The 55,683-nt window shown below is 61.9% G+C and carries 54 protein-coding genes and 2 pseudogenes (2 of these 56 only partly in view); 29 read left to right on the top strand and 27 right to left on the bottom strand.

Features of this window, described 5'->3' with window-relative positions; all coding sequences use genetic code 11:
* On the bottom strand, positions 1-130 hold the 5' portion of the coding sequence (lgt, locus tag CO671_RS03950) for a prolipoprotein diacylglyceryl transferase (protein ID WP_097604621.1). 719 nt of this gene lie to the left of the window's left edge; 130 of the gene's 849 nt are visible here — the first part of the coding sequence; it begins with the start codon at positions 128-130; its stop codon lies beyond the left edge, outside the window.
* Between the two features lie 203 nt (positions 131-333).
* Between lgt and CO671_RS03955 the strand changes: the two genes are divergently transcribed.
* From CO671_RS03955 to CO671_RS03970, 4 genes are all read left to right on the top strand, one after another.
* Entirely contained in the window at positions 334-594 is a 261-nt protein-coding gene (locus CO671_RS03955) for an accessory factor UbiK family protein (RefSeq protein ID WP_064684479.1), read from the top strand.
* Positions 595-983: 389 nt separating this feature from the next.
* Complete coding sequence (locus CO671_RS03960) at positions 984-1,484, top strand: YbjN domain-containing protein (RefSeq protein WP_004680153.1); 501 nt, start codon at positions 984-986, stop codon at positions 1,482-1,484.
* Between the two features lies 1 nt (position 1,485).
* The gene (gene proC / locus CO671_RS03965; protein WP_097604624.1) at positions 1,486-2,313 is read left to right on the top strand and encodes a pyrroline-5-carboxylate reductase; all 828 of its coding nucleotides are present in this window, start codon (positions 1,486-1,488) and stop codon (positions 2,311-2,313) included.
* A gap of 11 nt (positions 2,314-2,324) precedes the next feature.
* Entirely contained in the window at positions 2,325-2,666 is a 342-nt protein-coding gene (locus tag CO671_RS03970) for a tRNA-binding protein (protein ID WP_097604626.1), read from the top strand.
* A 3-nt stretch (positions 2,667-2,669) separates the two neighbouring features.
* Here the strand turns inward: CO671_RS03970 and CO671_RS03975 are convergent, their stop codons facing one another.
* Positions 2,670-3,365 (bottom strand): MBL fold metallo-hydrolase, encoded by a 696-nt coding sequence (locus CO671_RS03975; RefSeq protein WP_097604628.1) that lies wholly within the window; start codon positions 3,363-3,365, stop codon positions 2,670-2,672.
* A 223-nt stretch (positions 3,366-3,588) separates the two neighbouring features.
* Between CO671_RS03975 and CO671_RS03980 the strand changes: the two genes are divergently transcribed.
* From CO671_RS03980 to CO671_RS04000, 5 genes are all read left to right on the top strand, one after another.
* A complete protein-coding gene (locus tag CO671_RS03980) occupies positions 3,589-4,206 on the top strand; it encodes a DUF1236 domain-containing protein (protein ID WP_097604631.1) in 618 nt (205 codons plus the stop codon).
* Between the two features lie 293 nt (positions 4,207-4,499).
* On the top strand, positions 4,500-4,769 hold the full coding sequence (locus tag CO671_RS03985; RefSeq protein WP_097605065.1) for a hypothetical protein: 270 nt from the start codon (positions 4,500-4,502) through the stop codon (positions 4,767-4,769).
* Positions 4,770-5,132: 363 nt separating this feature from the next.
* Positions 5,133-5,624 carry a MarR family transcriptional regulator gene (locus CO671_RS03990; protein ID WP_097604633.1) on the top strand — a complete coding sequence of 164 codons (492 nt, stop codon included), beginning with the start codon at positions 5,133-5,135 and terminating at the stop codon, positions 5,622-5,624.
* On the top strand, positions 5,625-6,326 hold the full coding sequence (locus tag CO671_RS03995; RefSeq protein WP_004680166.1) for a response regulator transcription factor: 702 nt from the start codon (positions 5,625-5,627) through the stop codon (positions 6,324-6,326). It abuts the gene before it with no gap.
* A 79-nt stretch (positions 6,327-6,405) separates the two neighbouring features.
* Positions 6,406-7,782 (top strand): ATP-binding protein, encoded by a 1,377-nt coding sequence (locus tag CO671_RS04000; protein ID WP_097604635.1) that lies wholly within the window; start codon positions 6,406-6,408, stop codon positions 7,780-7,782.
* Here the strand turns inward: CO671_RS04000 and CO671_RS04005 are convergent.
* Positions 7,779-8,237: a helix-turn-helix domain-containing protein gene (locus CO671_RS04005; protein ID WP_097604638.1), complete on the bottom strand. Its 459-nt coding sequence runs from the start codon at positions 8,235-8,237 to the stop codon at positions 7,779-7,781. The genes CO671_RS04000 and CO671_RS04005 overlap by 4 nt on opposite strands.
* A 35-nt stretch (positions 8,238-8,272) precedes the next feature.
* Between CO671_RS04005 and CO671_RS04010 the strand changes: the two genes are divergently transcribed.
* The gene (locus tag CO671_RS04010; protein WP_097605066.1) at positions 8,273-9,145 is read left to right on the top strand and encodes an oxidoreductase; all 873 of its coding nucleotides are present in this window, start codon (positions 8,273-8,275) and stop codon (positions 9,143-9,145) included.
* A gap of 63 nt (positions 9,146-9,208) precedes the next feature.
* Here the strand turns inward: CO671_RS04010 and CO671_RS04015 are convergent, their stop codons facing one another.
* The 3 genes from CO671_RS04015 to CO671_RS04025 all read right to left on the bottom strand — a co-directional run bounded on the left by CO671_RS04015 (position 9,209) and on the right by CO671_RS04025 (position 11,412).
* Complete coding sequence (locus CO671_RS04015) at positions 9,209-9,670, bottom strand: BA14K family protein (protein WP_010028683.1); 462 nt, start codon at positions 9,668-9,670, stop codon at positions 9,209-9,211.
* Between the two features lie 149 nt (positions 9,671-9,819).
* The gene (locus tag CO671_RS04020; RefSeq protein ID WP_003561293.1) at positions 9,820-10,035 is read right to left on the bottom strand and encodes a cold-shock protein; all 216 of its coding nucleotides are present in this window, start codon (positions 10,033-10,035) and stop codon (positions 9,820-9,822) included.
* Positions 10,036-10,521: 486 nt separating this feature from the next.
* Entirely contained in the window at positions 10,522-11,412 is an 891-nt protein-coding gene (locus tag CO671_RS04025) for a DMT family transporter (protein WP_097605067.1), read from the bottom strand.
* Positions 11,413-11,685: 273 nt separating this feature from the next.
* Between CO671_RS04025 and CO671_RS04030 the strand changes: the two genes are divergently transcribed.
* Positions 11,686-12,072 (top strand): hypothetical protein, encoded by a 387-nt coding sequence (locus tag CO671_RS04030; protein WP_097605068.1) that lies wholly within the window; start codon positions 11,686-11,688, stop codon positions 12,070-12,072.
* A gap of 23 nt (positions 12,073-12,095) precedes the next feature.
* On the opposite strand, the gene CO671_RS04035 is transcribed toward CO671_RS04030, so the two are convergent.
* From CO671_RS04035 to CO671_RS04050, 4 genes are all read right to left on the bottom strand, one after another.
* A complete protein-coding gene (locus tag CO671_RS04035; protein WP_097604641.1) occupies positions 12,096-13,238 on the bottom strand; it encodes a PQQ-dependent sugar dehydrogenase in 1,143 nt (380 codons plus the stop codon).
* Positions 13,239-13,296: 58 nt separating this feature from the next.
* A complete protein-coding gene (locus tag CO671_RS04040) occupies positions 13,297-14,070 on the bottom strand; it encodes a class GN sortase (protein ID WP_097604643.1) in 774 nt (257 codons plus the stop codon).
* Positions 14,060-16,441 (bottom strand): marine proteobacterial sortase target protein, encoded by a 2,382-nt coding sequence (locus CO671_RS04045; protein ID WP_097604646.1) that lies wholly within the window; start codon positions 16,439-16,441, stop codon positions 14,060-14,062. Before CO671_RS04045 ends, CO671_RS04040 begins: the two co-directional genes overlap by 11 nt.
* A 246-nt stretch (positions 16,442-16,687) precedes the next feature.
* A complete protein-coding gene (locus tag CO671_RS04050) occupies positions 16,688-18,361 on the bottom strand; it encodes a glycosyltransferase family 39 protein (RefSeq protein WP_097604650.1) in 1,674 nt (557 codons plus the stop codon).
* A gap of 237 nt (positions 18,362-18,598) precedes the next feature.
* Between CO671_RS04050 and CO671_RS04055 the strand changes: the two genes are divergently transcribed.
* From CO671_RS04055 to CO671_RS04075, 5 genes are all read left to right on the top strand, one after another.
* The gene (locus CO671_RS04055; protein ID WP_097604652.1) at positions 18,599-19,801 is read left to right on the top strand and encodes a pyridoxal phosphate-dependent aminotransferase; all 1,203 of its coding nucleotides are present in this window, start codon (positions 18,599-18,601) and stop codon (positions 19,799-19,801) included.
* 97 nt (positions 19,802-19,898) lie between these two features.
* Positions 19,899-20,159 (top strand): type II toxin-antitoxin system prevent-host-death family antitoxin, encoded by a 261-nt coding sequence (locus CO671_RS04060; RefSeq protein WP_097604655.1) that lies wholly within the window; start codon positions 19,899-19,901, stop codon positions 20,157-20,159.
* Positions 20,160-20,161: 2 nt separating this feature from the next.
* The gene (locus tag CO671_RS04065; RefSeq protein WP_097604657.1) at positions 20,162-20,548 is read left to right on the top strand and encodes a type II toxin-antitoxin system VapC family toxin; all 387 of its coding nucleotides are present in this window, start codon (positions 20,162-20,164) and stop codon (positions 20,546-20,548) included.
* Between the two features lie 285 nt (positions 20,549-20,833).
* Positions 20,834-21,739: a glycosyltransferase family 8 protein gene (locus CO671_RS04070; RefSeq protein ID WP_097604660.1), complete on the top strand. Its 906-nt coding sequence runs from the start codon at positions 20,834-20,836 to the stop codon at positions 21,737-21,739.
* Between the two features lie 28 nt (positions 21,740-21,767).
* A complete protein-coding gene (locus CO671_RS04075) occupies positions 21,768-22,637 on the top strand; it encodes a 3-deoxy-manno-octulosonate cytidylyltransferase (RefSeq protein WP_097604662.1) in 870 nt (289 codons plus the stop codon).
* Positions 22,638-22,662: 25 nt separating this feature from the next.
* Here the strand turns inward: CO671_RS04075 and CO671_RS04080 are convergent, their stop codons facing one another.
* Positions 22,663-23,760 carry a calcium:proton antiporter gene (locus CO671_RS04080; protein WP_097604664.1) on the bottom strand — a complete coding sequence of 366 codons (1,098 nt, stop codon included), beginning with the start codon at positions 23,758-23,760 and terminating at the stop codon, positions 22,663-22,665.
* Between the two features lie 231 nt (positions 23,761-23,991).
* On the opposite strand from CO671_RS04080, the gene CO671_RS04085 reads away from it, so the two are divergent.
* On the top strand, positions 23,992-24,273 hold the full coding sequence (locus tag CO671_RS04085) for a DUF2188 domain-containing protein (RefSeq protein ID WP_010029531.1): 282 nt from the start codon (positions 23,992-23,994) through the stop codon (positions 24,271-24,273).
* Between the two features lie 2 nt (positions 24,274-24,275).
* Here the strand turns inward: CO671_RS04085 and CO671_RS04090 are convergent, their stop codons facing one another.
* A complete protein-coding gene (locus CO671_RS04090; RefSeq protein WP_097604666.1) occupies positions 24,276-24,791 on the bottom strand; it encodes a GrpB family protein in 516 nt (171 codons plus the stop codon).
* 266 nt (positions 24,792-25,057) lie between these two features.
* Positions 25,058-25,963, bottom strand: coding sequence for a LysR family transcriptional regulator (locus CO671_RS04095; RefSeq protein ID WP_097604669.1), 906 nt, complete (start codon positions 25,961-25,963; stop codon positions 25,058-25,060).
* A 93-nt stretch (positions 25,964-26,056) separates the two neighbouring features.
* Between CO671_RS04095 and CO671_RS04100 the strand changes: the two genes are divergently transcribed.
* Positions 26,057-27,082 carry an NAD-dependent epimerase/dehydratase family protein gene (locus tag CO671_RS04100; protein ID WP_097604672.1) on the top strand — a complete coding sequence of 342 codons (1,026 nt, stop codon included), beginning with the start codon at positions 26,057-26,059 and terminating at the stop codon, positions 27,080-27,082.
* Here the strand turns inward: CO671_RS04100 and CO671_RS04105 are convergent.
* The 5 genes from CO671_RS04105 to trxB all read right to left on the bottom strand — a co-directional run bounded on the left by CO671_RS04105 (position 27,079) and on the right by trxB (position 32,057).
* On the bottom strand, positions 27,079-27,879 hold the full coding sequence (locus CO671_RS04105; protein WP_097605069.1) for an aminoglycoside phosphotransferase family protein: 801 nt from the start codon (positions 27,877-27,879) through the stop codon (positions 27,079-27,081). The genes CO671_RS04100 and CO671_RS04105 overlap by 4 nt on opposite strands.
* A gap of 77 nt (positions 27,880-27,956) precedes the next feature.
* Complete coding sequence (locus tag CO671_RS04110) at positions 27,957-29,081, bottom strand: alkene reductase (RefSeq protein WP_097604674.1); 1,125 nt, start codon at positions 29,079-29,081, stop codon at positions 27,957-27,959.
* Positions 29,082-29,206: 125 nt separating this feature from the next.
* Positions 29,207-29,500 carry a metalloregulator ArsR/SmtB family transcription factor gene (locus tag CO671_RS04115; protein ID WP_004671028.1) on the bottom strand — a complete coding sequence of 98 codons (294 nt, stop codon included), beginning with the start codon at positions 29,498-29,500 and terminating at the stop codon, positions 29,207-29,209.
* Between the two features lie 663 nt (positions 29,501-30,163).
* Positions 30,164-31,060 (bottom strand): LysR family transcriptional regulator VtlR, encoded by an 897-nt coding sequence (locus CO671_RS04125; protein ID WP_004671024.1) that lies wholly within the window; start codon positions 31,058-31,060, stop codon positions 30,164-30,166.
* A 22-nt stretch (positions 31,061-31,082) separates the two neighbouring features.
* On the bottom strand, positions 31,083-32,057 hold the full coding sequence (gene trxB, locus CO671_RS04130) for a thioredoxin-disulfide reductase (protein WP_097604676.1): 975 nt from the start codon (positions 32,055-32,057) through the stop codon (positions 31,083-31,085).
* Between the two features lie 231 nt (positions 32,058-32,288).
* Here trxB and CO671_RS04135 point away from each other — a divergent pair, with 231 nt between their 5' ends.
* Positions 32,289-32,756, top strand: a complete 468-nt coding sequence (locus CO671_RS04135; protein ID WP_009992419.1) for an Lrp/AsnC family transcriptional regulator — start codon at positions 32,289-32,291, stop codon at positions 32,754-32,756.
* Between the two features lies 1 nt (position 32,757).
* On the opposite strand, the gene CO671_RS04140 is transcribed toward CO671_RS04135, so the two are convergent.
* Positions 32,758-34,104, bottom strand: a complete 1,347-nt coding sequence (locus CO671_RS04140) for a sigma-54 dependent transcriptional regulator (protein ID WP_097604678.1) — start codon at positions 34,102-34,104, stop codon at positions 32,758-32,760.
* A 4-nt stretch (positions 34,105-34,108) separates the two neighbouring features.
* A complete protein-coding gene (locus CO671_RS04145; protein ID WP_097604681.1) occupies positions 34,109-35,983 on the bottom strand; it encodes an ATP-binding protein in 1,875 nt (624 codons plus the stop codon).
* A gap of 224 nt (positions 35,984-36,207) precedes the next feature.
* Between CO671_RS04145 and CO671_RS04150 the strand changes: the two genes are divergently transcribed.
* Entirely contained in the window at positions 36,208-37,542 is a 1,335-nt protein-coding gene (locus tag CO671_RS04150; protein ID WP_097604682.1) for a dicarboxylate/amino acid:cation symporter, read from the top strand.
* A gap of 232 nt (positions 37,543-37,774) precedes the next feature.
* Here CO671_RS04150 and CO671_RS04155 read toward each other — a convergent pair whose 3' ends face one another.
* Both CO671_RS04155 and greA read right to left on the bottom strand, forming a co-directional pair.
* Positions 37,775-38,833 (bottom strand): glycosyltransferase family 4 protein, encoded by a 1,059-nt coding sequence (locus CO671_RS04155; protein ID WP_097604684.1) that lies wholly within the window; start codon positions 38,831-38,833, stop codon positions 37,775-37,777.
* Between the two features lie 27 nt (positions 38,834-38,860).
* Positions 38,861-39,337 carry a transcription elongation factor GreA gene (gene greA / locus CO671_RS04160; RefSeq protein ID WP_010028762.1) on the bottom strand — a complete coding sequence of 159 codons (477 nt, stop codon included), beginning with the start codon at positions 39,335-39,337 and terminating at the stop codon, positions 38,861-38,863.
* Between the two features lie 252 nt (positions 39,338-39,589).
* Between greA and CO671_RS04165 the strand changes: the two genes are divergently transcribed.
* Complete coding sequence (locus CO671_RS04165) at positions 39,590-40,822, top strand: putative DNA modification/repair radical SAM protein (protein ID WP_097604687.1); 1,233 nt, start codon at positions 39,590-39,592, stop codon at positions 40,820-40,822.
* Positions 40,822-42,276, top strand: coding sequence for a UdgX family uracil-DNA binding protein (locus tag CO671_RS04170; RefSeq protein ID WP_097604689.1), 1,455 nt, complete (start codon positions 40,822-40,824; stop codon positions 42,274-42,276). The genes CO671_RS04165 and CO671_RS04170 overlap by 1 nt, the downstream gene beginning before the upstream one ends.
* 113 nt (positions 42,277-42,389) lie before the next feature.
* Here CO671_RS04170 and carB read toward each other — a convergent pair whose 3' ends face one another.
* Positions 42,390-45,878 carry a carbamoyl-phosphate synthase large subunit gene (carB, locus tag CO671_RS04175; protein WP_097604692.1) on the bottom strand — a complete coding sequence of 1,163 codons (3,489 nt, stop codon included), beginning with the start codon at positions 45,876-45,878 and terminating at the stop codon, positions 42,390-42,392.
* Positions 45,879-46,049: 171 nt separating this feature from the next.
* Positions 46,050-47,078 carry a zinc-dependent alcohol dehydrogenase family protein gene (locus CO671_RS04180; RefSeq protein ID WP_097604694.1) on the bottom strand — a complete coding sequence of 343 codons (1,029 nt, stop codon included), beginning with the start codon at positions 47,076-47,078 and terminating at the stop codon, positions 46,050-46,052.
* Between the two features lie 235 nt (positions 47,079-47,313).
* Here CO671_RS04180 and CO671_RS04185 point away from each other — a divergent pair, with 235 nt between their 5' ends.
* The 3 genes from CO671_RS04185 to CO671_RS04195 all read left to right on the top strand — a co-directional run bounded on the left by CO671_RS04185 (position 47,314) and on the right by CO671_RS04195 (position 51,483).
* Positions 47,314-48,234 carry a neutral zinc metallopeptidase gene (locus tag CO671_RS04185; protein ID WP_097604697.1) on the top strand — a complete coding sequence of 307 codons (921 nt, stop codon included), beginning with the start codon at positions 47,314-47,316 and terminating at the stop codon, positions 48,232-48,234.
* Positions 48,235-48,689: 455 nt separating this feature from the next.
* The gene (locus CO671_RS04190) at positions 48,690-49,934 is read left to right on the top strand and encodes a TCR/Tet family MFS transporter (protein ID WP_097604700.1); all 1,245 of its coding nucleotides are present in this window, start codon (positions 48,690-48,692) and stop codon (positions 49,932-49,934) included.
* Positions 49,935-50,079: 145 nt separating this feature from the next.
* Entirely contained in the window at positions 50,080-51,483 is a 1,404-nt protein-coding gene (locus CO671_RS04195) for an MATE family efflux transporter (RefSeq protein ID WP_097604703.1), read from the top strand.
* A 15-nt stretch (positions 51,484-51,498) separates the two neighbouring features.
* Here the strand turns inward: CO671_RS04195 and CO671_RS04200 are convergent, their stop codons facing one another.
* On the bottom strand, positions 51,499-51,819 hold the full coding sequence (locus CO671_RS04200; protein ID WP_097604706.1) for an antibiotic biosynthesis monooxygenase: 321 nt from the start codon (positions 51,817-51,819) through the stop codon (positions 51,499-51,501).
* A 64-nt stretch (positions 51,820-51,883) separates the two neighbouring features.
* Here CO671_RS04200 and CO671_RS33245 point away from each other — a divergent pair, with 64 nt between their 5' ends.
* Positions 51,884-52,063, top strand: a complete 180-nt coding sequence (locus tag CO671_RS33245) for a hypothetical protein (protein ID WP_141514447.1) — start codon at positions 51,884-51,886, stop codon at positions 52,061-52,063.
* Positions 52,064-52,108: 45 nt separating this feature from the next.
* Here the strand turns inward: CO671_RS33245 and CO671_RS04205 are convergent, their stop codons facing one another.
* On the bottom strand, positions 52,109-53,002 hold the full coding sequence (locus CO671_RS04205; RefSeq protein WP_097604708.1) for a LysR family transcriptional regulator: 894 nt from the start codon (positions 53,000-53,002) through the stop codon (positions 52,109-52,111).
* 155 nt (positions 53,003-53,157) lie between these two features.
* On the opposite strand from CO671_RS04205, the gene CO671_RS04210 reads away from it, so the two are divergent.
* Entirely contained in the window at positions 53,158-53,808 is a 651-nt protein-coding gene (locus CO671_RS04210) for a hydrolase (RefSeq protein ID WP_097604711.1), read from the top strand.
* A 170-nt stretch (positions 53,809-53,978) separates the two neighbouring features.
* A pseudogene (locus tag CO671_RS34110) lies at positions 53,979-54,283 on the top strand (alpha/beta hydrolase); the annotation flags it as partial.
* A 191-nt stretch (positions 54,284-54,474) separates the two neighbouring features.
* Here the strand turns inward: CO671_RS34110 and CO671_RS04220 are convergent.
* Positions 54,475-54,615: pseudogene (locus CO671_RS04220) on the bottom strand (antibiotic biosynthesis monooxygenase); the annotation flags it as partial.
* A gap of 334 nt (positions 54,616-54,949) precedes the next feature.
* Between CO671_RS04220 and CO671_RS04225 the strand changes: the two are divergent.
* Positions 54,950-55,683: the 5' portion of a branched-chain amino acid ABC transporter substrate-binding protein gene (locus CO671_RS04225; RefSeq protein ID WP_097604714.1), read on the top strand. It continues 364 nt past the right edge of the window; only the first 734 of its 1,098 coding nucleotides appear in the window; it begins with the start codon at positions 54,950-54,952; its stop codon lies off the right edge, out of view.

Raw genomic sequence — 55,683 nt, forward strand, 5'->3', positions numbered from 1 at the left:
CCCAGCCGAGCAGAATGCCGGCGACATAGGCGAGACCGTACCAGTGAATCGCCAGCGGACCGATCGAAAAGGCGATCGGATCGATGTCCGGGAAAGGCATGATGGCAAGGAGATTGGCGGCTATCGGCAAGGTTTTCCCATCCGTTAAGGTCGGCGGAACATGCCGCTGTGATCCCGGACGGTCAAGTCCATTGTTCGTGATCTCGCTTTCGCAGCCCGGCCCGGCGAGGACTATCCCGTGCAAAGCGCTTGCATCGCCGATGGCGAAGCCCTACCTCAATCTTCGAGGCCCTGAAGGGTCGAATTCACCGCATCCGAAGGGAGAAAAACGCCATGACGACCGGAACGAACCGCATCATGGATGAGTTCGCCAAGCTGATGACCGACGCGGCAGGTGCTGCCCAGGGAGTCCGCAAGGAGATCGAGACGGCTTTCAACGCCCAGGCCGAGCGTTGGCTGAACAGCATGGACGTCGTCAAGCGCGAGGAATTCGAGGCCGTGCGCGAGATGGCGATCAAGGCACGCGACGAAAACGAGGCGCTTGCCGCCCGCATCGCGGCGTTGGAAGCAAGGCTTGCCGGCGAAGGCCACTGAGTTCCGACAGAAAGCGAGACGCGGCATGGCCTCATTGCCCCATGCCGTGTCTGTCACAAAAAATTCAGGTGAGTTTTCCACCTGTGGACACTGCCAAAAAAGCCAATACGCAGAGTCGCTTATTCTCCCTTCTGAATTGAGTTTCGAAGTGCTTTCCACAGTGGCCGCGCCCTATTTTCCGCTCAGGGGGCTGGCAGGTGGCAAGGGTCATTATACACTGATTTTAAATGATGATTCGAAGCGACTTGGTAAGCTCCGGGCAGGTTATCTGCGTTAAGTCTGGTAGCGGTTCAACGATCATCCGGTGGTAGTTTCCGGTATTTGCGTGTGTCTTTCTTGTGTTCGTACACGAAGTTAGGTCGCATTCATTCCGGTCAAGAAGGTGCTGCATGAACCTGATGGAATTGGAAGTCGAGCGTCAGTCGAACCCGGTCGATATGATCGAGTACGTGGCCTCCAACAATGACTGGTCGTTCGAACGGTCCGGCGAGGACGAGATCGCGATGACGGTCGAGGGGCGCTGGGCGGACTATCATGTCTCCTTCTCCTGGATGGAGGAATTCGAGGCGCTGCATCTTGGCTGCGCCTTCGATATCAAGGTCCCCGACATCCGGGTCAACGAGGTGGTCAAGCTGCTCTCGGCGATCAACGGGCAGGTGTTGATGGGGCATTTCGACCTCTGGCGCCAGGAAGACGTCGTCATCTTCAGGCAGTCGCTGCTGCTTGCCGGCGGCGCCGAGCCGACCAACCGCCAGGTGGAGGTGCTGCTTTCCAGCGCGCTCGACACGTGCGAGGCCTATTTCCAGGCTTTCCAGTTCGTCGTCTGGTCCGGCATGGATGCGGCCAAGGCAATGGAAGCCGTGCTGTTCGAAACGGTCGGCGAGGCATAAGATGCCAGCCAAGGCTTTCTCCTCGAAGCATCCCGTCGTTCTGATCGGCGCCGGCAATATGGGCGGCGCGATGCTCTCCGGCTGGCTGAAGAGCGGCGTTCCGGGCTCGGCCGTCATCGTCGTCGATCCCGGCCCGTCGCCGGCGATGCTGGCGACGATCGGCGAGGCGGGAGCGACCCATGTCGCGGCGCTTCCGGCAGCGTTGAAGGCAGGAGTCTTGTTCCTTGCGGTGAAGCCGCAGGTGATGGATGCGGTGTTGCCGGCGGTGAAAAGCGCTGTCGGGCCGGAGACGGTCGTCGTCTCGGTCGCTGCCGGCAAGACGCTCGGTTTTCTCGAAAAGCATCTCGGGAAAGCCGCCATGGTACGGGCCATGCCGAACACGCCGGCCATGGTCGGCCGTGGCGTCACCGGGGCCTATGCCAATTCAGCGGTCAGCGATCAGCAGCGCGAGCGCGTCCATTCGCTTCTGCGCGTCTCCGGCCCGGTCGAATGGGTGCCTGCGGAAGCCGATATCGATGCCGTGACGGCGCTTTCCGGCAGTGGCCCGGCCTATGTCTTCTATCTCGTCGAATGTATGGCGGAGGCGGGCCGTAAGCTCGGCCTGCAGGCGGACCTCGCCATGCGTCTTGCGCGGGAAACTGTCGCGGGGGCTGGTGAACTCTTGCACCAGTCCCCCGACGATGCTTCGCGGCTGCGGCAGAATGTGACTTCTCCGGGCGGCACGACGGCGGCGGCGTTGGCGGTGCTGATGGCCGAAAACGGCATGCAGCCTTTGTTCGATAAGGCACTCGCGGCAGCGCGCAAGCGGGCCGAGGAACTGGCCGGCTGACGGAGCCCCTTATGGCCGAAGAGATCACCTACGCCGATTTCGATCGTGTCGACATCCGTGTCGGCACGGTCGTCGAGGCCAGTCCCTTTCCGGAAGCGCGCAAACCGGCGTTCAAGCTGGTCATCGATTTCGGCCCCGACATCGGCATGAAAAAATCCTCGGCGCAAATCACCGAGCATTATACGACGGAAAGGCTGATCGGCCGGCAGGTCCTTGGCGTAGTCAACTTCCCGCCACGCCAGATCGGGCCGTTCCGCTCGGAAGTGCTGACGCTGGGATTTGCGGATGAGAACGGCGCGATCGTGCTCGCCGCGGTCGAGCGGCCGGTGCCGAACGGCCAGAAGATGATGTGAGCCTTAGAGCCTTTTATCTTCCCCCGATTTGCCCGCATCCGAGCCGTCACGCGCTCTGATCTCCTGCAGAAACGGATTGCTGCGCCGTTCATCGCCGATGCGGCTGCCAGGGCCGTGGCCGCAGATGAAGCCGACCTCGTCGCCGAGCGGCAGGACTTTGTCGCGGATCGAATCCAGCAGCTGTTGATGATTGCCGCCCGGCAGGTCGGTGCGGCCGATCGAGCCGTTGAAGAGCACGTCGCCGAGATGGGCGAAGTTCTGGGCGCGATTGAAATAGATGACATGGCCGGGGGCATGGCCGGGTGCGTGATAGACCTCAAACTCGTGGGCGCCGAACGAAACCTTGTCGCCATCCTTGAGCCAACGGTCGGGCAGGACGTTGCGCAATCCTGATATGCCGTAGTTCGCCGCCTGGGTCTCGATGCGCTCTAACAGCGGCAGGTCGTCCTGGTGCGGGCCGACGATGTCGACGCCGAGGGCTTCCTTCAACTCTTTGGCGCCGCCGGCATGGTCGAGGTGGCCGTGGGTCAGCCAGATTTCCTTGATGGTCAGGCCGCTTTTCTCGATCGCCTGGAGAATGAGCGGTACGTCGCCACCCGGATCGACGACGACGCCTTCCTGGGTGTCGGGATCGAAGAAGACCGTGCAGTTCTGCTGAAAAGGTGTCACCGGAATGATGCCGGCCTGGAGCATGCCCATAAGTGCCTCGCTTGGTGTCTCGGGTGCTCAGGTATAGTTCGAAACGGCGGCAAGGACAGCCGAAATCTGCTGCTGGCGCGGGCTGTTTCACGGCAAAAAGACAAGCTGCAACACAAATTTATGGGGTTGGCTCTCTGGGGCCGCCCATTTGTCGGGCGCAGCCGAGGGGAACATCGTGGAACGCCGCGCGTTGTCCGGCCATCGAAACCAAGGAGACGCTCACATGACCTTGAAGAGAAACATCCTACTGGCTGGAGCCGTGCTCCTGGCGACCGGCGGTCTGGCGCAGGCGGAGATGGTCGCGACCACGGTCAACGACCTCAACGTCCGCGCAGGTCCGGGTCCGCAATATCCGACAGTCGGCCTTGCTACCCGCGGCTCGACCGCAGTGCTCGATGGCTGCATCGAAGGCAGCCGCTGGTGCCGCGTCGACGTCAATGGCATGCGCGGCTGGGTCTATGCCGATTATCTGCAGATGGATTATGGCGGCAACCAGGTGATCGTCGAGCAGCACCGCGCCGAAATCGGCGTTCCCGTCGTCACTTACGAGTCGACCGCCAGCGTCGTCCCGGCTGATCCGCAGCCGGCGCCAGGCGACGAACTGCTCGGCCCGGTCGGGGCTGTCGAGACCATCACTCCGCCGGAGACGGTGCGCACCTATATCGAAACCAATCCAACCGAGACGGTGCGGCTCGGCGGCGATGTCGTCGTCGGTGCGGAGGTGCCGGGTGATGTCACATTCCAGACCATCCCCGACTATGAATACCGCTATACCAGGATCAACGACCGTCCCGTGCTGGTCGATCCCGGCACGCGCCGGATCGTCTATGTCTATGAATGACGTGATCGGAATTTGAACGAAGGCGGCCTACGGGCCGCCTTTAGTTTGATGACACCTCGATTTCAAACGGAAGCAGATGCTCGGGACAAGCCCGAGTTGACGAAAGAAGCGTAGGCCGATTTTGTCAGCAGTCTGCAGGCCGTCGACTGATCGCTTTTGTTCGCTGTCGATCTCTCCGCCTTAATCCCGCATCGGTTGATTTTTCTCCTTTTTGTTTTTGAATATGCTAAAATACTAATATGCCGAAGGTTCGGCATATGACGGCGATCGGGGAGATCGCCAAGGAGGAAATCATGGAAGCGCTACTTCCGTTCATCGTCCAATTGATTGCCGGTGCCATCGGCGGCAACGCTGCCAGCGCCGCCTTGAAGCAGCATGCGATCAATGTCGTTGCCCGTACGATCGCCGGCGCGATCGGCGGTGTCGGCGGCGGCATGCTGCTCGGCATGGTCGGCGGGGACGTCGCAGCGACCGGGCTGATCGCCGACGGTATCGGCGGCCTGATCGGCGGCGGCATTCTCTCGACGCTCGCCGGACTGGTAATGGCGCGGGCGCATAGGTAGCCCGACCGCACCGATCACGTGAAGAGCTTATCCGGTGGCGATCGCCGCCGGATAGAATGCAGTCGGCCTGCGCCGAACCGCCCATCATCCCGCTGCCGCGCCAGGCGATCGGCCTGACACCTCCGGCGCTTCACGCGCCATGCCTGTTGATTGTTGTCCCCATTACGTTTTATCCAACAGACGCAGGGGGAAATTGCGCGTTGCGCCGGATGGGCCTTGGTTCCAAGAAAATGCCAGCAGAGAAAACTCCGTGCGGGGCTGCCGCAGAGTTCGGAAAGCCAGCAGCGACGCAAATTTAAGTCAATAAACTGACCTATCCCCGCGAAAATGTCCCGCAGTGCGGGGAAAAGAAAGGAAAGCCGAGTGTCACGACAGACCGGTTCGAAAGCGGGCAAGCCGGAGCCGCTGGCCACGCCGATGGAAGATACCGAGACGATCGATTTCGAGATCATCGAGCTGTTCTTCTTTGCTTATCGCGACTTCGTTTCCGATCCCGACGCCATCCTCGAAAAGAGCGGTTTCGGCCGGGCGCATCATCGTGTCGTGCATTTCGTCAACCGCAATCCCGGCATGACGGTGGCCGATCTTCTCGACACGCTGAAGATCACCAAGCAGAGTCTTGCAAGGGTGCTGAAACAGCTGATCGATTCAGGCTATATTCGCCAGGTGGCGGGGCCTGAGGACCGGCGGCAGCGCAAGCTTTATCCGACGAAATCGGGGCGCGAGCTGGCGCTTGCGCTTGCAGAGCCGCAATCGCGCCGCATTGAGCGGGCATTCGAAGGAGCCTCCGCGCAGGTGCGGGAGGGGGTGAAGGCCTTCCTCGGGGGCATGCGGGACAGAAAGAAGGCGGATTGAATGGCGGTCAAGACAGGTATTTCCGATGATGCGGCGCATCTGCTGGTGGTCGACGACGACTCCCGCATCCGCGCGCTGCTCAATCGTTATCTTGCGGAGAACGGTTTTCGCGTCACCGTCGCGGCCGACGGCGCCGAGGCGCAGCGCAAGCTTGCGGGTCTCGATTTCGATCTCATCATCATGGATGTGATGATGCCCGGTGAATCCGGCATCGACGTCACCCGCGGGCTTCGCGCCATCAAAAACGTGCCGATCATCATGCTGACGGCGCTGGCGGAATCGGGCAACCGCATCGAAGGCCTCGAGGCCGGCGCCGACGACTATCTCTCCAAGCCCTTCGATCCGCGCGAGCTGGTGCTGCGCATCAACAACATCCTGCGCCGCAACGCCGGCGGTGAGGGGCTGAAGATCGAACAGGTCATGTTCGGCCCCTATACTTTCTCCTTGACCCGCAAGGAGCTGAAGAAGGCCAGCGAGGTGATCCGGCTCACCGACCGCGAGCAGGAAATCATGCTGCTCTTTGCGCGGCGCGCCGGCGACACGATCCCCCGGCACGAACTGATCGGCAACGACACCGAGGTCGGCGAGCGGACGATCGACGTGCAGATCAACCGGCTCAGGCGCAAGATCGAGGAGGATCCGGCCAACCCCGTCTGGCTGCAGACAGTGCGCGGCATCGGATACCGGCTGAGCATCGATTAGATTTGAGGAAGCGGAACATGATGCCGATGACGGTTCACACTTTCCGGCACCATGCTCCGAAAGGCCAGGACCGAGGCTGATGGCGACAATGGACAGCTTGCGGCGGGAAGACCGCGCTCCTGCTGCGGGCTGGCGCTGGATCGTCCGCTGGCTGCGGCGCCGATTGCCCACCGGGCTTTACGCACGCTCGCTGCTGATCATCATCATCCCGATGGTGCTCCTGCAATCCGTCGTCGCCGCCGTCTTCATGGAGCGCCACTGGCAGATGGTGACGGAGCGGCTGTCGCTCGCCGTCACCCGTGACATCGCCGCGATCATCGAGATCGTAGAGACCTATCCGCAGAATTCGGACTATAGCGAGATCATCCGCATCGCGCGTGATCAGCTCAACCTGCAAATCTCGATCGAGCCCGACGGCGACCTGCCGCCGCCGCGGGTCAAGCCGTTCTTCTCCATCCTTGACGGCATCCTCAGCGACGAGATCAACGACGAGATCCACCGGCCCTTCTGGATCGACACGGTCGGCAACTCGAATCTGGTCGAGATCCGCATCAAGCTGGAAAACAAGATCCTCAGGGTGCTGGCCAAACGCAGTCAGACCTATGCCTCGAATACCCATATCTTCATCGTCTGGATGGTCGGCACCTCGCTGGTGCTGATCGGTATCTCGATCCTCTTCCTGCGGGGACAGATACGCCCGATCCTGATGCTGGCGCGGGCGGCCGAAAGCTTCGGCAAGGGGCAGAAGCCTGACAATTTCTATCCGCGCGGCGCCGACGAGGTCCGGCGCGCCGGCCTTGCCTTCATTCTGATGCGCGAGCGCATCGAGCGGCAGATCGAGCAGCGCACGGCGATGCTCTCCGGCGTCAGCCACGATCTGCGCACCATCCTCACCCGCTTCAAACTGCAATTGGCGCTCGCCGGCGACAATCCCGACCTGCATGGTCTGAATGATGACGTCAATGATATGCAGACGATGCTGGAGGCTTATATGGCCTTCGCGCGCGGCGAGGTCGAAGAGGATGTCGGCGAGCTGAAGCTCAGCGAGATCTTCGCCAAACTGGAAGCCGATTTCGCCCTGCACGGCAAGACATTCGCCTATTCGATCGAAGGCGACGACGAGATATCGGTCAGGCCGAACGCCTTCATGCGTCTCGTCACCAACCTGGCCTCCAACGCGCGCCGCTATGCCAATAGGCTCGACATCGAAGCCAAGCACAACGCCAAATGGCTGACTGTTATTTTCGACGATGACGGGCCGGGCATTCCGGAGAAGAATCGCGAGGACGTGTTCAAACCGTTCTTCCGGCTGGATGCGGCGCGCAACCTCGATGCGTCGGGCACCGGGCTCGGTCTTGCGATCGCCCGCGACATTGCCCGCAGCCATGGCGGCAACGTCACGCTCGGCGACAGCCCGCTCGGAGGCTTGAGGGCGACGATCCGCATTCCGGCTTAAACACTCGTTGCAGTGAGCTTTACGGCGTTGCGCGCATCGAAATCGCCGAGGCGCTCGACGATCCATCGCCAGAGCGTTGCGACCTGCATGAGGAGGTCACGGCCGAGCGGCGTCAATTCATATTCGACCCGCGGCGGCACCTCGGGATAGAGGGTGCGGATGATGAGGCCGTCGCTTTCGAGGGTGCGCAGCGTCTGCGTCAGCACTTTCTGACTGATGCCCTCGAGCCGCTCCATCAGACGCGAGAAACGTAAAGGCGCGCCGGCATCGGAGAGCACGTGCAGTATGCGCAGCGGCCATTTCGCCGCCGCCCGCTCAATCAAGGCGCGCGCCCGCGCATCCTGTTCATCCGTCATGTTGCTGCAGAAATCGAATGTGCCGCCGGCCACCTTTGTTACCTCGAGGTGCGTATGGATCGTGTTGGTGCCTTCTTTCGATTGGAACCGATAGAACATACATGGGCCGGGAACCAATGAAGAAGAGGTTTCCGATGTCGAAAGTTTGGTTGATTACGGGGAGTTCGCGCGGCCTCGGCCGGGCGCTGGCGGAGGCAGTCCTGGCCTCCGGCGACAATCTGGTGGCGACGGCACGCAATCCCGCCCAGCTCGCCGATCTTTCCGATCGCTATGGCGTGCAGGTGCTGACGCCGGCGCTTGACGTGACGAGCGAGGCGGCAGCGGCCGCAACCGTCGAGGCAGCCGTCAAGAGGTTCGGCCGTATCGACGTGCTCGTCAACAATGCCGGCTATGGCAATGTCGGCTCGATCGAGGATACCAGCCTTGCCGATTTCCGCGCCCAGATCGAAACCAACCTGTTCGGCACGATTATCATGAGCAAGGCGGTGATCGCCTTGATGCGGGGGCAGGGGGCGGGCCATATCATTCAGTTCTCCTCCGTCGGCGGCCGTATCGGGCCTGCCGGCCGCGGCGCTTATTCGGCGGCAAAATTCGGCATCGAGGGTTTCTCCGAAGTGCTGGCGAAGGAGGTTTCGCCATTCGGCGTCAAGGTGACGGTGGTCGAGCCCGGCGGCTTCAGGACGGATTTCGCCGGCGCTTCGACGGTGCTTGCCGAGGGGCGGGCGGAATATGCGGAAACGGTCGGCGCCACCGTGCGCTTTCAGCGCGAGTATGACGGCCGTCAGCCCGGCGATCCTGCCAAAGCGGCTGCGGTCATTATCCACATTGCCGGTCTCGACGAGCCGCCGTTCCGGCTGTTGCTCGGCAGCGATGCGGTGCGCAACGTCGAGAAGGCGGATGCAGCACGTATCGCAGCCGACCGGGAATGGCGCACCGTCAGCGTCTCGACCGATTTCGAGCCTGATGCCGAGGTGGGACCGATGCCTTCGGAAAAGAAAGCCGGGTGAAGGGATCCAAAAAGCAAAAGCGCCGCTGAGAAGCGGCGCTTTGTATCAGTGATAGTCGAGCATTCAGCCGGCGGTGCAGAAGTGGCTGCGGCCGTCATAACCGATATAGGTGCCCGTGCGCGGATCGAACGAGCGGTAACGATAGGAGCAGTAACGCTCCCATTGCGGCGACCAAGGCTCCACCGCCGTGCGGGCCGGCGCATAGTATCGCGGCTGCTCGACATATCGCGGCTCTTCGACATAGACGCGGCGTGGGGCGCGATAGACTGGTGCCGGCTCATAATAATCCGGCTCGTAGGCCGGGTCGATATAACGGCGCTCTTCGTAGACGGGGCCGTTATTGGCATTGGCGATGGCGGAGCCGACGATCAGGCCGGTCGCAAGGCCGACCGCGCCGCCGACAAGCGCATCGTTGCCGCCGTGGCGGCGCCAATGGCGATCGCGAGCCGATGCCTCGCCGATGGCGGAGAGGGTAAGTGCGGCGGCCGTAGCCGTCAGCAGAAGAGTTTTTGCGAGCCTGTTCATAAGCAGAGAGTCCTAATCCCGGGAACCGAACCCCGGTTCCTTTCTCGATGATGCTAGTCCTACCGTTCGCTAGCTGAACGAAGGCTGAATGATAAAACCCGGCATTGCTGCCGGGCTTCAACTCGAAATTCGACAGCCTTGTTAAGGGTTCAGCCCGCAATCTGCAGATTGACGGCCTTGGGGCCCTTGCCGCGGCGATCCGGCTCCGTGTCGAAGCTTACCTTCTGGTTTTCCGTCAGACCGGCCAGCCCGGAGGCCTGGACGGCAGAAATGTGAACGAAGATATCGGCGCCGCCCCGGTCCGGCTTGATGAAGCCGAAGCCTTTGTCGGTATTGAAGAATTTTACAGTGCCAGTCTCGGCCATGCGTCAGGTCCTTTTCTCTCTGCCCGCCATCCACACGGGCAGCATCATAGCATTGCCTCCTTGCGGGAGGTGTTGGCAGGCAATTCTTGAAATGTGAGAAAAAGGTCCCCTCTACCTCGGCCTGCCCCAGACAGGACTTTCGCCTGCCTTTTTTGGAACCGGCTGACCGGAATATTAGCGTTTCCGGCGCGCAAATACTTAAGGACTTCCCATGCTCGCAAAATGCCCGAACGAGGCGAGAGTGCGGCGTTTCCGGGATTTTGGCAAGCAAAAGTTTTTTAACGTGTCGTTCAGGGCACACTCCCGCCAGCAGCCAATTTGCGCCAAAACGCAAAATTTCCTTCGCCGAAGGAGCATGATTAACGTTTTGTATCGTCTGCAATATAAATTTCGAGCAGATTTTGCCAAAAATGCAACGTGAACGCGTCTTTCCGGTTCAGTGAATTTTTTTTCGGATTGGCCATCCACCCATATTTGGACGCGTGTTCAGGCGGCCCGCAGGCCCCGGCGGGTGAAGCTCGGCACGAGTTCGACCACAAGCATAGCGATAAACATTAGCGCGCAACCTGTATAGCCCGTCGCCGACATCGACTCACCGAGCAGCAGCGCTGCGAGCGATGCGCCGAAAAGAGCTTCGGAAGAGAGGAAGATCGCCGCCTGCGAGGGCGTCGTGTAGCGCTGGGCGATCACCTGCAGCACGAAGGCCAAGCCAGAGGAGAAGATGCCGACATAGAGGATCTGCGGGGCTGCGGCCCATACGGAGGAAAGACTGATCGGTTCGGCGGCTGCCGCAATTGCCAGCGCGCAGACCGCGGTGACGGCGAATTGCGTGGCGGAAAGCGCCAGCGGCCTTGCGGTCTCGGAAACCGTCGTGCCGGCAAGGGTGATCTGGATCGACCAGAAGACGGCGCAGACGACGGTCAGCAGATCACCTGACGTCAGCGCCGAGAGATGACCGCCGGACAGCAGGTAAATGCCCGCGACGGCCATCAGTGCGCCCGGCCAGATGATCCAATGCGGGGCACGGCGCAGGAAGAACACGGCGATCAGCGGTACGAAGACGACATAGAGACCGGTGATGAAGCTGGAATTCGTCACCGTCGTCGTCTGCAGTCCCACCTGTTGCGTGGCGGCGCCGCCGAAAAGGGCAAGGCCGGTCAGCATGTAGAGTCTCGCGTGCCGCTTGCTTGTCTTCGCCTTGGCCTTGCGTGCTTCGAAAAGGACGAAAGGCAGCACGGCAAATGTGGCGACGGCAAAACGCAGGCCGATGAACCAGAACGGGCCGATCGCCTTCATCGCCGTCGACTGAGCGACGAAGCCGCCGCCCCAGATGGCAGCCGCAAGCAATAGAAGGAGATTCGCCTGAACGCGCGTCATGTCGTCCTCGAAGGTGAAGGGGAAGGTGCTTGAAGCGGTTAGCAGTTGCGTTTCCATTCGGCAAGGGTGAGGTTTTGACGGGTCGCCGAAGATGATCGATTGCGTCTTGGGCGGTCTACTTTGCTCTGAAACGTCTACCCGTTGGTGATCGCTCTGTTCTCCAACCGCCTTGAGATCATGTTCCTGTGGAACAAGAGATGGCTGCGGTGGCAATGCCGCCCGATTGTGTAGATGGTTAGAGCGTATCAAATGAATGTAATGGGGGCTCTTTTCATGGGCGGGAAATATTTAAGCTTTATTGCGCTGTTGGGTCCTCTGGTCGTTGCTATGGGACCGGCTCATGCCGGCGACGCTGTGAAAAGTGGAACAATAGAGCGGAACGGATCGAAATTCAGTTATCAAGTTACCGCCCTAACTTCGAAAAATCGCAGAATTGAAGTCACTCACAGCGGGAAAAAATATACGGGCCCGCTGGCCGAAATGTCGTTTCGTGACCGCCATTTGCAGGTTTTCGAGATGGTGGCCAGACTGATCAAAACCACCTGCCAGGACGGTGTTTCCTCACTCGGAAATATCTGGCTGAGCAAAGATCCGGAACAGGATGAGGATCCTGACGCTAGGCATCCTCAATACTTCATCTGGGAATACAGCTGCCAATAGACGCCTCGGGACTGATCGGGATCTCAGCCGTTGTTGGCCTCGGCGCGCGAGACCCTGAGCAGCGCGCCGTCGTCCTCGTCGGTCACCATCAGCAGCGCGCCGTCGGGCGCGACGACGACATCGCGGATGCGGCCGTAGTCGCCTTCGAACAGGCGTTCCTCGGCAACGAAGGCGCCGCTCTCATCCCGCTGCATTCTCGAAAGCAGCTGGAATTTCAGCGCTGCGACGAGGAAGTCGCCATCCCATTCCGGGAACATGGCGCCGCGATAGACTGCGAGCGCGCCGGGCGCAATTGACGGATCCCAGTACTGCAGCGGCTGCTCCAGCCCTTCCTTGGCGGTACCTTCGCCGATCTCGGCGCCGGAATAGTCGCGGCCGTAGGTGATGATCGGCCAACCGTAATTCTTGCCGGCTTCGGGCTGGTTGATTTCGTCGCCGCCGCGCGCGCCGTGTTCGACCGTATAGAGCTTGCCGTCCTTGGCGTCGAAAGTGATGCCCTGCGGGTTGCGGTGGCCCTTCGACCAGATCTCCGGCAGCGCCTTGCCGCCGTCCTTGAACGGATTGTCGGCGGGGATGCTGCCGTCGGCATTGATATGGATGATCGCGCCGGCATTGTCCTGCCAATCCTGGGAACGGTCGCGGTCGCCGCGATCCCCGACGCTGATGAACAGTGTGCCATCACGGGCAATCGCAATCCGCGAGCCATAGTGAATGTTGGTGGATGTGAAGCGCCGCATACCGAACAGAGGCGTTACAGCCTCGAGCTTCTTCTCGTCAGCAGAAAGCTTCGCGCTGAAGGCTTCGGTGCCGGAGCCCTGGTCGTTCCTCATGGCGGCGGTGAAATAGAGCTTTCTGCTCGTGGCAAAATCCGGGGCGAGCGCCAGATCCAGTAGCCCACCCTGGCCACGGGCACTGACCTTGGGCACGTTAGCGATTGGATCGGACAGTTTGCCGTCTCGGATAATGCGCATGCGGCCGGGCCGCTCGGTAACGATATAGCCGCCGCCGGGCAGTGCCTCGACCGCCCAAGGATGGTCGAGACCATCGGCGAGTTTTTCGACACGAACAGCGGGACCCTGTGTATTGACGGTATCGGCCGCGTTGGCCGATATGGCGCCTGCGAACGCTAGCGCTGCAGCGAAATGGAAGGCGGATACTCTCTTCATCTTGCTCCCCGTCGTCTCTTCATGCTGAACGTGGAGCGGGCAGGGGAAGGCTTCAACCTCATTCGCCCTGCAATAACGGCTTTGTGTTTGCCGGTTGAACGGAGCCGGTCGCCTCGCCGTCGACCAATTCCGCTTCGACGATGTAGCGCAGCGACCCCGGTTCGGTCGCATCGAAGGGCCAGCAGGTGGTCAGCGCCAGGCGGCGACCGTCGGAGGCGGGATCGATGCCGCTCGCATCCCATGGGGCGATGCGGCCTTCGCCAGCCTTGAAGGTCAACAGCTTGCCGTCGCGGCGGGTGATTTCGATGGTATCGCCGGGCCTTACATATTGGAGCCAGCGGAAATGCGTGTCGCGATGGGCGGCGATGACGGAGGTGCCTTGCTCGCCCGGCTGCGGCGTGTTGGCGAGCCAGGCGGGACCGAAGGCGAGGGCCTCGCCGGAGGCGCCGGAGAGCACGATGGCCTCCTTGTCGAGGCGCGGCGCGCGCACCTTGGCTTCCGTCGTAAAATCGGCCCAGGGCCAGGGCTTCATCTCTTCGCCGTGCAGTTCGGCGGCGAAAGCGCGCTTCAGCAGGACCTGCGAGAGCTCCGCCTTCGCCTTCAACAGGACACCGTCGCCGATCAGCGCCAGGCCATAAAGAGCAAGACCTGAAATGGCGAAGGCGATCGTCTTTTCGATCGGCGAAAGGCGCCAGAGGAAGAAGCCCTTCTTCTGGCGCGCCTTCGGTCTGTCATGGGCCGTGGCCGCGGCCATGGCGAGTTCCAGGTAGGTCGGAAGCGGCTCGAATTCAGCCGCCCCCTCGTTCCTGTCGGCAGGACGACTAGCGGCCATTGCGTCTGCCTCCGACGGTGAAGACGCCTTTGAGGCGCCGGCGCCACACGGCGAGTCCGCTTGCCGCCGTCAGCGCCAAGAGCAGCATGGTAAGCCCGCGCATGATCTGTTCGTCGGCGCGGGTCGCCGTCTGCGGCAGGTTCACGGTCGAAGTCTTCTGCGCGATCATCGTGGCCGCCTTCGCGGTCGGAGCTGCGGCCATCAGGTTTGCGATCTCGGGCGATGCGTCGCGCCCCTGGATGACGGCGGCAGCCTGCTGCGGTCCGGAACCCTCCGTCGGCGCGGTCGAGCCGTGGTCTTGCCCGCCGCCAAGCGGCGCAGCATTTTCGCCGAACACCTTCCCGAAATCCCAACCGTCAGGCAGGTTGAGCGGCAGCTTTGCCGAGCCGAGCGGCTCGTTGGCCGGCCGCGACGGCGTGACGTCGACGGCGACGAGGCTGGTGACGCGGGAGACGAGGTGGTGGGCAAGCGCCACCGTCTCGATATCCTTGTCGAGCGCGGCAGGATCCTGGCGTTGATAGGCGCGGGCTTCGAAATCGTCGATCTTGCGCCGCGCCCAGAGCTTGGAGATGCCGTTGCCGTCGGCGGCATTGGCGATATCCATCTCGACGCGCCAGGGCTGGTCGCCCGTCTTGCCGATGATCTGCAGCTTGCCGGCGGGCTTATCCTCAGGCAGTTCCGCCGTCAGCACGATGGGCTCGCCGCTGTAGAGGTCGGGCATCGGGTTCGGCGTGATATCCTCGGCCGCGACGCCTTCGAAATTCGCGGCGATATCGGTCATGGCGGGGTTTTGCAGCTTGGTGAAGAGCTCACCCATGCGGCTTGCCACCTGATCGGCCGAGCCGATTTGGGTGAAGGTGCCGCGGCCGATTTCGGCGGCCTTGGTCATGAAGTAAGTATTGGGCGCCGAGCCGATGCCGACGGTGAAGACGCGGGCATCGCCGCGGTTTGCGGTTATTTCCTGGAAGAGCTGCTGCTCGTTGCCGATCGCGCCGTCTGTCAGAAACACGACTTGGCGCAGCGCTCCGCTTGTGACCGGCCCCTGGTTGCGCAGCGCGTCCTCGAGGGCGGGCAGCATTTCGGTGCCGCCGTCGGCGGTCAGGCCTCTGACATAAGCGATGGCCTTTTCGCGATTGTCTGGCGTGGCGGCGACGAGGCCCTTGAAATAATCGGTCATCGTGTCGTCGAAACGGATGACGTTGAAGCGGTCATCCGGATTCAGCTTGGAAATGGCAAGGGCCAGGCTCTGTCTTGCCTGCTCGATCGACTGGCCGGACATGGAGCCGGAATTGTCGATGACGAAGACCACCTCGCGCTTGGCCGGCGCTGCCGCATCCGGCGCCGTCGGCGGAGTGACGAAGGCGAGCAGATAGGTCTTGCCGTCCTTCACTTCGCGAAAGAGACCGGCGCTCGGCGTCTTGCCGGGAGCAGCCTTCCAGGTGAGCTCGAAATCCTTGTCGGCGGGGACGGAATCCCCTTTCAGGCTGATCGTCCTCACCTGGTCGCCGTCCTGTCCGATATCGACCCCATGAAAGGACGATGTGACGTCGCCGAGCGGAAAGCCGGCCTTGAGATCGACAGTCAGCGAGACAGGGTTGATTTTGGCATTCTCGCGCGGATCAAGCACTGGGGCTTCGATCTTCTCACGGTTTTCCACCGGGTCGCTCGGCGTGGCGAAGCCGGCGCCGTTGTTGAATTCGACGGTCTGGACGATCGGCGCCGGATTGTAGCGCGGCGCGACGACCATCGGGAAGCGCAGCGAGAACTCGCCGCCCGACTGGCGGACCGTCTGCTGATATTCGATCTGCACGACGATCTCTTCGCCGGGGCCGATATTGGCGACCTGATTGGTGAAGATGTTCGGCCGCTGCTGTTCGAGCAATGCCGTCTTCTTGCCCTCGGCCTTGGCCTGCTCGTAGATCTCGCGGGCTTCCTGGCGCGGCTTGATCTGGCCTTCGATGAAGCGTTCGCCGATCTGCATCTTCAGCGCGTCGACGGCGGAATTCTCCGGCAGCGGGAAGACATAGGTGCCCTCGACCCAGCCCTGGCTCGGGTTCTGGAAGCGCTGCGTCACCTTCACCCTGGCGATCGGTCCCGAGACGTCGATTGCGACGTCGGTCTTCAGCCGCGGCGCTTCGACGTAGAAGCCGGGTTCCTTCGACGGGAAGAGCAGCGAGCCGCTATTGACGTCGTTCGGCCGGACGAGGGCCGCGAGCTGACCGGATGTCTGCTGCGCCTCGGCGCGCGCGGCTGAGGCAAGCCCCAGCATGGCTGCGACGCAGGCGACAAAGGCGGTGGCGGCGACAAGAAATGAAATGGAAATCCGGCGCATGCGCATGCGCCCGATGGCGAACTCATCTTCCAGAAACATTGGCGTACCCTCAATAACCAATTTTGGATAACGCAATGATGCGGCTTCGATCTCGGCGCGCTCGCGACCGAATTGCGGCGGTGTACGGCATTTGTTGCGGCTTATTCGTGGCGAAGGGCGAATCCGACAATGCCCCTGATTTCTAAGGGCTTAGGTGACAAAACGCGACCGTTGCCGCCGCGAAAGTGCCGGACGTGATGCGGTCGAATGCGTGGCCCTGAACCGTCGAGGCTCATTCCGCGGCTCTCAGGGACGGGTGATCCTGTAGACCAGCAAATCATTTGAATCCGTAAGCTTGGTTGCGGTCCTGTCCAGATAGTCGATCAGGCCCTTATGATGCTCGACGAACAGCAGGTCCTGCTTGTCTGTGGCGTTCTTGGCCACGCCGAACAGATCCGCGCCCTGCGCGCGCAGTTCCTCGAGCTGTGCGATTGCGGTGGCGTCATCGGCGACGAATTTCGACCATTCGGAATCGCCTCCGCCAGGCGGGAATACCCAGCCGCGCGCCCTGCTGTAGTAGACTGCGACGGGATCACCGACTTCCGGCGCGATGGCGACGACGAGATCGCCCGGTTGCGTCAGCCGCGCCAGTTCCTCGCCAAGCAGCTTGCCCTTCATCGCGACCGGCTTCTTCATCGTCCTGACCAGCGGAAGGGTCGACCAGCCGAGCGTTATGGCGACGATACAGATCGAGCGAAGCATCACTGCCGGCGTTAGAAAGGTTGTCGATGTAAGCCTTGCCAGAAGAAGCGCGCCATGGCCGCAGAATATCGCAACCGGCACATGGAAGATGTGGAAGTTCCACACATTGCTGGTGATCTCGCCCGCCGCCGCCAGATAAAGAATAAACGCCGCAGCCAGCCACACATAGGGAATGGCCGAAAGGATGCGCTGCTTCGGGTCTTCGGCGGGTCTGGGCGGCATCCACATGCCGACGGCGAACAGCACCATGAACGGATAGCCATAGAACCATAAAACCGAGGTGTTCCATGCGGATTTGAAGTAGAATCTGTCCCTGACATATGTCCAGAAGCCGTAATCCCAGATATAGCCGCCGCTGCCGGCGAAATGAAACGGCGGATAGCTGCGGGCGAGATAGATCGCCCAGCTGAAATAAGCGCCGATGATGGCCAGGCTCAAAAGCCCTGACAGGAAGACCAAGCTCGCCTGCTTCCACTTCTTCTCCAGAATCCAGCAGACCATCAGATAAAAGATGACGGCGCCGGCGGCGATGCCCGGAGGCTTTGACAGCACGCCCAGCGAGAAGCTGGCCGTGGCGAGCGGCAAGAGCCAGCCGCTGCCGCCGACCCAGTATTTGGCGAACAGCCAGACACCAAGAGTGACCAAGGCCAGCATCGCGGGATCGGGAAGAAACGAGCTGTCGATCTGGATCGCCGCCGGCATCAGCGCGTAGGCCAATGCTGCCGCGTGGGCGTGCCTCTCGCCCCAGCACAGCGCCGTCAGCCTGTGCAGCGAAAACACGGTCAGCAGCCCGAACAAGGCCGCAACCACGCGGCCGAACCAGTCGTGCCAGCCGAAGAGTTGGTAGAGCAGGGCTGAGAGATAGCTGACGATCTGGAACTCGCGGCCCTGATAGCTTGGCCCGGGCCCGGTCCAGCTGACCTCGGGAAAGAAGATGTTCCAGCTGCGCTGCTGGAAGTTGTCGGCCATCATGGCGGTGCTTATCTCACGCCAACTGAAGCCGTCGACCAGCGGCAAGGTGATCTTGTGGAACCTGAAGACGATCGCAATAATCAGGATCCCCAGCAGGATTGCCGTGTCGAGGTTCAGATAGTTGCGGGCAGCCTTTTCCCGGTCGATCGTCTCCTGCGGGTATTGCCGACTTTCGGGCCGATTCAATTCCAGGTCGTCCGGCGCGAGACGCAGCGGTGGGGAGGGCTTGCGGGGCGGCTTTCTCATGCCGGCAGTTCATCAGCAGTGGCTTAAAAAGCAATTCATCCAAATTGAGTACTGACCCTCCTCCTCGTGCTAAGATGGCAAGAACCCCGGCTCGCCCTCTATGGCGAAAACGATCAATAAGAATCATTGCCCCCATCACGCCTTTGCGCTTGAAATGCCGTCATACATTGGACATAGAGCTAACCGCAGAACTCCGGTCCCGGCTTTCTGCCCGTTTCAACCATTAGGACCGATATCATGGCCTTCCTTGCCGATGCTCTTTCCCGTGTGAAGCCTTCAGCCACCATCGCCGTCTCCCAGAAAGCGCGCGAGCTGAAAGCAAAAGGACGCGACGTCATCGGCCTCGGCGCCGGCGAGCCGGATTTCGATACGCCCGAGAATATCAAGAAGGCCGCCATCGACGCGATCAACCGCGGCGAGACGAAGTACACGCCGGTTTCCGGTATTCCCGAATTGCGCAAGGCGATCGCCGCCAAGTTCAAGCGCGAGAACGGCCTGGAATATTCCTGGGAGCAGACGATCGTCGGCACGGGCGGCAAACAGATCCTGTTCAACGCCTTCATGGCGACGCTGAACCCCGGCGACGAGGTCGTCGTCCCTGCGCCCTACTGGGTTTCCTATCCCGAGATGGTGGCGCTGTGCGGCGGCACGCCGGTTTTCGTTTCGGCCACCCAGGAACACAATTTCAAGCTCCAGGCCGCCGATCTCGAAAAGGCGATCACGCCGAAGACCAAGTGGTTCATCTTCAACTCGCCGTCCAACCCGACGGGTGCTGCCTATACGCATGCCGAGCTGAAGGCGCTGACCGACGTGCTGATGAAGCATCCGCATGTCTGGGTGCTGACCGACGACATGTACGAGCATCTGACCTATGGCGACTTCAAGTTCGTCACGCCTGTCGAAGTCGAGCCCAAGCTCTACGACCGCACGCTGACGATGAACGGCGTCTCCAAGGCCTATGCGATGACCGGCTGGCGTATCGGCTATGCGGCCGGCCCGATCCAGCTCATCAAGGCGATGGACATGATCCAGGGTCAGCAGACCTCCGGCGCGACCTCGATCGCCCAGTGGGCGGCCGTCGAAGCGCTGAACGGCACGCAGGACTTCATCCCCGAGAACAAGAAGATCTTCGAAGGCCGCCGCGATCTCGTCGTGTCCATGCTGAACCAGGCCAAGGGCATCGTCTGCCCGGTTCCGGAAGGCGCCTTCTACGTCTATCCGTCTTGCAAGGGCTTGATCGGCAAGACCGCCCCCTCCGGCAAGGTCATCGAGACCGACGAGGATTTTGTCTCCGAGCTTCTGGAATCGGAAGGTGTGGCCGTCGTTCACGGCTCGGCCTTCGGCCTCGGCCCGAACTTCCGCATCTCCTACGCAACCTCGGAGGATTTGCTCGAGGAAGCCTGCCGCCGCATCCAGCGCTTCTGCGCCGCCTGCAAGTAAGCCGGTTGCGATTACATCGATCGAAGGCCCGCCGGCGACGGCGGGCTTTTTGTTTGCGGCGTTGACGATGTGGCTGCATGTAGCTACATTTGACGTCATGAAGACCGTTTCGATCCGTGACGCGAAGAACCGCCTGACCGAGCTTGCCCGCGAGGTCGAGAAAGGCGAGACCATTGTCGTGACCCGCAACGGCAAGCCGGTCTTCGATCTCGTCCCGCATCAGAAGCGCGGCGGTTTGAACCTGGAGGCTGGCGAGGCCTATCTCCGTTCCAAGGGCATCACGAGGACGGAGATGTATATTGCCGACGACTTCGACGATCCTCTGCCGGAAGATTTCCTTCTGAAGCCGCTGCCGTGACCATGCGGGTCCTGCTTGACACGCACATGGTGATCGCGATTGCGCAGAAGCAACTGACGGAACGTTTTCCGCGTGTCGAGCAGCTGCTTTCGGACCATGCCGCCAGCGGCTTCGTCAGCGTCGCCAGTCTCTGGGAAATTGCCATCAAGACGAGGCTGGGCAAATTGCAGCCGGGATTGCCGTTAGAGACCATTCCCGTCTATCTCCGGGAGGCCGGGCTGACGATCCTGCCCGTCGAGGTCCCGCACGTCATCACCGCCGCCGATCCCGAGCCGGAGACGCGCGATCCCTTCGACCGGCTGCTGCTGGCGCAGTGCAAGGTCGAGGGCTTGCAGCTTGCGACGGTCGACCGATTGCTTGTCGACCATCCGCTGGCGCTGCGCCTCTGAAGCGCGTCGCAATCTTTCATCTTCGCTCCCAGCGCTCCAGGTTTTTGATTTCTCGCATGTCGTCATCGCAAAACCGCTGCACACTTTTGCGCGACATGCTTTAGGCTTCCATCCTGATTGAAGACCTTGCGGCATCGATTCCGCTTTGCCTCGCAAGTCGTTGAATTCCGATTCAAAACGTGAGGGGGAGCGCCGGCGGCGCGGGTGATCTCAGGTTGCGGGCGGCCGCCAAACCAACTAGATATCCGCCATCAAGTTCAAGTTGCCGCTTTGGGAGGCCGGATTTTGCAGCAGAGTGCCGTCATCGTCTGTTCCGACGTCAACATGCTGCCGGCTGCCTGCTGCACCCTGCTTTCCGTCAAGCGCAATCTGGCGAAGGCCGGTGTTGAATTCCTGCTTCTCGGCATCGACCTGAAGCCGAACGAGGTCGCCGAGGTCGAAAGCTTCGCGCGCCTGCATGGCATGACGATCAAGGTGCTGCCCTATGCGACGCCGGATACGGCGCGCCAGGCGCGCGGCCGTTGGTCCGCCGCCACGCTGGCGCGGCTCTATATGGATCTGCAAATTCCGGGGAATATCGAGCGCCTGCTTTACCTCGACGCCGATGTGCTGGCGGTAGCGCCCGTCGACGAACTCTTCACCAGGGATCTCCAGGGCAAGGCGCTTGCCGCCGTCGATGACTATGTCATGGCCTTTCCCGAGAAGGCGGGCGCGCGGCAGCGCAAGATCGGCATGGGCGAGGGCGGACGCTATTTCAATGCCGGCGTCTTGCTGTTCGACTGGTCGGTCTGCCGGGCGAAGGGGCTTTTTGCCAGGACCCGGGAGATCTTCGAGGAGCGCTCGCATCTGTTCGAAAACAACGATCAGGATGCGCTGAACGTCACATTCGACGGCGACTGGCTGGTGCTCGATCCGCGCTGGAACACGCAGACGGGACTACTGCCTTTTGTCGCCCGGCCGGCGATCCTCCATTTCACCGGCCGCAAGAAACCGTGGCAGGCGACCGTTCCCTGGGTGCACCGTCGGATGGCTGTGCGTTATGCCGAGGATCTCCGCAACACGCCGTGGGCCTCCTTCTGCAGGCAGCCGTCGGCAGCGGGCCGGGTTGCCGGCTTCTTCTCGCATGTGGGAAAGCAGATCGGCGGGCTGACGCGGCTTGCACGGATGCGCGCCTATTTCAGCAACAGCTAGATCGTCCTTGGAAAGTGCATGTGAGCCGATGGAATCAATTCCGAGCGATATCAGGACTACGGCCGCCGAAGATGGCGGAGTGAATCTCGTGACACAGGAAGCGTGGAAGGCGCTGCTGTCGCGCTATTCCCACATCGTGCTTGTGGCGAATAGCGAAGCGGTCGATTTCGAACGGCTCAGAAGCGAGCTGCCGGAGACGGCGCTCTACGTCTTCTTCAACAATGTCTACAAGGTGCTCGACGAGCCCTTCGCCGGTCATGCGGTGCTGGTTGCCCGCAGCGGCGTGATGGGCGCCAATATCGTCCACCGGCGGGAAGTGGGCGATGTCCTGCGCTTCTTTGCCGGTGATGACTTCCTGGGTGTCATCAATATTCGCGTCTCCCCGGAGGAAAACTTCAGCGAGCAAAGCCGCTTCAACGGCGCCAAGGCCCGCCACCTCGATCTGACGCAAATGCTTGGCGATCTCTATCCCCAGGGCAAAATCGCCACGAGCGGCTTTGCAATGGCGCTCTGGCTCGCCGGCCTGCAACTGCCGGGCAAGATCCTGCTTGCCGGCTTTTCGGCCAAGAGAAGCGAGAAGTGGAAGGTCTTCGACGTGCACGATTGGACGTTCGAGCAGATCTTCCTGCGCCTCTTTGCCAGAATGGGCTCGATCTCGATGGTGGGCGGCGTCGATGCCAGCCCCTATTCGGCGCTCGCCAAGCGGTTTCCACAGGTGCCGCCGATCGAGATCGCGATGACGGCGGCCGAAGTCTTGTCCGAGCGGCTCCATAATGCCAACGGCCAGATCGACAGGCTGATGTCAGTCACCAAATCCATTCGCGCCATCGAAAATTTCTTCCGGCGCTTCAAGCCGAAAACCCGTAAAGAGCGTTTCCTCGAAAAGTCGAAGGGATAAGCTGCTTCACCGCAGTGTTCTGTCTTCAAAGCCCCAGCGCCGTCAGCATGACGAAGGTGGAAAACAGGATGAAATGCGTCATGCCCTCGATGGCGTTGGTCTCGCCGTCGTTGAGATTGATTGCCGCGGCAATCAGCGTGATCGCGACCATCACCGTCTGCACCGGGGTCATCGCCATGATGAGGGGCTGGCCGGTATAGAGCGCGATCGCCTCCATGGCGGGCACCGTCAGGATCACCGTCGACAGCGAGGCGCCCATGGCGATATTGACCGTCGCCTGCATCCGGTTCCTCAACGCCGCCCTCAAGGCGGTCAGGATCTCGGGGGCGGCCGAAATCGCCGCGACGACGACGGCCGTGACGGCGATCGGGGCGCCGCTATCGCGCAGGCCCTCAGCCATAAAAGCCGACATGAACTCCGCCAGCAGGCCGATGATGACTATGCCTGCGAGGATGCTCACGATCGAGGCCGCCGCCGGTCCCTCGGTGTCGCGTTCGTCGTGACTTTCCTTCTTCCGCTCGGAGCGCGGATAGCTGTAACTGAAGAAATAGCTGTGCTGCCCGACCTGCATGCGCAGGAAGAGGCCGTAAAGCGCGATCATCGCGACGATGGTGAAGGCGGAATAATAGTGCCACTTATCGCTCGGCACGAATTCCGGCACGATCATGGAAATGCCCATGGCGGTGAGAATCATCACGCCGTAGGTCTTGCCCGAATTGTCGTTATAGGGCTGCTCGCCGTGTTTGAGGCCGCCGAGCAGGGCGGCGAGGCCGAGAATGCCGTTGATGTCGAGCATCAGGGCCGAATAAATCGTGTCGCGCACCAGCGTCGGAGAACTTTCGCCGGTCATCATGATGGCGAGGATGAGGACTTCGACGGCGAGGGCCGAAAGTGTCAGGATCATCGTGCCGTAGGGATCGCCGACCTTGACGGCGAGCAGTTCGGCATGATGGGCGACGCGGATCGAGGCAAGCACGATGGTGGCGACCAGGGCGGCGGCGGCGAGCAGCGCGACACCGCGTCCCATTTCGATCACTGCGTGTTCCAGGAGATACGCGATCATCGCGGCGGCAAGCGCGGCGACGAGATATTTTTCCGCTTTAAAGCGTGAAGCGATGCCCAAATCAAAGCTCCCGTTGCGATTCATGCCTCTTAACTAAGTCACTGATTCGGGATGGGAAGCGCGCCACGGCACTCTGCTATTTGCAGTCTTCGGCGTTTAATGGAATACTGAACGCCATCGGGGCCGGAAAGCAGATCGCGGCGTCCTCGTATTCTCGTCAAGCGGCCGCGATGATCCGGACCCTGTCCGGAGGCGTGCGAATGCGCAACATAAAGATGAGGAGACGGATGCATGATAAAGGTGGTCTACGAAGTCGTGCCGCATGACGGCGGCTGGGCCTACAGACTGGGAGGCGTCTATTCCGAAGCATTTCCGAGCCATGCCGAGGCGCTCGAAGCTGCGCGTATCGTCGCGGCCGAACAGCAGGTCGGCGGCGATTCCGCCGAGATCAGCTGGCAGGACGAAAACGGCAAGTGGCACGAGGAATACGCCGAGGGCGGAGACCGGCCGGAAACGGAAGTGGTGGACGGCCTGTGGCAGGATCGCGCGGCCGGAGCCCCGCATGGCCCGTGACACTAAGCATTGCCCTTCAATGCCCGCGCGACGATCGCGTCGACAAAGTCGCGCTTCTGCGCGGTATAGCGATCGCCGTCCGTCCTGAACGCGGCTGCCAGTCTGCGTTTGAGCGCGGCATACTCGCTCGCCGACTCCGGATGCGCGATGAGATAATCCCGGAAAGCCAGCCTGTTTCGATGTGTGCCGTTGCCGGCCGGGCAAAGGTAGACCCGCTCCGCCGGTGCCGAACCTCTCGATAAAAATGCCCAGACGTCGTCGTCATAGCGATTGCCGCGCGGTTCATAGCCTTCCGCCAGAAGCACCGCTGTGGCATCGGCGATATGCTCGAGGCCGGGAAGAACGATGTCGATATCGATCAGAGGCTTGGCGATCATGTCCGCTATCGACGTGCTGCCGATATGATCGACGGAGAGCGCCTGCGGCAGCCAGGTAAGCAGCCGGCTGCGGATGCGCCGGAAATCCGCCGGCCATTGCGGATCGTAAGGCACCAGTTCAACCGGATTGTGAGGTGTCATCTTTATCCTGTTAGAGCAATGTCAGCAAAATGGTGATGCGATTGGTGTCAGGAATCGCAGGAAAAACAGGGGTATAAAGTGATACCCATCCGGCGGAGACGGCCGATCCCTTGAATTGTGCATGATTCCTTTCGGAAATCGATTCCGATTTTGGGACTATCCGCCAGAGCATGATGCCGAAAAGTGTGAGCGGTTTTCGGACGACATCATGCACTAACTCTTTAATTTAGAACAGGATTCAGTTTTTAGGCCGACCGGGCCTAAAATCATCCTGTTCTAGTCGAATACCGGTAGTAATCCTGCAGGCCGTTGACCAGCGCGTCGAAAGTGACGCGGCAGCGTGGCGAGGATTTCAGACTCTCATGCATCGCCACCCAGGTGCCGAGCGGGATGTTGAAAGCATCGGCCAGGAGATGCACGAGATCAGCATTCTCCCGGGCAAGCCCGATCTGGCAGAGGCCGATACCGACGCCGGCGCGGATCGCGGCAAGCTGGGCGAGGTTGCTGTCGGTCCTGTAGGCGAATTTGATCCCATCCGGCACGGGATAGCGCTTCATCACCAGGCGGACATAGGCCGTCTGTCGGTCAAAGCCGATAAGCCGATGATTGGCGAGGTCAGCCACGCTTTGCGGAATGCCATATCGTTCGAGATAACGGCGATGGGCATGGAAGCCGAGCGGAATATCGCCGATGCGGCGCACGACGAGCGCATCCTGCTGCGGTTCGGCCATGCGCACGGCAATATCGGCCTCGCGATTCACCAGATCCTCGATCGCATCGGAAGCCGAGAGTTCGATCTGCAGCTCGGGATGGGCGTCCTGTAACGGCCCAAGAATCGCAGGCAGCACTTCGACGGCGATGACCTCGCTGGCGCTGATCCTGATCGTTCCGGCGACTCGTTCGCGTTGGCTGGATGCGGTCCGCAACAGTGCGGCGGTGGTTGCCGCCAGCGTCTCGGCATAGGGCTCGAGCGCCAGTGCTGCGTCGGTCGGCAGCAGACCGTTCGGCGATCGGGTGAAGAGCTCGGCGCCGATCGCCAGTTCCAGGGCATCGACATGGCGGCCTATGGTCGGCTGCGTCAACCCCAGCTCGCGGGCGGCGGCCGAAAGCGATCCGTGCTGGAGCACGGTGAGGAAACTGCGATAGAAATCCCAGCTCGGTTCGGAGTTCATATATTTTTGTATGTCGGATCCACTGATTTCGTCAATTTCGTTTATGTGAGGGCAGGAGCATATTCATTTCATGGATCGAAGGAGATGCATGCGATGAGCAGAGAGACGAAGAAGACCGCCCTTGTTCTCGGCGCGACCGGTGGGATTGGCGGCGCGGTCGCGCGAAAGCTGCTGGGGCGCGGCTGGCGGATCCGCGCGCTGAACCGGGATGCGGAACGGGCGATGGGGAAAGAGCCGGCATTCGAATGGGTGCAGGGCGATGCGATGAATGCCGGCGACGTCCTGACGGCGGCCGAAGGCGTTGGGTTGATTGTCCATGCCGTCAATCCGCCGGGCTACCGCGACTGGGACAAGCTGGTGCTGCCGATGCTCGACAATACAATTGCCGCTGCCCGCGCTGTCGGCGCGCGCATCGTGCTGCCCGGCAACGTCTATAATTTCGGTCCCGATGCCCTGCCGATGCCGACGGAGGAGAGCCCGCAGCATCCGGTAACCAGGAAAGGTGCGATCCGGGTGGAGATGGAGGAACGGCTGAAGGCGGCGGCGCAAGTCGGCATCGGCGCCATCATCGTCCGCGCCGGCGATTTCTTCGGTCCGGGCGCCACTGCCAACAGCTGGTTCTCGTCCGGCCTGGTGACGCCGGGCAGGCCGGTCGGCACGATCAAAAACCCCGGACGGCGTGGAGTCGGTCATCAATGGACCTACTTGCCCGACATGGCGGAAACCATGGCGCAGCTCATCGAACGGGCCGATCGGCTCCCGTCCTTTGCCGTCTATCATATGGACGGCTTCTGGGATGCCGACGGCATGCAGATGGCAGAAGCGATCAGGCGCGTTGCCGGCGGCAAGGCGAAGATCGGGCGTTTTCCCTGGTGGATCGTGCCGCTCGCCGCGCCCTTCCTTCCCTTGATGCGGGAGATCAACGAGATGCGCTATCTGTGGAGGGTGCCGTTGCGGATGTCGAACAGCAAACTGACGGCTGAACTCGGAAAAGAGCCGCGCACACCGATCGACGAGGCCGTCAAGGCGACGCTCGTGGCGCTCGGCTGCCTGTCCGAACCGCAGCATCATCAGACAGCGTCCGCCGTTATCGGGCATTCACTGCAGGGCGGACGTTAAGCCGCAAGTTCGGAAAGGGCGAGCCGGGCGACCGTCAGAGCGGTCTCGACCTGAGGCGTGTTTTCGTCTTCGAGGAACCAGGCGGCGGAAAGGCCGGAATAGGCGGCGATCCACTGCAAAAGCCGCTTCGGCTCGAGCCTCGCTTCCATCGAGACGACGGCGAGCTGGCGGCGGAAACGGGCGGGATCGGTGATGGTTGGCAGCTCCTCGTTGGCAAAGATATTGGCGAAATCGAAGCCGCGTTCGCCATGAAGGCGCTTCGGATCGATCGCCAGCCAGCCGCGTGTCTCGAAATCGAGAATATTGCCGTGGTGAATGTCGCCGTGGAGGATGGTGACTTCGTGCGGGTCGGAAAGAAGGGCTTTGGCGACCGTCGAGCAATCGGCAAATGTGCCGCCAACTTTATCGGCCGTCGGTTCCAGTTCACGGAACCAGCGGGTGAGGGGTATCGGATCGGGAAGCGGCTTTTGGCGCGGCGCATGCAGCCTTGCGGCCGTCCGGCAGAGGATACGGCTGGCCTCGTCGTCTTCGCCATTCATCGCCATGGCAAGCAGCGAGCGTTTGCCCGTCGCCCGTTCCAGAAGCACGGCGTCGCCCTCATGGGCGTAGACATGGGCCGCGCCATCGCCGTCCCACCATTGCATCAACAGCGCGCCATATCGTTCGTCGTTGTCTGTCGCCACCTTCAGCATGGCGGGCCTATCCTGCCAGAGGACCGGCAGCAGGCGGCTCGAATGGGTGAGGATCGGCTCGCCGTCTGATATGAGCGACCAGCGATCGAGATAGGGAGCGAACATGGCGACACCGTACAAAGATGGAGCGGAAATGGAAATCCCGCCTCTCAGCGGGATTTCGCAATTCGGATCCGAAAGGCTCAGGCGACCTTCTCGACAGCGGAATAGTCGATGTAACCCTTGGCGGTGCCGCCGTAGAAGGTCGACTGGTCCGGCGTGTTGAGCGGCAAGTTCTTTGCCAGCCGTTCGACGAGGTCGGGATTGGCGATGAAGGGCTTGCCGAAGGCGACGAGATCGGCGCGGCCGCTTTCGACGGCATCGACCGCCAGGTCGCGGTCATAGCCGTTATTGACCATCCAGTTGGCCTTGCCGCCGGCCGTTTCATAGGTCCGGCGCAGCGCCTTGTAGTCGAAGGGAGGATTGTCGCCCTGCTTGTAATCACGGTCGCCGCCCGTCTGGCCTTCGATGACGTGGAGATAAGCGAGGTCGTATTTGGCCAGTCCCTCGACGACATGGGCGAAGGTGGCCTGCGGATTGGAATCGTAGCTTTCGCCCGACGGCGTCACCGGTGAAATGCGGATCGCGGTGCGGCCGGCACCGACTTCGCTCACGACGGCATCCACGACTTCAAAGGCGAGCCGCGTGCGGTTCTCGATCGAGCCGCCATATTGGTCGGTGCGGTCATTGACGCCGTCACGAATGAACTGGTCGAGCAGATAGCCGTTGGCGCCATGGATTTCGACACCGTCAAAGCCGGCGTCGATGGCGGCGCGGGCAGCCTTGCGGTAATCCTCGACGATACCAGGGATTTCGGCGGTTTCGAGCGCGCGCGGCTCGGAGGTGTCGGCGAAGCTGCCGCTGCCGTCGGCGTTGACCAGATAGGTCTTGGCCTTGGCGACGCGATTGGTCGAGGAGACCGGCTTGCCGCCATCCGGCTGCAGCGTCGTGTGCGAAATGCGGCCGACATGCCACATCTGTACGACGATCTTGCCGCCGGCGGCGTGAACGGCGTCGGTCACACGCTTCCAGCCTTCGAGCGCTGCCTTGCTATAAAGACCGGGCACGTCGGCATAACCCTGGCCTTGATGGGTGATCGCGGTCGCTTCGGTAATGATCAGCCCTGCCGTGGCGCGCTGGCGGTAATATTCGACGTTGAGGTCGTTGGGGATCGCGCCCGGCGAGCGGTTGCGGGTGAGCGGCGCCATGACGATGCGGTTCTTGACTGATATGTCGCCAACCTTGGTGGGTTCGAAAAGCTTGGCCATGATGGTCCTTTCTTTTGCGGGAGGATCACTCGGCGGGGGCAAGGGCGGCCCGGCCCCAGGCGGAGAGATGGTCGAGCGCCGTTGCGTCAAGGCCAATCGGGGCCATCAGGGCTGCGGCGGAGATTTTACAGGTCTTGCGTCAGCTGCTTGAGGAAGGCTGCGATGGTGTCTTCGTTGCGCTTGTAGAAGATCCACTGTCCGACGCGTTTGGTGGTGACGAGACCGGCACGGTGCAGTGTCCCGAGATGGGCCGAAACCGTCGACTGCGACAGGCCGCACCGTTCGAATTGGCTGGCGCAGACCCCCATTTCGAAAGGATGCTCCTGCGTGAGGAAATGTTCCTCCGGATTTTTCAGCCAGCTCAGAATGGCCATCCGGGTGGGATGCGCGAGCGCCTTGATGATCTCGTCTTTGTCCATCGCGGTTTGTCGATCCATAAATCGTATGTTCTCGATATATGGATCGATAGCCGTCGATATGCAAATCACGGAGGCGTGAGGCGGCAGCTGCCGGGGCATGCGCAAATTTTGGGCAAAAAAAGAGGGCCACTGGAAACCAGGGCCCTTATAAGTTGTGAAGGTCAAAAACCTCCAGAGGGGAACAGCTAATGCGGTGGTACTGGGAGAGAAACCACGAAATGCATCAGCTGAAAGGGATATGGTGCTTCCTTAGGCAGGTTTCAATGCTTTTTTGTGCATGCCTGCTATGCGCCGCACAAATTTTTTGCGATGCAGCATTGCCCCGGTCGGCAAGGCAAAAAAAGAGGGCCGCTGGAAAACCAGGGCCCTTATAAGTGTGAAGGTCAAAAACCTCCAGAGGGGAACAGCTAATGCGGTGGAACTGGGAGGAAAAGCCACCATGTGCATCAGCTATGTGCGATATGGTGGTTTAATGGGCAAACGGCAACCCACATTTGCGCATGTCAGTCATGCGCTCTCTGCATAGTATAGAAATCATTCCATAAATCTGGCCTGGATCCGGATGATTTGAGGCCGATCCCGGCCTAAAATCATTCGGATCTAAACCAAAGAAGGTGAGCATGATGTCGACCGAAAACCGCTCACACTTTTCGGCATCATGCTCTAGAAGTTCCAGTTTCTGGCCTTGCTGACGATAAAATCGCGGAAGGCCTTCAGCTTGGCGGCGTTCTTGATCTCGTCGGGATAGCAGAAATAGGTGTCGAAGGAGGGGACGTCGGCATTGATCGCCAGCTGAATCAGGCCGGGATCGCGCCCGACGATGTAATCCGGCAGGCAGGCGACGCCGATACCGAGCAGGCAGGCGCGCTTGATCGAGGTCTGGCTGTTGATCTGCAGATGCGGGATGCGCTTGTTGTCCGACGAGCGGCCGGCGACTTCGAGCCAGTTGACGTCGAGCAGGTAGCTCGGCGCCGGCTCGCCGAAGGTGATGATGCGGTGGTTGTCGAGATCTTCGATCTTCTGCGGCTCGCCATGGCGGTTGATGTAGGAGGGAGCGGCATAGACGTGCATGTGCACGGTGAAGAGTTTGCGCTGGATGAGGTCGGATTGCTGCGGCTGGCGCAGGCGGATCGCGCAGTCGGCATGGCGCATGTTCACATCCACTTCCTCATTGTCGAGGATCAGCTGGATCTGCACATCGGGATAAAGCTGCAGGAATTCCTGGATCTTGTCGGTCAGCCAGCCCTGGCCGAGGCCGACCGTCGTCGTCACACGCAGCTTGCCGGACGGGGTCTCGGTCGTCTCGGTGAGCTGCATCTTCACGGTTTCGAGCTTCAGCAGCACGTCATGGGCGGTGCGGTACAGCAGTTCGCCCTGTTCCGTCAGGATCAGGCCGCGTGCATGGCGGTGAAACAGCTTGGTGCCGACATCCTGCTCGAGCGCGCTCACCTGGCGGCTGATGGCCGATTGGGACAGATGCAGCTTATCGGCCGCATGCGTGAACGAACCCGCCTCGGCAGCTGCGTGGAAAATACGCAGCTTGTCCCAATCCAATGGCATTCCCCCGCCTCTCATGCCGCTCTTACTCCGCAGCCACGGCGACGGGCATGTGGCCCGTCAGATATCGCTCGGCTTCGAGCGCTGCCATGCACCCCATGCCGGCGGCGGTGACGGCCTGGCGGAAGGTGTCGTCGGTCACGTCGCCGGCGGCATAGACACCCTCGAGGCTGGTCGCGGTCGAATCCGGCGCGGTCCAGAGATAGCCGTTATCCTTCAGCTTCAGCTTGTCCTTGAAGAGCTCGGTTGCCGGCGCGTGGCCGATGGCGACGAAGACGCCGTCGATCGACATCTCGGTGACAGCACCGGTTCTGACGTCACGCAGGCGGGCGCCGGAGACGGATTGCGGCATCGGGGGTTTTGCCGGCGTGCCTGTTATTTCGGCCACTTCGGTGTTCCACAGCACCTTGACGTTTTCCTTGGCGAACAGACGTTCCTGCAGGATTTTCTCGGCGCGGAAGGTGTCGCGGCGATGTACCAATGTCACCGACTTGGCGATGTTGGAGAGATAGAGCGCCTCTTCGACGGCGCTGTTGCCGCCGCCGACGACGATCACATCCTTGTTGCGATAGAAGAAGCCGTCGCAGGTGGCGCAGGCTGAAACACCGAAGCCCTGGAAATGCTGTTCGCTTTCGATGCCGAGCCACTTGGCCTTGGCGCCGGTGGCGATGATCAGCGTATCGGCGGTCCACACCTGGCCGCTGTCGGTGCGGGCGACGAAGGGCCGCTGGTTCATGTCGACCTCGGTCACGAGGTCGTTGACGATCTCGGCGCCGACATGTTTTGCCTGCTGCAGCATCTGCTCCATCAGCCAGGGACCCTGGATCGGATCGGCAAAGCCCGGATAGTTCTCGACATCGGTGGTGATCATCAACTGACCGCCCTGTTCGAGACCGGCGATCAAAACCGGTTTCAGCATGGCGCGCGCGGCATAGACCGCGGCGGTATAGCCTGCGGGTCCGGAACCGATGATGAGCACCTTGGTGTGGCGGGCGGGCATGTCATTTCCTTTCGACTGGCAGGAGGGCGGCGGCTAAATAGCGAATGCGGCCGTTTCGCGGTCCATGCGCCATTTATGAACGACCAATGCTTTTATTCAAGGGCAGCCTTGCGTTACCAACAAGGCAAATCACCCTGTTGTGCAAGAATCCGTCATCGGCGTGAAACTTTCTTGCGTATTCCGCGGCTTTATATAGAAGCTCGCCGCGGAGAATTAAAGAAAGGCCATGATGTGGGTCGCACCGAGCTCGACGTCATCGACATAAAGATCCTCCGCGAGCTGCAGGCCGACGGCCGCATGACCAATGTCGAGCTCGCCGATCGCGTCGGTATTTCGGCGCCGCCCTGCCTGCGCCGGGTGCGCAAGCTCGAGGAAGCCGGCATCATCGAAGGCTATCACGCCATGCTGAACAGCCCGAAGCTCGGCTTCGATCTGGTCGCCTTCTGCATGGTCGGGCTCAAGCATCAGTCGGAAGGCAATCTCAAGGCCTTCGCCGCCGCCACCACCGAATGGCCGCTGGTGCGCCAAGCCTGGATGGTTTCGGGCGACAGCGATTTCCTGCTGCACTGCGTGGCGGAAAACCTGACCCACTTCCAGGATTTCGTCATCGAGGTGCTGACGGCGAACGAACATGTCGACACCGTGCGCACCATGCTGACGATCCGGCAGGTGAAGAAGCTCGGGCTGGTGGAAGTCTGAGCTATTTGCGCGAGGCATAGCCGCCGCGGTTGATGCCGTGGCGCTGCAGCTTGTCGTAGAACGTCTTTCTCGGAATGCCGAGCGCCTCGATGGTGCGGCGCACGTCGCCGTCACTGGCCGCGAGCGCGTCGCGGATGATTTCCGCCTCGTAACGTTCCAGCCGCTCGGGCAGCGTGCCGCCGCTCGGCTGCGGGGCAAGGGATGGCGCTCCGCCGCCTTCGACGCCAAGCACCACGCGTTCGGCATAATGGGAGAGTTCGCGGACGTTGCCGGGCCATGGATGCGAGGCAAGGTGGCGGCGAACCGCCTCCGAAAGCGGCGGCACATCGCGGCGGAAGCGCTCGGCGGCGCGGGCGGCAAAGTGGGAAAACAGCAGCGGAATATCGTCGCGACGTTCCCTCAGCGGCGGAATGGAAATGGTCACGACATTCAGCCGGTAATAGAGGTCCTCGCGAAAATCACCGCGCACCTCGGGGTCGCCGAGGTCGATCTTGGCGGCCGCGACGACGCGCAGGTCGACCGGCCGTACCTCGTTGGTGCCGAGCGGGGTGATTTCGCGCATCTCCAGCACCCGCAGCATCTTGACCTGTGTGGCGACAGGCATGCTCTCGATCTCGTCGAGGAAGAGCGTGCCGCCGCTTGCATGTTCGATGCGGCCGGTGCGGCGCTTCTGGGCGCCGGTAAAGGCGCCGGCCTCGTGACCGAACAGCTCGCTTTCGATGACGGTTTCGGGCAGCGCCCCGCAGTTCAGCGCCACGAAATTGCCCTTCCGGCGATGGCTCCACTGATGCAGGATCTGGGCGACCACTTCCTTGCCGCTGCCGGTTTCGCCGGCGACCAGCACGTCGACATCGGTATCGGCGATATGGCGAAGGATCTTCCTGAGATTGTCCATGACCGGCGTCTGGCCGATCAGCGGCAAAGTCTCCTGCGCATCGTCGGCCGCCTTGCGCAGCATGCGGTTTTCCAGGACGAGCCGCCGTTTCTCGCTGGCGCGGCGCACGCTCTGGACGAGCCGTTCGGCCGGGAAGGGTTTGGCGATGAAATCATAGGCGCCGTCCCGGATGGCCTGGACGGCCATCGGGATATCGCCGTGGCCGGTCATCAGGATGACGGGCAGGTCGGCATCCATGTCTTTAAGCGTGGCGAACAGCTGTAGGCCGTCGATCTCGGGCATGCGGATATCGGTGACGACGGGGCCGGAAAAGTCGGCCGGCAGGTCGGCCAGCGCCGCTTTGGCGCCGTCATAGGCGGAAACGGAGAAGCCGGCGAGTTCCAGCGTCTGGGCCGTGGCGCGGCGCAGATCGCCGTCATCGTCGATCAAAGCAACGGGTATGGCCATGTTCATGATCTCAAGCCTTCCTCAGATGAACGATGAACCGGCTTCCCTCGCCATCGCTCTCGACCTCCATCCGGCCGCCGTAATCGCCGACGATATCCTTGGAGATGACCAGCCCGAGGCCGAGACCTTTTTCCTTAGAGGTGTTGAAGGGCGTAAACAGGCCTTTGCGGATTTCAGGCGAAATGCCAGGGCCGTTGTCGGCAACCGTCAGCGTCACCGTCTCGGCATCGGCCCATGTCCTGACCTCGACGCGCCCCTCTTCGGCCTTCGGCGCTACGGCCTCCAGCGCGTTCTGAAGCAGGTTGATCAGCACCTGCTCGAGGCGGATCCTGCTGCCCATGACCTGCAGCTCGGCCGGCGGCAGGTCGATGTCGAGCGTATCCATGCGGCCGGCAAAGCGGCTGCGCAACAGCATCACCGCCCCCTCGATGACGTCCTTCAAGCCTGTCGGCTCGGCGCTGCCGCGGCCCTTGCGGGCGAAGGTCTTCAGTTCCTCGGTGATCGAGCCTATGCGCTCCGTCAGCGCGGCGATGTTTTCGAGATTTTCACCGGCGGGCGCCGTCTGGCCGCGGTCGAGGAAGGTGCGGGCATTGTCCGCATAGGCGCGGATGGTCGCCACCGGCTGGTTGATCTCATGGGCGACGCCGGCGGCAACCTGGCCGAGGATCGCCAGCCGGTTGGCCTGCACCAGATCCTGCTGCACCGCCTGCAGCTTCTGTTCCGTGCTGCGGTGACCGGCGATCTCGGCCTGCAGCCGATCGCGCGCCTGGCTGAGATCCAAAGTCCGCTCGGTCACGCGCCGTTCCAGTTCCTCGCGCGCCTGCTGCTCCCTGAAAATCCTCAGCGTGATCGTCTGGCGGCGGCGCAAGAGGAAGGCTGCGCCGGCGAGGAGCGGTAAAAGCAAGAGCAGCGCCAGCATGCGTGTTTCGCGGACCGCCGCATCGACGGACGGCCCCGATGCAACAAGATGCTGCAGATGCCAGCCGGTCGCAGGGATCGGCATTCCGACATTGAGAAAGCTGGTCTTTCCGGCGCCGCCGGGCGTGACGATCTCGACGACATCGAGCCCGTCGCCGAGGCGCCTGATGATATCGAGCGGCAGCGGCTGAAGCGGCGCGTCACCGAATTGAAGGCTGTCGCGGATCGCGGTCAACCGATCCTCGGCGATGCGGCCGATCGTCATGAACCGCCAGGAGGGAATGCTGGTGATGAGGACGATGCCGCGATCGTCGATGACGTAGGACGGGGCGCCCGAGGCATGCCAATCCGCCTCGACATCGTCGAATTCCACCTTGACGACGACGACGCCCAGCAGGCCGTCGCTGCCTGATATCCGCTCGGAAATATAAAGACCGGGCTTCTTGCTGACGGTGCCGAGGGCGAAATGCTCGGCCTGCCCTTGAGCGACGGCGCCCTGAAAATACTCGCGGAAGCGATAGTCGTTGCCGACGAAGCTCGTCGGTTCGCGCCAGTTGCTGGCCGCAACCGCGATGCCGTCCTTGTCGATGACATAGATGACGGCAGCCTTCGTACCGGCGGCCAGTGTCTCAAGCTTCCGGCTCAACTGCTCGAACGTGCCGGCGTCGCGTCCCGCCAGGGCGGCGGCGAGCGCGGTATCTTGCGACAGCACGAAGGGCAGCGCCCGGTATTTCTCGAGGACCGTGCGCAGCAGCGCCACGTTCATCCCCGCATCGGTGCGGGCCTGTTCCTCCAGGGCAGCTTCCGCCCGGCGCCGGCCAACCTCGCCGCTCACCAAGAGACTTGCGGCGATGGCCGAGAGGGCGAGCACCGCATAGGCCCACCACATTCGGCGAATGCGGTGGTGCAAGGGCAGGGAGGGCCAAAGCCTTTGCGAGACTGACAAGGACATGGCGGATTTGTGCATTTTTCCGCACGGGACGCAAATGGATTTGTGTGGGTTTTCGCATTGGTAGTCAGGCCGTTGGCCCGTCTGAAATTTTTTCTGACATAAAAACAATTGCTTACGTGGATGGCGCGAAACTGGCACGGCGATTGCGAAGAAGAGCGCAACAACGGCTGAGCTGTTGGATTGAAGCGAACGGCTCGGGAGGCCGGAGTTCGTTCCGGACGAGCCTTTAGGAGGACATCATGATCGCAGCACCACTCGATGCAGTCGCAGACAGCAAGGGCAGGAAGCCCTTCTATTCCCATCTCTACGTCCAGGTTCTCGCGGCCATCGCCGCAGGCATCCTGCTCGGCCATTTCTATCCCGAACTCGGCACCCAGCTGAAGCCGCTCGGCGATGCCTTCATCAAGCTCGTGAAGATGGTGATCGCTCCGGTCATCTTCCTGACGGTGGCCACCGGTATTGCCGGCATGAGTGACCTGAAGAAGGTCGGCCGCGTCGCCGGCAAGGCGATGCTGTACTTCCTGACCTTCTCGACGCTGGCGCTCGTCATCGGCATGATCGTCGCCAACGTCGTCCAGCCGGGCGCCGGGATGAACATCGATCCGGCATCGCTCGACCCGAAGGCCGTCGCCACCTTTGCCGATAAGGCGCATGAGCAGAGCATCGTCGGCTTCCTCAGCAATATCATCCCGACGACGATCGTCGGCGCCTTTGCCGACGGCGATATTCTGCAGGTGCTGTTCTTCTCGGTGCTCTTCGGCATCGCGCTCGCCATGGTCGGCGAAAAGGGCGAGCAGGTCGTGACTTTCCTCAACGCCCTGACGGCTCCGATCTTCAAGCTCGTCGGCATCCTGATGAAGGCCGCCCCGATCGGTGCCTTCGGCGCCATGGCCTTCACCATCGGTAAGTATGGCATCGGTTCGATCGCCAACCTCGCCATGCTGATCGGCACCTTCTACATCACCTCGCTGCTCTTCGTTCTCGTCGTGCTCGGCGCCGTCGCCCGCTATAACGGCTTCTCGATCCTGGCGCTGCTGCGTTACATCAAGGAAGAGCTGCTGCTGGTGCTCGGCACCTCGTCTTCGGAGGCCGCACTTCCGGGTCTGATGAACAAGATGGAAAAGGCCGGCTGCAAGCGCTCGGTCGTCGGCCTCGTCATCCCGACCGGCTATTCCTTCAATCTCGACGGCACCAACATCTATATGACGCTGGCGGCGCTGTTCATCGCCCAGGCAACCGGCATCCAGCTCTCCTGGGGCGACCAGATCCTGCTGCTGCTGGTGGCGATGCTGAGCTCGAAGGGTGCCGCAGGCATCACCGGCGCCGGTTTCATCACCCTTGCCGCGACACTCTCCGTCGTGCCCTCCGTGCCGGTCGCCGGCATGGCGCTCATCCTCGGCATCGACCGCTTCATGTCGGAATGCCGCGCGCTGACCAACCTCGTCGGCAATGCGGTGGCGACGATTGTGGTGGCACGCTGGGAAAAGGAACTGGATACCGCGCAGCTTGCCGCAGCACTCGGCGGCCAGACGGAAGAGACGGCTCCGACGGCCGGGCTGCAACCGGCCGAATAAACCCGCCCGATCGTCGATAATCTTGCAGCGGCCCGTTCTACAGCGGGCCGTTTGCTGTTGATGATGTCGTTCTCTATTCGTCGACATCCTCGGCCTTGTGCCGAGCATCTGCTGCCCTATCGGATGGCGGCAGATGCTCGGGACAAGCCCCGAGCATGACGGACGGAGGAGGGGTTGGCGGACTTCTCCAGCGGCCCGGCGGCCGATTATCCAACGGGCCGTTTCCTTTCGGCTAGCCGCGATTGCCGCCGAGAAGGCGGTCGTAAACGGCGCCGATCGCGGTTGCTTCCTTCTCCAGCGCAAAATTCGCCCGGACATGGCGCAGCGCATTCTCGCCATGGGCGATCGCCAGCGCGGGATCTGCGATGTAGGGGGCGATCGCCCGCGTCAGCGCCTCGCCGTCGCCGGCGGCCACGACCGAGCCGGTCTCGCCCTCGGCGATGAGTTCGGCATAGGCGCCGGCATCCGATGCCACCACCGCCGTCCGCGAAGCCATGGCTTCGAGCGGGGTCAAGCCGAAGCCCTCGTTGCGGGAGGGGGCGACATAGAGCGTCAGGCGGCGATACCAGACCTTGATATCGGGCACTTCGCCGAGGAAGAGGATGCGGTCGCTAAGGCCTGCGGCGGCGACATCGGCCTTGAGCTTGTCGCCGAAGCCCACGTGCTCCGCCGTCACCCGGCCGGAGACGACGGCCGTCCATTCGGGGTGCTGCGGCAAGAGTTCGATCATCGCCCGAACGAAGAGATCCGTGCCCTTCTGATGGCGCACACGACCGAAACAGCCGACAAGATAGCGGCCGGGCAGACCGGTCGCGGCGATGCCGTCTTCCGCCGTTTCCGGCGGGTGGAACAAGGACAGATCGACCCCGTGCTGGATGACCGTGTGCGGCACCTCGAGGAAGGAGCCGGAGCGGTCGCTGGTCGCGATCACCGCGTCCATGCGGCGGATCAGCCATTTCGTGTAGGCGGTGTGGCGGCGTTGCGCGGCGGAGGTGAAGATGAGCTTCAGCGGCATGCGCAGGAGATAGCGGAGCAGGATGCCGACGGCCATGTCATTGTTGCGGCGGGCGTGCCAGACGCGATGGCGCCGGCGCGCCGGCCTGCGCCACAGACCAGGGAGCTGTGACCATCTCAGTTTCGGCAGGCCTTCCGGCAGGCCGGGGCCGAGCGTTGCGATTCCGATGCCGAGCCGGAGCTGGCACGGAATGAGCTGGACGATGGTCGACGTGACGCCGGAGAGCCGGCGCTTGAAATTGGGCGCGATGATCTCGACGTCACGCATATCAGGCAAGGGAGGGGTCTCGTCTGTGGCGGGCGATCAGCCCCAGGAAACCTGGAGGATTTCGTAGGCCTTGGAGCCGCCGGGCGCGTTGACCTCGATGGAATCGCCGACTTCCTTGCCGATCAGCGCACGGGCAATCGGGGAGGAGATGGAGATGCGGCCGGCTTTGACGTCGGCTTCCTGGTCGCCGACGATCTGGTAGGTCTTTTCTTCCTCGGTGTCCTCGTCGACGAGCTTCACCTTGGCGCCGAACTTGATCTTGTGGCCCGACATCTTCGTGAGGTCGATGACCTCGGCGCGCGCCGTCAGGTCTTCCAGCTCGCTGATGCGGCCTTCATTGTGGCTCTGGGCTTCCTTGGCAGCGTGATATTCGGCGTTTTCGGAAAGGTCGCCATGGGCACGGGCTTCGGCGATCGCCTCGATGATTCGGGGGCGCTCCTCCTGCTGACGCCAGCGCAGTTCTTCCTGCAGCTTGACGAAACCACCCTGTGTCATCGGTACCTTTTCAACCATTTTTCTGTCCTTCACTCCTTGTATCGGCACGTCAGGCGCAAACACAAAAGAAAACAGGTCCCGAAGGGGAGCTTCGGAACCGTGCCACAATCCTAGTTAAGTGCTTATAGCAGATCGCCAAGGCCGATTTCCAGAAAATTCGCATAAACGCAACGCAACCCCCGCGATATCAGGTGATGCGCCTGAAAATCGGGGCGGTAGTGGGACGGGCCGGATTGACTTTGTATATTAGAACATATAGTGAACATAGGCATGAAGAAGTCGCTTGCCGAACGCTTGGCCATCCTGTCCGATGCCGCGAAATATGACGCCTCCTGCGCCTCCAGCAGCACGGTGAAACGCGATTCGAGCACAAGCGGCGGGCTCGGTTCGACCGAGGGATCCGGCATCTGCCATGCCTATGCGCCGGATGGTCGATGCATTTCGCTTCTGAAGATCCTGCTGACCAATTTCTGCATCTACGACTGCGCCTATTGCGTCAATCGCTCGTCGAGCAATGTCGAACGGGCGCGTTTTACGCCCGAGGAGGTGATCTGGCTGACGCTGGAATTCTACCGCCGCAACTATATCGAAGGCCTCTTCCTTTCCTCCGGCATTATCCGTTCGTCCGATTACACGATGGAGGAAATGGTCCGCATCGTGCGTGAACTGCGGGTGACGCATGATTTTCGCGGTTATATCCATCTGAAATCGATCCCCGAGGCGTCGCCGCGGCTGATCGAGGAGGCGGGGCTTTATGCCGACCGGCTGTCGCTCAATATCGAGCTGCCGACGGATAACGGCATCAGCCGCTTCGCGCCGGAAAAGAAGCCCGCCAATATCCGGCGATCGATGGCTGAGCTCAGGCTGAAGATCGAGGCCGCCGGCGAGCCGACGCTGAAAAGCAAGAAACGCCAGCGTTTCGTCCCGGCCGGGCAGAGCACGCAGATGATCGTCGGCGCCGACGGCGCGAGTGACGCGACCATCCTGGCGACCAGCGGCCGGCTCTACAGCAGCTACGGCCTCAGGCGCGTCTATTATTCCGCCTTCAGCCCGATCCCGGATTCGTCGAAAAACCTGCCGCTGATCAAGCCGCCGCTGATGCGCGAACACCGGCTCTACCAGGCCGACTGGCTCTACCGCTTCTATGGTTTCGGCATCGACGAGATCACCGCCAATCAGGCGGGCGGCATGCTCGATCTCAATCTCGACCCCAAACTTGCCTGGGCGCTCGCCAACCGGGCCGAATTTCCCGTCGATATCAACAGGGCCGAGCGTGAACGGCTGTTGCGCGTGCCCGGCCTTGGCACCAAGACGGTCAAGGCAATCGTTTCGGCGCGCCGCTTTCGCCGTCTGCGGCTCGACGATCTCTCGCGGCTCGGCGTTTCGATCAAGAAGGTCCAGTCCTTCATCTCGGCGGAAGGATGGTCGCCGCGACGGCTGATCGATAGGCCGGATCTTCGCACCATGTTCGAGCCGCAGCCTGAACAATTGTCGTTGCTGTGATGCGCCGGGTCGTGCTCAGAGGACGCGGAGATCTTGCCGAATGGCGTGATGCCGCGCGCGCCTTGGCGGCCGCCGGCATTTTGCCTGAAGAGATCGAGTGGCGTGAAAGAAGCGCGGAGGCGGATCTTTCCTTTCAGCGCGACGCCATGCCGCCGGCGCCGGCGGCATCACGCAAGCCGATGACGGTGCCGCCCACCTTCATCGAGCTTGTCGAGACGGTGCTCTGCCATTCCGATCCGGCGCGGTTTTGCCTGCTGTACCGTCTGCTCTGGCGGCTGCAGCTGGACCGGCAGTTGCTTGAGGTGACCTCCGACGAGGATGTCGTGCGTGCCAGGCTGATGGCGAAAAACGTGCATCGCGACGCGCACAAGATGACGGCTTTCGTCCGCTTCAAGGAGGTTGGCGCGGTTTCCGCGGGGCGGCGAAAATTCATCGCCTGGTTCGAGCCGGACCACCATATCGTCAGGCGGACGGCGCCCTTCTTCCAACGACGATTCACCGATATGGACTGGCTGATCGCCACGCCCAAGGGGTCGGCCGCCTGGGACGGCGAGCGGCTGACGATCAGCGACGAACCTTGCGAGAAGCCCAATCTCAGCGATGCCACCGATGAGCTCTGGCGCACCTATTATGCCAGCATCTTCAATCCGGCGCGATTGAAGCTGAAGGCGATGCAGGCGGAGATGCCGAAGAAATACTGGAAGAACCTGCCGGAAGCCGATCTCATTCCCGGGTTGATCGCATCGGCCGAAAGCAAGGTGCGGGAGATGGCGGCAAGGGAGGCAACACAATCGCTGCCTTTTCACGACCGGCTGCAGCAGGCTGCGCGCAATCTTCCCGCCGGGCCTGAGCTTCCGGCGGGCACGCTGGAAGCACTGCGCGCGGAGGCTGCCGTCTGCACGCGCTGTCCGCTTCACGCCAATGCGACGCAGACGGTGTTCGGGGAGGGGCCGCGCGATGCGGAGGTGATGTTCGTCGGCGAGCAGCCGGGCGATCAGGAGGATATTGCAGGGCGCCCTTTTGTCGGCCCTGCGGGCAGGCTTTTCGATCAGGTGATTGCGGAGGCGGGCATCGACCGATCGACGCTCTACGTCACCAATGCCGTCAAGCATTTCAAATACGAGCCGCGCGGCAAGCGGCGCATCCACCAGAAGCCCAATATGGGCGAGGTGAAGCATTGCCGCTGGTGGCTCGATCTGGAATTGTCGCTCGTCAAGCCGAAGCTGATCGTGGCCATGGGGGCGACGGCACTTGCGGCGCTGACCGATGTGAAAGGCCGCCTGCAGGACGTCAGAGGAAAGGCGATGGCGATCGAAGCAGGGCGCACGCTCTTCGTGACGGTGCATCCGTCCTATCTGCTGCGCATTCCCGACGAACGGCTGAAGGCCGAGGAGATGGCGCGCTTTCGCGAGGATATGTTGAAAATTCAGCGGCTTATGAAGGCGGCCGCATAAGTTGATTCTGGTTGAACTCAGCGTCAGCGCTCAAGGAGCGCTGACGAAGTTCCAATTCATACTCTATTCCGGACGCAAAACCGCGGCACGGGTTTGCTGGAATTGCTCTGATCTCAGGCGAAGTAGCTCTGCAGCGGCCGCACTTCGAGATTGCCGGCCTTCAGCGCCTTGATCGCCTGGGCGGCGGCTTCGGCGCCGGCCATCGTGGTGTAATAGGGCACCTTCTGCATCAGCGTCGCGCGGCGCAGCGACTTGGAATCCGAGATCGCCTTGTTGCCGTCGGTGGTGTTGATGACGAGCTGGACCTGGCGGTTGCGGATTGCGTCCTCGATGTGCGGGCGGCCTTCCAGAACCTTGTTGATCTTGGTGGCGGTGATGCCGTTTTCGCCGAGGAAGCGGGCGGTGCCGCCTGTTGCCAGCACCTTGAAGCCCTGTTCGACGAGAATGCGGATCGCCGGCAGCACGCGCGGCTTGTCCTCGTCGCGCACTGAGACGAAGACCGTGCCGTCACGCGGCAGTTCGACGCCGGCGCCGAGCTGCGATTTGGCGAAGGCCAGCGCAAAATCGGTGTCGAGGCCGATGACTTCACCAGTCGAGCGCATTTCGGGCCCAAGCAGCGTGTCGACGCCGGGGAAGCGGGCGAAGGGGAAGACGGCTTCCTTGACGGCGATATGCGTGAGCTTGCGCGGATCGGGCTTCTCGCCGTAGGCGGCAAAGGTCGCGTCGAGCTTCTCGCCGGCCATGACGCGGGCGGCGATCTTGGCGATCGGCGCGCCGATGGTCTTGGCGACGAAAGGCACGGTGCGCGAAGCGCGCGGGTTGACTTCGAGCACGTAGACGGTGCCGTCCTTGATGGCGAACTGGACATTCATCAGGCCACCGACATTGAGCGCCTTCGCCATCGCCTTTGCCTGGCGCTCCAGCTCGTCGAGCAGTTCGACGGGCAGCGAGCGCGGCGGCAGCGAACAGGCGCTATCGCCGGAGTGGATGCCGGCTTCCTCGATATGCTCCATGATGCCGGCGACGTACACATCAGTGCCGTCAGACAGGCAATCGACGTCGACTTCGATGGCGTGGGTGAGGTAGCTGTCGAAGAGCAGCGGGTTCTTGCCGAGCAGGGTGTTGATCTGGCCGGTCTTGTCGTTGGGATAGCGCTGCTTGATATCCTCGGGCACCAGTTCCGGCACCGTGTCGAGCAGGTAGGTCTGCAGCTGGCCTTCCGAATGCAGGATCTGCATGGCGCGGCCGCCGAGCACGTAGGATGGGCGCACGACCAGCGGGAAGCCGATTTCGGCGGCGACGAGACGGGCCTGCTCGACCGAATAGGCGATGCCGTTGTTCGGCTGGTTGAGGTCGAGCTTCATCAGAAGCTTCTGGAAGCGGTCGCGGTCTTCGGCCAGATCGATCATGTCGGGCGCGGTGCCGAGGATCGGGATGCCGTTCTTTTCCAGCGCCTCGGCAAGCTTCAGCGGCGTCTGGCCGCCGAACTGGACGATGACGCCGACGACTTCGCCCTTTTCCTGCTCGGCGCGCAGGATCTCGATCACGTCTTCCGCCGTCAGTGGCTCGAAATAGAGACGGTCGGACGTGTCGTAGTCGGTCGAGACGGTTTCCGGGTTGCAGTTGATCATGATCGCTTCATAGCCTGCATCCTTCAGCGCGAAGGCGGCATGGCAGCAGCAATAGTCGAACTCGATGCCCTGGCCGATGCGGTTCGGGCCGCCGCCGAGGATGACGACCTTCTTGCGGTCCGAAACCTGAGCCTCCGAGCGTGCGGCGCCGACGAAGGGCGTCTCGTAGGTCGAATACATGTAGGCGGTCGGCGAAGCGAATTCGGCCGCGCAGGTGTCGATGCGCTTGAAAACGGGGCGGACGTTCAGACCGTTGCGCAATTCGGCGACTTCCTTCGGGCGCTTGCCGGTCAGGGTCGCCAGACGCGCGTCGGAGAAGCCCATCGCTTTCAGCATGCGCAGGTTGTCGCCATCGCCGGGCAGGCCGTGCTCGCGGATGCGGGCTTCCATGTCGACGATGTTCTTGAGCTCGGCGATGAACCAGGGGTCGATCTTGCAGCCCTCGTGCACCTCTTCGATGCTGAGACCCTGACGCAGCGCCTGGGCGACCATGCGCAGGCGATCGGGCGTCGGCGTGCCGATGGCGGCGCGGATGGCGTTCTGGCTGGATTCGCCTTCTTCGAAATCCGGGATTTCGATCTCGTCGAGACCGGTCAGGCCGGTTTCGAGGCCGCGCAGCGCCTTCTGCAGCGATTCGGCAAAGGTACGGCCGATCGCCATGACTTCGCCGACCGATTTCATAGCGGTGGTCAGCACCGGCGAGGCGCCGGGGAATTTCTCGAAGGCGAAGCGCGGGATCTTGGTGACGACATAATCGATCGACGGCTCGAAGGAGGCGGGTGTGGCGCCGCCGGTGATGTCGTTTTCGAGTTCGTCGAGCGTGTAACCGATGGCGAGTTTGGCGGCGACCTTGGCGATTGGGAAGCCGGTGGCCTTGGAGGCCAGCGCCGAAGAGCGCGACACACGCGGGTTCATTTCGATGACGACGAGGCGGCCGTCCTTCGGGTTGACGGCGAACTGGACGTTCGAGCCGCCGGTCTCGACGCCGATCTCGCGCAGCACCGCGATCGAGGCGTTGCGCATGATCTGGTATTCCTTGTCGGTCAGCGTCAGCGCCGGAGCGACGGTGATCGAATCGCCGGTATGGACACCCATCGGATCGATATTCTCGATCGAGCAGATGATGATGCAGTTGTCCGCCTTGTCGCGGACGACCTCCATCTCATACTCCTTCCAGCCGAGTACGGATTCCTCGATCAGGACTTCCGTCGTCGGGGACGCATCGAGGCCGCCGCCGACGATCTCGAAGAATTCCGAGCGGTTATAGGCAATGCCGCCGCCGGTGCCGCCGAGCGTGAAGGAGGGGCGGATGATGGCGGGCAGGCCGACATGGTCGAGCGCCTGGGCGGCGATCGCCATGGCGTGGTTCAAATAACGCTGCTTGCGGTCGCTCTCGCCGAGGTTCCACTGGTTTTCCAGCTCGTCCAGCCCCTTGTCGAGGTCGGAGCCCGAGAGGCTTTCGCGCAGCTTGCTGCGCTCGGCCTCGTGGGTCTTGCGATCGAGGTCCTTGATGTCGGTGGCGTTCGCCAGCATCGAGCGCGGCGTTTCCAGGCCGATGCGGGCCATGGCCTCGCGGAACAGCGCGCGGTCCTCGGCCATGTCGATGGCGGCGGGTTTGGCGCCGATCATTTCGACATTGTAGCGGTCGAGCACGCCCATGCGCTTCAGCGACAGCGCGGTGTTCAGCGCCGTCTGGCCGCCCATGGTCGGCAGCAGCGCATCCGGGCGCTCCTTGGCGATGATCTTGGCGACGACCTCGGGGGTGATCGGCTCGACGTAAGTGGCGTCGGCCAGGCCCGGATCGGTCATGATCGTCGCCGGGTTGGAGTTGACGAGGATGACGCGGTAGCCTTCCTCCTTCAGCGCCTTGCAGGCCTGGGTGCCGGAATAATCGAACTCGCAAGCCTGGCCAATGACGATCGGTCCCGCGCCGATGATGAGGATCGATTTGATGTCTTGGCGCTTCGGCATGGGCGATATCCATTGTCTGGCTGCGCAAAAAGCCGGCCAGGGTGGGAGATCACCGGGTCGGGTCGCGCATTGAGGGTCTTTTCAGGCTAGAAGCGGCTTATAGGCAAATGTATTTGCAAACGGAACCCCATAAATCGCGGAATCGACAGGAATCCGGATATGGCGTGAAAGCTATTTCCCGTCCGGCACGACGAGCACCCGGATTTCGCCGCCGCGCGCCGGATTGGTGATCGCTTCCGGGGCCTCCTCGAGCCCGATCCGCCTGGATATCAGCGGCTCGACCTTGATCCTGCCGGAGGCGATGAGATCGGCGGCTCGACCATGGGTGAAGGGGTTGACGAAGGAGCTAATCAGCGCAACTTCGCGAAACAGCAGATCGAAGGGTTCGACCTCGATCATTGCGCCCTGCGGCATGACGCCCAAAATGACGGCAGTGCCGCCGCGCCGGGCAAGCCGGGGCGCCTGCTGCATGGTCTCGGCCACGCCGGCGCATTCGAAGACGACGTCGGCGCCGCCGGGCAGCAGTCCGTCTTCGGCAATGATGCGGGCAATGATGTCGCCGTCCCCCGGATCGGCCGTCGCGGTCGCGCCGAGGCTTTCGGCCAGCCGCCGCTTTTCGGCGCTGCGCGTCACCAGCACGATGCGGGTCGCTCCGGCGAGCCGTGCCAGCTGTAGGGTGAGCAGGCCGATGACGCCGCCGCCGATCACGATGGCCGACGCGCCGGTTTTCAGCCCGGCGAGATCGACGCCGTGAATGCAGCAGGCCAGCGGTTCGCAGAAGGCGCCGTGGAGCGGATCGAGATCGGCCGGCAGAGCGAAAGCCTGGCTTTCAGGCATGCAGACATATTCGGCAAAGCCGCCGTCGCGGTGGATGCCGATCGCCTGCAGCTTCCGGCAGAGATTGACCCGGCCGCGCCGGCATTCCTCGCAGCCGCCGCAAGAGATGTTAGGATCGCCCGTCACGCGCATGCCGGGGAGAAAATCGGTCACGCCGCTGCCGACCGCCTCGACGATGCCGGCAAATTCATGGCCGAGCGTCACCGGCGGCTTGGAAGGAAATTCGCCATGGAAGATATGGCGGTCGGTGCCGCAGATGCCGCAGGCCTCAATGCGGACCAGCAATTCGCCCGGCCCCGGCACGGGCTTGCCGATCTCGCAGAGCTGCAATTTTCCGGTTGCTTCCAGGCGCACGGCCTTCATCGGCTTGTCCTCCCGAATTCTTCTCCTGATCAGGAAGAGCCAAAGCGGGACTCCCGTCAAGCGCTTAGGGCGCCTTCTTTATCTGAAGCGGCGTGCCGATCGGCTGCGCGCTCGCCACGATCGTATGCCCCAAAAGAGCTGGCCTGTCGCCCGATGAAGTCGCTGGAATTCCTGCCATCGACGGATATATAGATTCCTGAAGTAAGAAGCATGGGCATTGTCGGGGAGAACGAAGATGGAATGGAGAGGCCGGCGTCAGTCCGACAATATCGAGGATCGCCGCGGCGATCCGGGCGGCGGCGGGTTCGGCCGCGGCGGCGGCTTCAACTTTCCTTCCGGCGGCGGCGTTCGCCGCGCCGGCGGCGGCTTGAGCATCGGCACGATCATCTTCCTCGTCGTCATCTATTTCATCTTCAAGCTGATGGGCATCGACCTGCTGCAGGTGCTCGACACCGGCAGCATGACCAGCGGCCCCGGCTACGAGCAGAGCCAGTCCGAAGGAACACGCACGCCAGCCAATGACGAGATGACCGCCTTTATGCGCACTGTGCTCGCCGAGACCGAGGATACATGGAACGGCATCTTCCAGGCACAGGGGCAGAATTACCAGGAGCCGCGCCTCGTGCTCTTCTCGGGACAAACGCAATCGGCCTGCGGCTTTGCCTCTGCCGCGACCGGTCCATTCTATTGCCCAGGCGATCACAAGGTCTATCTCGACACGGATTTCTTCCAGGAACTCTCCGACCGGTTCGGCGCTTCGGGCGATTTCGCCGAAGCCTATGTCGTCGCCCACGAGGTCGGCCACCATGTGCAGAACCTGCTCGGTATCCTGCCGAAGTTCAACGAGGCCCGGCAGCGCATGAGCGAGGACGACGCCAACAAGATGTCGGTGCGCGTCGAGCTGCAGGCTGACTGCTTCGCCGGCATCTGGGGCAAATATACCCAGCAGAAGGGCCTGCTGGAATCCGGCGACCTGGAGGAGGCACTGAACGCCGCCCAGCAGATCGGTGACGATACGCTGCAGAAACGGTCGCAGGGTTACGTCGTGCCCGAGAGTTTCAACCACGGCACCTCGCAACAGCGCGTCAGATGGTTCAAGCGCGGTTTCGACAGCGGACAATTGTCGGCCTGCGATACGTTCTCGGGGCCGGTTTGAGGTTGCTTCGCCAAGGTTTGCGAGCGTCGCCCCCTCATCCGCCTGCCGGCACCTTCTCCCCGTCGGGGAGAAGAGATTCGTGGCGATGTTGCATTCCAATAGAAGCGTTTGTGGTGAGAACGGAGGCTTGCGGCTTGTCCTCTTCTCCCCTCGGGGAGAAGGTGCCGGCAGGCGGATGAGGGGGCCTCACGGCAGGACCTTCGCTTCGGGCCTCTCGGCCCATACTTACTTCTCACTATCCATATGCCGCAGCATATGTTCGGGATAACGCCCGCCGGCAGCAGCGCGTCGTCGCCGTGATCGCCGCCCGGCGGTTGAGGGATTTCATGAACTTCCCGTACAGCTGCATCAAAACTTTGAAATGTTCACGGATTGTTTCGTTTTCTTTTCTGAGCTATGTCACTTGAGCGGCGACGAGATCGTCTTTTCAGAAACAATCGCTGTAGAGATGCCTCATGCTTGACCCGAAATTCGTTCGCCGCGGCCTTTTCCTGGTCTTCATCATCCTCTTCCTCGACATTATCGGCATCGCCATCATCATGCCGGTGCTGCCGGCCTATCTGGAGCAACTGACCGGCGGCAGCGTCAGCGATGCGGCGATCGACGGCGGCTGGCTGATGCTCGTCTATGCCGGCATGCAGTTCCTGTTCGCGCCGCTGCTCGGAAACCTGTCGGACCGTTTCGGCCGCCGGCCGATCCTTTTATTGTCGGTGCTGACCTTTGCGATCGACAATTTCATCTGCGGCATCGCCACCAGCTTCTGGATGCTGTTCGTCGGCCGCGTGCTTGCCGGCATCAGCGGCGGCAGCTTCGCCACATGCTCGGCCTACATCGCCGATATCAGCACCGAGGAGAACCGGGCGAAGAATTTCGGGCTGATCGGCATCGCCTTCGGCGTCGGCTTCACGATCGGCCCCGTCATCGGCGGCGTTCTCGGCGAGTTCGGACCGCGTGTGCCGTTCCTTGGCGCGGCAGCGCTGTCGCTTCTCAATTTCATCGCCGCCTGCTTCCTGCTGCCGGAAACGCTGGAAGCGAAGAACCGCCGCCGCTTCGAGTGGAAGCGCGCCAACCCGCTCGGCGCGCTGCGCCAGATGCGTCACTACCCCGGCATTGGCTGGGTCAGCCTGGTGATGTTCCTGTTTTTCCTGGCGCATGCCGTCTATCCGTCCGTCTGGTCGTTCGTCTCGACCTATCGTTACGGCTGGAGCGAGGGGCAGATCGGTCTGTCGCTCGGTATCTACGGGATCGGTGCCGCGCTCGTCATGGGGTTCGTCCTGCCGCGGATCGTGCCCCTGCTCGGCGAGTGGAAGACCGCTCTCCTCGGCCTGTGCTTCTCGGCTGCGGGACTGACCGGCTATGCCTTCGCCTGGGAGGGGTGGGTCGTCTACGTCGTCATCGTTGCGACTGTCATCGAAAACGTCGCCGATCCGCCGCTGCGCAGCATCGCCGCCGGCAAAGTGCCGCCTTCGGCGCAAGGCGAGCTGCAGGGCGCGCTGACCAGCCTCAGCAGCATCACCACGATCGTCGGGCCGCTGATCTTCACGCAGATGTTCGGCTATTTCACGCGGCCCGAGGCGCCCGTCACCTTTGCCGGTGCGCCTTATCTCACCGCCGCCGTGCTCATCCTGCTGGCCGCCGGCGTATTCCTCACCAGGGTTAGGCTCCGTGAGCCGGCCGAGGCGCTGGAAGCGGCGGGCTGATCAATCAGAAATAGTGATGCCATGATGAATTTTTCATCATCTTCCCGTTCTGGGGTAGTTCTTTGCGAGGCTTTGATCTAAGTCCGAATGATATTTTGCCGCTTCATTAGGCGGCGTTGCAGATTTCAATCACAGGACTGGTGTCATGGACACGCCGATCGACGCGCGCAGGCTTGCGCCGACAAACGATAACCGTTGGGGCGCACATTTCCGTGCGACGCTGGCGCTCGGCATTCCACTGGTCGGCGCCCAGCTCGCTCAGCTTGGCATACACACGACCGACGTGATGATCGTCGGGCGTCTCGGCGCCGAGCAGCTGGCGGCCATGGTGCTGTCGGCTCAGTTCCTGTTCACGATCCTGATCTTCGGTTCGGGCTTTGCCATCGCCGTCATTCCGATGGTGGCGCAGGCCTATGGCCGCGGCGACGTCGTCTCGGTGCGCCGATCGCTGCGCATGGGGCTCTGGGTGGTGATCGGATTCTGGATCATCGCGCAACCGGCCTTTTTCAATGCGGAACAGATCCTGCTTTTTGCACAGCAGAAGCCGGAGGTGGCTAGGCTCGCCCACGGCTATATCATGATTGGCCAATTCGGCGTGCTGCCGGCCCTGCTTTTCAACGTGATGCGGGCGCTCGTCAGCGCCATCGGCAAGGCGGGCATCATCCTCAACGTCACCATCGTCACGCTGGTGATGAATGCGATCTTCGCCTATGCCCTCGTGCTCGGCCATTTCGGCTTTCCGGCAATGGGGCTCGAGGGTGCGGCGATCGTCTCGGTGGTCGTACAGACGGCGGGCTTCCTCTTCATCCTCGTCTTTGTCCAGCGGCGGGAAGAGACGCGGCGCTACGAGATCTTTGTGCGGTTTTGGAAGCCGGACTGGCACGCGCTGCTGGAGGTCCTCCGGCTCGGTTTCCCGATCAGCGTCACCGTGCTTGCCGAGGTCAGTCTGTTTACGGTCGCGTCGCTGCTGATGGGTTATATCGGCACCATCGAACTCGCCGCGCACGGCATCGCCCTGCAATGGGCTTCGATCGCCTTCATGATCCCGCTCGGTCTCAGCCAGGCGGCGACGGTGCGCATCGGTGTCGCGCACGGGCAGGGCGATTATGACGGGCTGGTGCGCGCTTCGATCATGGTTGTTGTCATTGCCTGCGCCATCTCGGCGGTGGGTTCGGTGCTCTTCGCCACCATGCCGCAATTCCTCGGCAGCTGGTTTCTCGACGTCAACTCGCCGGAGGCGCCGCAAGTGCTGGCCTATGCCGGCCCGCTGATCGTCGTTGCCGGGCTTTTCCAGCTCGTCGACGGGCTGCAGGTGATTGCCAATGGATTGCTGCGCGGCCTGAAAGATGCGCGCGTGCCGATGATCATGGCGCTGATCGCCTATTGGCCGATCGGCTTCTTCCTCGCCTGGGCCTTTGCCTTCCCGCTCGGCTTCGGCGGCATCGGCATCTGGTTCGGCTTCCTCGTCGGACTGGCGGCTGCCGCCGTCATGCTCTGCGCACGCTTCTATCTTCTCCTTCGCCGGGAAAGCGCGATGGCCGGCTCTTGAGCCGGCCTTCCGGCCTTAGGCGGCGACGGGCTTGTAGCTGGCGATATCGGCGCGAATGCCGAGACGGGCAAACATTTCCTGCGGATCGAAATTGGCGGCCTTGTGGGCGGCGGCGACGGCTGCCCGCGCACGCTCGACGACCTCGGTATTTTCCCATTCGGCGATGGTGACGAAATTGAATTCACCGGGACCGGCGACCTGCTCCAGCACCCTGTGATCGATGAAACCTTCCTGTGCTTCCAGCAGCTTGTGGGTCATCATCACTTTGACGAGAAATTCCTCGCGCGCCGTAGCCGGCACGACGAATTTGTCGACACGATAGAAAGCTCCGCTCATCCATTTTCTCCTGCATCGGATGTCCGCGGGCGTTTGTAATTCCTCAAGTCTGGTTGAGGTCAACATGGAAGCGAAGACGCCCGGTCACTATCTTGAAATTACGGGGCGACCGCTTCCTGAAGCCGTCGTGTTCCAGAGTGACGGCATTGCTTCCTATATGGCGGGTTTCGACAGCTGGATAGCAACTGTGCGCCACAGCAATCGGTGGGCTCGACGTGAAGGAACGACCGGCTTGGGGCCGTGAACTGACAGTCCGCTTCTGGGGAGCGAGACCAAGAAAGTTCGCGTTTTAACTATCCACACCCCAAAGTTCCGGGTTCCGTTTGAAGTACTCAGCCAGCATTTCGGTGAGCACCCGCACTTTGCGGGTGGGATGCTGGCTCGGCGGGCGTACGACATACGCGGCCCCCGGAGGGACCGGATAGCGCGTCATGATCTGAACCAATGCGCCAGTGGCCACATATTCATGCGTGATGCAATCGGGGAGCCACGCGATGCCGAGACCTGCCGCCGCCGCCGCGGCAAGCGCCGTGGCGCTGTCGGCCTTGAACTGGCCCTGCGGCTGAACCGTGACGATCTTGTTGCCATCCATGAACTGCCAGGCTTCCGTTCCCTGCATGAGGGCCTGATGGTTGACGAGCTGCTCTACCGTCTCAGGAGAACCGTGCGCTTTGATGTAGGCCGGGCTGGCGACAAGCTTTCCATGGATCGGCCCGACACGCTTCGCGATCAGGTTTGAGTCTTGGAGGTAGGCACCCCGAATCGCGCAATCAAAACCCTCTGCGATGAGATCGACGAAGCGATCGCTGTAGGAGGTATGGATGTGAAGCTGCGGGTGCAGACGCGCCATTTCCGCGAGCACGGGGGCGAAGTGGGTTGGGCCGAAAGTAAGCGGCATTGCGACCCTCAAACGGCCGCGCAGCTCGCCGGTGGGGAGGATCGTTTCCCTGGCGGTATCGATCTCGGCGCTGGCCCGGGCCGCATGGTCCCTGAACGTGATTCCCGCTTCCGTGAGTGCGGCGCCGCGGGTCGTCCGCGCAAGAAGCTGGACGCCAAGCTCCGCTTCAATCCGAAAGAGCCGACGGCTGACGATTGACTTGGAGACGCCGAGCCGACGCGCGGCGGCCGATATACCCCCGGCATCGGCTACGGCAACGAATGTCTGTAGATCTTCGATGTCCAATTCGGCGTTCCTCGTTTCGCGACACAGCTAGTTCGATTTTGGCACTATTGCACCATCGAAGGGAACGGCAAATTGCGTCGAGGCAACGTCGCCCGCTGGCGCATGTTTCCTGCGAACCCACCGCCGTCCACAACGGCAGAGAAAGGAATTTCTTGATGACCCCTCGCAACGGCCTCGATTCTCTTCTTCGTCCCGAAGATTCGGTCCTCGTTCTGATCGACCATCAGCCCTATCAGCTCGCGAATCTGAACAGCCACGATCCGCAAGCTGTGGTCAACAACACGACCGCGCTGGCGAAGCTAGCAAAAGCCTTCAATGTTCCGACCATTCTCACCAGCGTGATCGCGGGTCGTGGTGGCCTCCTCTTCAAGCAGATCACTGACGTCTTCCCGGAGCAGGAAGTGATCGACCGGACTTGGGTGAACACCTGGCAGGACGAAAAGGTGGTGGACGTGGTCAAGGCGACCGGGCGCAAGCAACTGATTGTCGCAGGCCTTTGGACCGAAGTCTGCGTCGCAATGCCTGTCATCCAAGCCCTCGGCGAAGGCTGGGACGTGTCCGTGATCACCGATGCGTCGGGTGGCGTTTCGACCGAGTCCCACCAGATCGCCATCCAGCGGATGATCGCGGCTGGCGCAAACATGATGACCGTGATGGCGCTCGCTGGCGAATGGCAGCGCGACTGGGCGCGCACCGAGCATGTCGAAGAGCTGACCGAGATTCTCATCCAGCACTTCGGCGGCAGCGGCATCGCCTTCCTGTGGGAGCAACAACTCCTCAAGACGCCTGTGCCCAGCGAGAGCTGATCCGGGCCGGGATGGCGAGCATTTCGGTGAGAGGCGGAATTGATCGCTTTTTCGACCTTTGCCATCCTGACCTCACAGCGAAGCCTTCTGCCGAAACAAGCTCGCTCATGTGTGGCAATTGCGTATGATCCCACCGCGCCGCTTTTTGAATAATTCGCGGAGACTCCTCGATGCCTCCCTCCCTTCCCCTTGGCCTGCCGCTCAATCGCCGGGACGTCCTGATCTCGGCATCGGCGCTTGCCGCAAGCTTCTCCTTTCCGCTGGGCCACCGCGCATGCCGCGGGGCCTGCCACCCACGACACTCCACAACCATGGGCTTCGTCACAACCGACGACGACGTACAGATTTTCTACTAGGATTGGGGTCCGAAGGACGCTCAGCCGATTGTTTTTCACCATGGCTGGCCGCTCAGCTCGACGACTGGGACGCGCAGATGATTTTCTTTCTGTCGAAGGGCTATCGCGTCGTCGCGCATGGCCGAGCATGATTCCCTGACATCGACAGGATTCGAAGCCGATGGAGGCGTGGCGGCGATGTGATGACGGGTAAGGCTGCTTTCTGCCGTCGTCGCTGATTTTCAAAATATCTCGGGCTGTAGCGTAGAATCGGCGGCTTTCAGCCCCGCTTGGTGAGAGTGTGGTGATCGGCGGTAATAGCGAGTTATAGAACCTGCTCCAGCACGCTGTGATCGATCACACCATCCTGTGCCTCCCGCAGCTTATGGGTCATCATCACTTTGATGAGAAATTTCTCGCGCGCCGTAGCCGGCACGACGAACTTGTCGACACGAAAGAAAGCTCCGCTCATCCATTTTCTCCTGCATCGGATGTCCGCGGGGCGTTTGTAATTCCTCAAGTCTGGTTGAGGTCAACATGGAAGCGAAGACGTCCGGTCAGAAATTGCGCGGCGACCGCTTCCTGACGCCGTCGTGTTCCAGAGTGACGGCATTGCTTCCTATGTCTGCTTAGGGCGCCAATCCCAGCCCTTGGCGGCAAGAACTTTGACGCCCGCAGGAACGTCAACTCCTGACCAGCCCATAGAGATAAGAGGCAAGTGCGCTGCAGAATGGCGGAGATATCTGCGCCTGCGCGGGGGCTGTCGGCCGGGACTAAATTGGCGTATGCTGTCAAGGAGGTACACCATGCGCAGCAGCATCACTGCAGCTATCGTCGCGCTCGTCGTTTCGCTTGGCAGTCTAGCGCGGGCGGAGATCCTGATCGGAGCGGCAGGCCCGGTCACAGGACCGCTCGCCTGGATCGGGGAGCAGATGCAGCGCGGCACAGAGATGGCGGTGGCCGACATCAATGCGACTGGCGGCGTGCTCGGGCACCAGGTGCAACTCATCACGGTCGACGACTTTTGCGATCCCGAGCAGGCTGTGGCGGCCGCCCAGAAGCTGGTGGCTGACGGTGTGGTGCTCGTCGCCGGGCATTACTGTTCCCAGGCCTCGATCCCGGCATCCAAGGTGTACGAGGCCGCGGGAATTCTACAGATTTCACCGGGTTCGACCAATCCGCTGTTGACCGAACAAGGTCGTGCCAATGTTTTCCGCGTCATTGGTCGCGACGACGCGCAGGGCGCGGTAGCCGGCAACTATTTGGCCGATCGTTGGGGTGACAAGAAAATAGCGATCCTTCACGACAACACCACCTATGGGAAGGGGCTCGCCGACGAGACCAGAAAGCAGTTGAATATGCGGGGTGTCACCGAAGCGATATACGAGGCCTTCACCCCTGGGAAGAACGACTATACGGCCGAGATCTCGGCGTTACAGGGCGCCGGCATCGCCGTGTTGTATGTTGGTGGGTATTTGCCCGAGGTCGCGCTTATGGTTCGCTCTTCGCGAGACCGCGCCTACGCACTTCAACTCGTCTC

The organism is Rhizobium sp. M10 (genome assembly GCF_002531955.1).
Taxonomy (GTDB): domain Bacteria; phylum Pseudomonadota; class Alphaproteobacteria; order Rhizobiales; family Rhizobiaceae; genus Rhizobium; species Rhizobium etli_C.

Coding starts and splice junctions, on each gene's coding strand:
- CO671_RS03955 (WP_064684479.1), top strand. CDS start 334: ATGACGACCGGAACGAACCGCATCATGGATGAGTTCGCCAAGCTGATG.
- CO671_RS03960 (WP_004680153.1), top strand. CDS start 984: ATGAACCTGATGGAATTGGAAGTCGAGCGTCAGTCGAACCCGGTCGAT.
- proC (WP_097604624.1), top strand. CDS start 1,486: ATGCCAGCCAAGGCTTTCTCCTCGAAGCATCCCGTCGTTCTGATCGGC.
- CO671_RS03970 (WP_097604626.1), top strand. CDS start 2,325: ATGGCCGAAGAGATCACCTACGCCGATTTCGATCGTGTCGACATCCGT.
- CO671_RS03975 (WP_097604628.1), bottom strand. CDS start 3,365: ATGGGCATGCTCCAGGCCGGCATCATTCCGGTGACACCTTTTCAGCAG.
- CO671_RS03980 (WP_097604631.1), top strand. CDS start 3,589: ATGACCTTGAAGAGAAACATCCTACTGGCTGGAGCCGTGCTCCTGGCG.
- CO671_RS03985 (WP_097605065.1), top strand. CDS start 4,500: ATGGAAGCGCTACTTCCGTTCATCGTCCAATTGATTGCCGGTGCCATC.
- CO671_RS03995 (WP_004680166.1), top strand. CDS start 5,625: ATGGCGGTCAAGACAGGTATTTCCGATGATGCGGCGCATCTGCTGGTG.
- CO671_RS04000 (WP_097604635.1), top strand. CDS start 6,406: ATGGCGACAATGGACAGCTTGCGGCGGGAAGACCGCGCTCCTGCTGCG.
- CO671_RS04005 (WP_097604638.1), bottom strand. CDS start 8,237: ATGTTCTATCGGTTCCAATCGAAAGAAGGCACCAACACGATCCATACG.
- CO671_RS04010 (WP_097605066.1), top strand. CDS start 8,273: ATGTCGAAAGTTTGGTTGATTACGGGGAGTTCGCGCGGCCTCGGCCGG.
- CO671_RS04015 (WP_010028683.1), bottom strand. CDS start 9,670: ATGAACAGGCTCGCAAAAACTCTTCTGCTGACGGCTACGGCCGCCGCA.
- CO671_RS04020 (WP_003561293.1), bottom strand. CDS start 10,035: ATGGCCGAGACTGGCACTGTAAAATTCTTCAATACCGACAAAGGCTTC.
- CO671_RS04025 (WP_097605067.1), bottom strand. CDS start 11,412: ATGACGCGCGTTCAGGCGAATCTCCTTCTATTGCTTGCGGCTGCCATC.
- CO671_RS04030 (WP_097605068.1), top strand. CDS start 11,686: ATGGGCGGGAAATATTTAAGCTTTATTGCGCTGTTGGGTCCTCTGGTC.
- CO671_RS04035 (WP_097604641.1), bottom strand. CDS start 13,238: ATGAAGAGAGTATCCGCCTTCCATTTCGCTGCAGCGCTAGCGTTCGCA.
- CO671_RS04040 (WP_097604643.1), bottom strand. CDS start 14,070: ATGGCCGCTAGTCGTCCTGCCGACAGGAACGAGGGGGCGGCTGAATTC.
- CO671_RS04045 (WP_097604646.1), bottom strand. CDS start 16,441: ATGTTTCTGGAAGATGAGTTCGCCATCGGGCGCATGCGCATGCGCCGG.
- CO671_RS04050 (WP_097604650.1), bottom strand. CDS start 18,361: ATGAGAAAGCCGCCCCGCAAGCCCTCCCCACCGCTGCGTCTCGCGCCG.
- CO671_RS04055 (WP_097604652.1), top strand. CDS start 18,599: ATGGCCTTCCTTGCCGATGCTCTTTCCCGTGTGAAGCCTTCAGCCACC.
- CO671_RS04060 (WP_097604655.1), top strand. CDS start 19,899: ATGAAGACCGTTTCGATCCGTGACGCGAAGAACCGCCTGACCGAGCTT.
- CO671_RS04065 (WP_097604657.1), top strand. CDS start 20,162: ATGCGGGTCCTGCTTGACACGCACATGGTGATCGCGATTGCGCAGAAG.
- CO671_RS04075 (WP_097604662.1), top strand. CDS start 21,768: ATGGAATCAATTCCGAGCGATATCAGGACTACGGCCGCCGAAGATGGC.
- CO671_RS04085 (WP_010029531.1), top strand. CDS start 23,992: ATGATAAAGGTGGTCTACGAAGTCGTGCCGCATGACGGCGGCTGGGCC.
- CO671_RS04090 (WP_097604666.1), bottom strand. CDS start 24,791: ATGACACCTCACAATCCGGTTGAACTGGTGCCTTACGATCCGCAATGG.
- CO671_RS04095 (WP_097604669.1), bottom strand. CDS start 25,963: ATGAACTCCGAACCGAGCTGGGATTTCTATCGCAGTTTCCTCACCGTG.
- CO671_RS04100 (WP_097604672.1), top strand. CDS start 26,057: ATGAGCAGAGAGACGAAGAAGACCGCCCTTGTTCTCGGCGCGACCGGT.
- CO671_RS04105 (WP_097605069.1), bottom strand. CDS start 27,879: ATGTTCGCTCCCTATCTCGATCGCTGGTCGCTCATATCAGACGGCGAG.
- CO671_RS04110 (WP_097604674.1), bottom strand. CDS start 29,081: ATGGCCAAGCTTTTCGAACCCACCAAGGTTGGCGACATATCAGTCAAG.
- CO671_RS04115 (WP_004671028.1), bottom strand. CDS start 29,500: ATGGACAAAGACGAGATCATCAAGGCGCTCGCGCATCCCACCCGGATG.
- CO671_RS04125 (WP_004671024.1), bottom strand. CDS start 31,060: ATGCCATTGGATTGGGACAAGCTGCGTATTTTCCACGCAGCTGCCGAG.
- trxB (WP_097604676.1), bottom strand. CDS start 32,057: ATGCCCGCCCGCCACACCAAGGTGCTCATCATCGGTTCCGGACCCGCA.
- CO671_RS04140 (WP_097604678.1), bottom strand. CDS start 34,104: ATGAACATGGCCATACCCGTTGCTTTGATCGACGATGACGGCGATCTG.
- CO671_RS04145 (WP_097604681.1), bottom strand. CDS start 35,983: ATGCACAAATCCGCCATGTCCTTGTCAGTCTCGCAAAGGCTTTGGCCC.
- CO671_RS04150 (WP_097604682.1), top strand. CDS start 36,208: ATGATCGCAGCACCACTCGATGCAGTCGCAGACAGCAAGGGCAGGAAG.
- greA (WP_010028762.1), bottom strand. CDS start 39,337: ATGGTTGAAAAGGTACCGATGACACAGGGTGGTTTCGTCAAGCTGCAG.
- CO671_RS04165 (WP_097604687.1), top strand. CDS start 39,590: ATGAAGAAGTCGCTTGCCGAACGCTTGGCCATCCTGTCCGATGCCGCG.
- CO671_RS04170 (WP_097604689.1), top strand. CDS start 40,822: ATGCGCCGGGTCGTGCTCAGAGGACGCGGAGATCTTGCCGAATGGCGT.
- carB (WP_097604692.1), bottom strand. CDS start 45,878: ATGCCGAAGCGCCAAGACATCAAATCGATCCTCATCATCGGCGCGGGA.
- CO671_RS04180 (WP_097604694.1), bottom strand. CDS start 47,078: ATGAAGGCCGTGCGCCTGGAAGCAACCGGAAAATTGCAGCTCTGCGAG.
- CO671_RS04185 (WP_097604697.1), top strand. CDS start 47,314: ATGGAATGGAGAGGCCGGCGTCAGTCCGACAATATCGAGGATCGCCGC.
- CO671_RS04190 (WP_097604700.1), top strand. CDS start 48,690: ATGCTTGACCCGAAATTCGTTCGCCGCGGCCTTTTCCTGGTCTTCATC.
- CO671_RS04195 (WP_097604703.1), top strand. CDS start 50,080: ATGGACACGCCGATCGACGCGCGCAGGCTTGCGCCGACAAACGATAAC.
- CO671_RS04200 (WP_097604706.1), bottom strand. CDS start 51,819: ATGAGCGGAGCTTTCTATCGTGTCGACAAATTCGTCGTGCCGGCTACG.
- CO671_RS33245 (WP_141514447.1), top strand. CDS start 51,884: ATGGAAGCGAAGACGCCCGGTCACTATCTTGAAATTACGGGGCGACCG.
- CO671_RS04210 (WP_097604711.1), top strand. CDS start 53,158: ATGACCCCTCGCAACGGCCTCGATTCTCTTCTTCGTCCCGAAGATTCG.